This is a genomic window from Stenotrophomonas sp. 704A1 (assembly GCF_030549525.1).
GTDB classification, from domain to species: domain Bacteria; phylum Pseudomonadota; class Gammaproteobacteria; order Xanthomonadales; family Xanthomonadaceae; genus Stenotrophomonas; species Stenotrophomonas tuberculopleuritidis.
Genome location: NZ_CP130831.1, coordinates 115,344 through 173,014, shown reverse-complemented (window position 1 = coordinate 173,014; position 57,671 = coordinate 115,344). Strand labels below are relative to the sequence as shown.

Below are 57,671 nucleotides of genomic sequence, written 5' to 3'. Positions count from 1 at the left end.
CGTACACCGGCACTGTGGCCGTGTCGGTGCGGGTCAGGCTGCCGGGGTAGATCGGTTCGTAGTAGCCGGTGATCAGCCCGTCGGCCTGATGGCCGCCGGCACGCAGCGCGTAGACATCAAGGTCGCGCTGCAGGAACTGGCGGATCGCGGCCGGGTCCTTGTCGGGCACCGTCGCGGCGGTGGCACAGGGCGTGGCCCAGACCGCATCGTTCTTCAGGCGGGTGCAGCTGCTGCGCCAGGCAACGAAACCGGCCTGCAGGTCGGTATCGGAGACCGCCGGCAGCGCCTTCCAGTCAACCCTGGCGTAGGTGGCGGCGACGGGCTTGGCCGCGGCCGGTGCTTCGGGGCGGGTGCCGGGGGTGGAGCAGCCGGCGAGCACAGTGGCGGCGAGGAGGGTGAGAAGCGCGCGTGGAGGCGACAGAACGGTGATCATCATCGCAATGTAGTGGGGCCGATGGTGGCCCGACAACCATCCGGGTGGGTCGCGCCGGGCGGTGCCCGGCGAAAGCGGATCCCGCGCGACGCGCTCGCCGGGCATGGCCCGGCGCTACCGGCATTCGGGTCCTGCGTTACGGCGAATGGCTAGGGCGTCTGCAGCAGCAGCGAGTGCAGGATGCGGGCGTCTTCGGCGTCCAGTGTCTTCGGCAGGTCGTCGCGGCCACGGAAGCGGCGGTGGAAGGCGGCGACGGTGGCTTCGCGGTTGTCGAGCGGATAACCGAAGCGGGCCAGCGCATTCCACACGTCGAAGCCTTCGGGTGCGGGGCCATCCGCGGCGCGCGGCCATACCCCGAAACCGGCCTCGGCCAGCTGCTGCCACGGGAAGAACCGGCTCGGATCCTGCTTGCGCGTCGGCGCCAGGTCGGCATGGCCGATCACCTGCCGCGGCGGGATGTTGAGGCGCTCGGTCAGGTCACCCAGCAGCTGGATGAGCGAGGCGATCTGCGCGGGCGCGAACGGCGTGCTGCCGTTGTTGTCCAACTCAATGCCGATCGAGGCCGAGTTGAGATCGGTGATGGTGCCCCAGCGTCCGCTGCCGGCATGCCAGGCGCGGCGCTCGTCGCTGACCAGCTGGTAACGATGGCCATCGGCACCGATCAGGTAGTGCGCGCTGACACGGCCACCACTGTTGGCGGTGCGCAGCGTGTGCAGGCTCTGCTGCACCGAGTCCTGCTCGGTGTGGTGGATGACGATGATGACCGGATCGCGCGCGTTCTGGTTGGGTGACGGCACCCAGGTGGCGAGCGGGTTGCGGGTTTCCTGCGGCGCGGACGCACAGGCAGCCAGCAGCAGGCAGGCCGAGAGCAGCAGGGACGTACGGATCGGGTGCATGCGCCCGATTGTGCGCGATCGGGCGCGATGATGCATGCCGCGGTGCCAACCAACGCTCGGCACCCACCATGGCGGCGGCAGGCGGCCCCGCAGGGCCGCCCGCCGTTACCTCAAACCTCGTACGCCGATTCGCCGTGCGAAGTGACATCCAGGCCGGTACGCTCGGCCTCTTCGGTCACGCGCAGGCCGACCACCACCTTCACCAGCAGCAGGATGGCCGCAGTCACCACCGCCGACCACACCACGGTCAGGCCGACACTGACCACCTGCACCCACACCTGGTGGCCGATATCCAGATCGGCCTTGGTGCCGCCCAGCGACTGCGCACTGAACACGCCGGTGAGGATGGCACCGACGATGCCGCCGACGCCGTGCACGCCGAACACATCGGCGGTGTCGTCCACCTTCAGCAGGCGCTTCAGGCCGGTCACGCCCCATACGCAGACCACGCCGGCAACGAAGCCGATGACGATCGCGCCGAGCGGGCCGACGGTGCCGCAGGCCGGGGTGATGCCGACCAGGCCGGCCACCGCGCCCGAGGCGGCACCCAGTGCCGACGGCTTGCCCTTGCCGATCGCTTCCACCAGCGTCCAGCCGAGTACGGCGGCGGCCGTGGCCAGCACGGTATTGAGGAAGGCCAGCGAGGCCACCGTATCGGCGGCGGCGGCGGAGCCGGCATTGAAGCCGAACCAGCCGACCCACAGCAGCATCGCGCCGATGTAGGTGAACGGCACGTTGTGCGGCTTCAGCGCGGTCTGGCCGTAGCCCAGGCGCTTGCCGACGAACCACGCGCCGACCAGGCCGGCCACACCCGCATTGATGTGCACCACGGTACCGCCGGCGAAGTCGATCGCGCCCAGTTCACCCAGGTAGCCGCCACCCCAGACGATGTGCGCCATCGGGATGTAGCTGAGGGTGAACCACAATGCCGAGAACAGCAGCACCGCACGGAACTTGATGCGTTCGGCGAAGGCACCGACGATCAGCGCGGTGGTGATGCCGGCGAAGGTCGACTGGAAGGCGACGAACAGGTAGTCCGGCAGGCCCTTGATCGGCGTATTGCCGACCGACTCCGGCGTGAAGCCCTTGAGGAAGGCGAATTCGGTGAATGAACCGAAGAACGGGTTGCCGGCGCTGAACACCGCGCTGTAGCCATAGGCCACCCACAGCAGCAGCACCAGCGAGAACACCACCAGGATCTGGCTGAGCACCGACAGCACGTTTTTCGAACGCACCAGGCCGCCGTAGAACAACGCCAGGCCGGGCACCACCATCAGCAGCACCAGCAGGGTCGAGGTGAGCATCCAGGCGACGTCGCCACGATCATAGGCGGCGGCCACTTCGGCCACGGCCGGTGCAGCAGCGGCCGCTGCAGGATCCTGCAGCGGTTCAACCGCCACGCTTTCGCTCGGCAGCGGCGTCACCTGGGCCTGGGCATGGGCGCTGCCCGGCCAGGCACCGGCGGCCAGCGCGCTGAGCAGCATCAACAGGCACACCAGATGGAACCGGGCTTGCCACCCGGTGAGAAGGCGCATCTTCATGGGGGAGTCTCCGGAAGGGGGTTACAGCGCGTCAGCACCGATTTCGCCGGTGCGGATGCGGATGACCTGTTCGACGGCGGTGACGAAGATCTTGCCGTCACCGATCTTGCCGGTGCCTGCCGACGACTGGATCGCTTCGATCACCGCGTCGGCACGCTCATCGGTGACCACGGTTTCGATCTTGATCTTGGGCAGGAAATCGACGACGTACTCGGCGCCGCGATACAGCTCGGTGTGGCCCTTCTGGCGGCCGAAGCCTTTCACTTCGGTCACGGTGATGCCCGACACGCCGGCATCGGACAGGGCCTCGCGGACCTCGTCGAGCTTGAACGGTCGGATGATGGCGGAGATCAGTTTCATGCGCATGTCCCGAGGGTGGATGGGGCCAGCGCGCCAGCGCGCGTTGGCATCAGGCAACCACGGGTCATCAGGAAGATGACCGTGGCTGTTGCACCGGACACGTACAGGGCCGGGACGGCCGTGCCTCTCTCCTTGCACGACCGACGCGGGAGGGAGGGCGGCCCTGGTCGCGTATCCGGTCTCTCACTTGCCCCTGGATCAGCGGGCCGATGGCCCGCGTTCCCGTTGCAGCGGACCCGCGGTCCGCACTACCACGACGGGCCGAGGCCCGTCCCGCGGCTCCCCAGCCGCGAAGAACGGAGGCGATGGCGGCGGGTGGGAGGGGGAGCCCACCGCCATCGCCGCCCGGTCAGCTGGCGTAGTACAGCTGGTATTCCAGCGGGTGGGTGGCCGCGCGGAACTTGGTCACTTCCTGCATCTTCAGCGCGATGTAGCCGTCGATGAAGTCATCGCTCATCACGCCGCCGGCCTTGAGGAACTCGCGGTCCTTGTCCAGCGCTTCCAGGGCCTGGTCCAGCGAGGAGCAGACCTGCGGGATCAGCTTCTCTTCTTCCGGCGGCAGGTCGTACAGGTCCTTGTCGCTCGGTGCGCCCGGGTCGATCTGGTTCTTGATGCCGTCCAGGCCGGCCATCATCAGCGCGGTGAAGGTCAGGTAGCCGGACTGGATCGGATCCGGGAAGCGCATTTCAATGCGGCGCGCCTTCGGGTTGGACACCCACGGAATACGGCACGAGGCCGAACGGTTGCGGGCCGAGTAGGCCAGCATCACCGGCGCTTCGAAGCCCGGCACCAGGCGCTTGTAGCTGTTGGTGCCCGAGTTGGCGAAAGCGTTGATGGCCTTGGCGTGCTTGAAGATGCCGCCGATGTACCACAGCGCCAGCTGGCTCAGGCCGCCGTAGCCGTCACCGGAGAACAGGTTGGCGCCGCCCTTGGACAGCGACTGGTGCACGTGCATGCCGCTGCCGTTGTCGCCGACGATCGGCTTGGGCATGAAGGTGACGGTCTTGCCGTTGCGGTGCGCGACGTTCTTGATCACGTACTTCATGCGCAGCAGTTCGTCAGCCTTCTGCACCAGGGTGCTGAACTTGGTGCCGATCTCGCACTGGCCGGCGGTGGCCACTTCGTGGTGCTGCACTTCCACTTCGATGCCGACCTGTTCCAGGGTCTTGCACATCTCCGCACGCAGGTCGTGCAGGGTGTCGGTCGGCGGCACCGGGAAGTAGCCGCCCTTCACGCCCGGGCGGTAGCCGCTGTTGGCGCCGTCGTACTTGGCGCCGCTGTTCCAGGCGGCTTCTTCGGAATCGACCTTGAAGAAGGTGTTGCCCATTTCATTGGCGAAACGGACCGAGTCGAAGATGAAGAATTCCGGCTCCGGGCCGAAGAACGCGGTTTCGGCGATGCCGGAGGACTTCAGGTAGGCCTCGGCGCGCTTGGCGATGCCACGCGGGCAACGGCCATAGGCCTGCATGGTCGCCGGATCGAGGATGTCACAGCTGATGACCAGGGTCGGATCGGCGTAGAACGGATCGACGTACGCGCTGGACGGGTCCGGCAGCAGCACCATGTCCGACTCGTTGATGCCCTTCCAGCCGGCGATGGAGCTGCCATCGAACATCTTGCCTTCTTCGAACAGCGACGGCTCGACGATGCTGACCGGGAAGGTCACGTGCTGCTCGACGCCACGCATGTCGACGAAACGCAGATCGACGAACTCGATCTGGTTGTCCTTGATCAGCTTCTCAACGTTTTCCACGGACATCGGTACGACCTCGGGATGGGGATGAATGCCTGCTGAGGTACAGCAACGACCGTGCCAACTTTTCCAACCGCGCAAGCCCTTGATTTCAAAAGCGCTGCCCGATCGCGGTGCAGCTCCGTGCGCACCAAACCGGTGCACGATCAACCATACGCACCCCTTTGGTGCGGTGTGGATCGTCTATCCTCTCGGGCTTCTTCCGCCGCCCGCGCCCGCACCGTCCATGTCCGACCTGCTCTCCGCCCTGCTGCTGGGCATTCTCGAAGGCTTGACCGAATTCCTGCCGATCTCCAGCACCGGCCATCTGCTGATCGCCCAGCATTGGCTGGGCGCGCGCTCGGACTTCTTCAACATCGTCATCCAGGCCGGCGCGATCGTGGCGGTGGTACTGGTGTTCCGCCAGCGGCTGCTGCAGCTGGCCACCGGCTTCGGCCAGCGCGAGAACCGCGACTACGTATTCAAGCTCGGCGCCGCCTTCCTGGTGACCGCCGTGGTCGGCCTGGTGGTGCGCAAGGCCGGCTGGTCGCTGCCGGAAACGGTCAGCCCGGTGGCCTGGGCGCTGATCATCGGTGGCCTGTGGATGCTGCTGGTGGAGGCCTACACCACCCGCCTGCCCGACCGCGACCAGGTGACCTGGACGGTGGCCATCGGTGTCGGCCTGGCGCAGGTGGTGGCCGGTGTGTTCCCCGGTACCTCGCGCTCGGCCTCGGCCATCTTCCTGGCCATGCTGCTGGGCCTGAGCCGCCGCGCGGCGGCCGCCGAGTTCGTGTTCCTGGTCGGCATACCCACCATGTTCGCTGCCAGTGCCTACACCTTCCTGGAACTGGCCAGGGACGGGCAGCTGGGCAGCGAGAACTGGAGCGAGGTGGGCGTGGCCTTCCTTGCCGCGGCCATCACCGGCTTCGTCGTAGTGAAGTGGCTGATGGGCTACATCAAGTCGCACCGGTTCACCGCCTTCGCCGTGTACCGCATCGCGCTGGGCGCGGCGCTGCTGCTGTGGCTGCCGTCCGGCAGCTGAACAGCAGCGGCGGACGCCGACCCCGTTGCCGGCCCCACCCCGTTTCCCCCACGGTTCCCCAAGGAGAATCACCATGAACCGCAAGCTCACCCTGCTCCTCCCGCTGGCCCTGCTGGCCGCCTGCAGCCAGACCCCGGCCCCGGCCGGTACCGGCGGCGACGACATGGCCCCGGCGGCGGCCAAGGCGGCAGACCAGAAGACGCTGGCGCACCTGGACGCGCAGCGCCTGCAGAGCCAGCACTGGTTGCTGCAGCAGGCCACCGCCGCCGACGGCAAGCGCATCGATGCGCTGTTCGCCCGTGAAGACAAGCCGGTCACCCTGGACTTCGCCGAGGGCCGCGTGTCGGTCAGCAACACCTGCAACCGCATGGGCGGCAGCTACACCCTGGCCGACGGCACGCTGAGCGTTAGCGCGATGGCCTCGACCATGATGGCCTGCACCGACAAGGCGCTGATGGCGCTGGACCAGGCCGTCTCCAGCCGCCTGGAGGGTGAACTGAAGGCCGGGCAGGACGCCAACGGCGTGCTGACCCTGACCACCGCCAAGGGCGATGTGCTGGTGTTCAACCCGGAACCGACCGCTGAAACCCGCTACGGCGGCGCCGGCGAAACCGTGTTCCTGGAAGTGGCTGCCAAGACCCAGAAGTGCTCGCACCCGCTGATCCCGGACTACCAGTGCCTGCAGGTGCGCGAAGTGAAGTTCGACGACAAGGGCCTGAAGCAGGGTGAGCCGGGCGCGTTCGAGAACTTCTACGGCAACATCGAGGGTTACACCCACGAAGACGGCGTTCGCAACGTGGTGCGCGTCAAGCGCTACGAAGTGAAGAACCCGCCGGCCGATGCGCCGTCGCAGGCGTACGTGCTGGACATGGTGGTCGAATCGGCCATCGAGAAGAAATAAAGCGATGGAAGGGCGGCCGCGAGGCCGCCCTTCTTCGTTCCGTAGAGTCGAGCCATGCTCGACTGCTGCTACGGTCAGTCGAGCATGGCTCGACTACGAAACGCATCAGGGAGATCGGCATGAAGCACGTCCCCATCCTCATCACCGCTGCACTGCTGGCCGTGTGCGCGGAGGCCTCCGCCGCCAGCACGCCCTCCACCGCCCAGCTCGAAGCCCACACCTGGAAGCTCACCCGCGCCACAGACGCAGAGGGCAGGCGCATCGGTGCGTTGTTCGTCCGCGGTCGCAAGCCCTATACGCTGCACTTCCAGCACGGTTACATGAGCGAGTGGAACCTGTGCAACAACGTCAGCAGCCAGTACCGGCTGCAGGGCAACCAGCTGATCCTGGAGAACGGCATCCAGACAACGGTCGGATGCATGCGTGCTGACATCGTCGTGCAGCAGGAGCGCGCAGGAAAGCTGATGAGCAGCCGAAGTGCGGCGCCGACGCTTGAGCTGGATGACCACGGCGCACTGGTACTGCGCAACGCGCAGGGCGATACCGCGGTATTCAAACCGGCGCCGCTGCCGGCGAACTGACCATGGACGCCGTCGAGCATGGCTCGACGCTACCGCTGGAGCCGGCCGCTGGCCGGCGTCTTCCCTGCCCCGCTCTGCAGAGGCACTCAGCCCAGCGCCGGGTTCAGCGTGTAGGTGCCGTGCAGTGCGGCTTCGGCCAGCACGTGGCCGTGCATGGCCCGATACGCGTCGGCGGCGGTGAAGCGTGCCGGCAGCTGCAGCGAGGCCACGTCCAGCGCGAACACGCGGAAGAAATAGCGATGCACGCGCTCATCGTTGAACGGCGGATACGGGCCGTCATAGCCGAGGTAATCCCCGGCCATGTCCGGATTGCCGGCGAACCAGCCGGTGAAATCGTTCAGGCCCTGGCGGCTGCCGGCCGGGCCGGCCGGCGCGGTCTTGCCCTTCACTACGAAGCCATCGCTGCAGCTGCCAGCGGCAATCTCCTGCACCGAGGCCGGAATGTCGGCCATCACCCAGTGCACGAAATCGCAACGCGGCTGATCGCGCGGCACGCTCATGTCGTCGCGGCCGACCGTCTCCGGCACCGTCGGTACGTCAGGGTCCACGCACACCAGCAGGAACGAACGGGTGCCTTCGGGTGCACCGCTCCAGGCCAGGTGCGGGTTGCGGTCGGGGGCAAAGCCGGCGGCATCGCCCGCAGCGAACTCGCGGTCGATCGGTGCGCCGTTGGTCAGGCTGTGGCTGCTCAGTTGCATCGGGCTCTCCTCACTCTTCCGGGTAGCCCAGGCGCACCGCGATCGGGGTGAGCTGGGCGAAGGCGGCGCTCATCGCGTCGCGGTAGTTGCGCCAGTGGCCGGCCGGCAGCCGCGGCGTGCCCAGCTGCGCGGCCGGCGGCATCTGCCGCTGGAACACGCGGCCCAGCAGATCGGCCATGGCGTGCGGGTCGTTGCCGATGTCATCGATGCGCAGCAGCACGTGCGGATACAGGTCCTCCTCGTGCAGCGCCGCGATCTGGGTCAGCGCACGCGTCAGCCACTCGCTGGCTTCGGCCAGCGAGGTGACCGCCAACGGCGCTGCGGCACCGTAGGCGACCCAGTCCAGCAGCATGTCGCGCGGATCGCGCAGCACCAGCAGCAGGCGCCCGTGCGGCAGCTGCGGGCGCAGCGCCCACAACAGCGCGTTGTCCCACCACAGCAGCCAGTCGATCACCGTGTCGCCGTCCAGGCCACGGGCCGGCAGATGCTCGCGCCAGCGTTCCACCAGGCGTTCCGGACTCAGCACGCCGGACGCCAGGTCCTGCAGGGTGTGGTAGTTCTGGAAGGCATCGTCCGGTGGCGTGGCGGTGTAGCGATCGCTGCGCAGCACCGGGCTGGCCGCCGCCAGGCCGGTGGCCACGCGTTCCACCCCCGAGCCGGGCGGGCCCCACAGGAAGATCGGGGCCGAACCGCTGTTGCGGGTGGCTTCGTCGATGCTGGCCATCTCCGGCCAGCTCGGCGGAGCCTTGGCCTGCGGCGGCAGCGGCAGGCGCTGCGGCGCCAGTTCGGTGTGCACCGCCATCCAGGTCCGCAGTGCCTCCTCCGGCTGCCCGGCGCGGTCCTGGATCTCGCCCAGCCAGGTGCGCAGGTCGGCGCGGTGGCCTTCCCCGGCCTGCGCGATCAGGCCCTGCACCCGCGCCACGGCAGCGGCGGGATCGCGCTGCAGCAGGCCATCGACCAGGCGGGTTTCGGCGCTGACGCGCCCCGGCTCGAGGCTGGCGATGCGCGCGGCGACCGCTTCGGCCTGTTCGCGTTCGCCGGCCATGTCATGCAGGCGCATGCGCGCTTCCAGTGCCGGCAGGTGGGCCGGCATGGCCGCCATCCAGCGCTCGACGGTGGCGACGGCACCCTCGCCGCCCACCTGCTCCACGGCCAGGCGTGCCAGCCACAGGTCATGCAGCTGATCGTTGCTTTCCAGCGCGGCATCCAGGCGCGCGCGCGCTTCGTCGTCGCGGCCCAGGCGCTGCCAGGACATCAGCAGCAGCTGCAGCACCTGGCGATCGCCCTGCAGCGTCTCCAGCAGCGGCAACAGCTGCTCCAGCGCCTGCAGCGGCTGGCCGCTGCGCAGCGCCAGTTCACCGGCCAGGCGGCGCATCGGCGGCACGTCCAGCTCCGGATCCTGCAGCGCCTGCTGCATCGCTTCAGCGGCGGCATCCAGGTTGCCCTGGCGCAGCGCCAGCTGCACCACCATGCCGCGCAGCGAGGACATCTTCGGATTCAACGCCAGCACGCGCCGGAACGCCTGCTCGGCGAAGGCCAGCATGTCCTTGCCCAGGTAGGCGAAGCCCAGCGCGTACAGCACGCGGGTGTCGTCCGGCAGGGCCTGGCTGGCAGCGGACAGCAACGCCAGCGCGCGGTCGGCGTCACCGCGGCGAAGCGCGACCATGCCGTCGATGGTCAGCAGTTCGGGGTGGTCCGGTTCCAGCCGTGCAGCGAGCGTCGACAGCCGTTGGGCTTCATCGAAATCATTGCGACCCACCGCCAGGTGCGCCTGCATCAGGTAGGCGGGGAAGGCATTGGGGTTGAGATCGGTGGTACGCAGCAGCGCTTGGTCGGCGCCTTCGAACTGGCGCAGCGCGAGCAGCAACCCGGCGTGCTGGAGGTGCAGCTGGGCATCGTCGGGCGCCAGCTGCAGGGCCTGCTGCAGAGCGTCCATGGCCGCCTCGGCCTGGCCCTGCTGCTGCAGCGCCAGCGCCAGCCAGCGGTGGGCCTCGGCCTGGCCGGGTTCGTCGCGGGTCCATGCCTGGGCCAGCTGCACGGCCTGGCCGGCCTCGTTCTGGCGCAACGCTTGGAGGATCTGGTCTTGCATGGCGGTCCGGTTCAAGGGCAAACCCGCATTGTAGCGGGCCCGGCGCCGTTGCCGGTTCAGCCCGGCAGGACGCGCCGCAGGCGCTGGGCCACCCAGCGCTCGGAGAAACCATCGCCGCGCCAGTTTTCCAGGAAGCCGCAGTGACCGCCCCAGCACGCTGTCTCCAGCCGCGCCTGCTGCGGCAGCTGCCAGTCGCGGAAGGTCGCATAGGGGATCACCGGATCATCCTGTGCCATCAGGATGTCGGCCGGCACCTGCAGCGTGGACAGGCGATCCCCGGCAATCGAATAGCCGTCGAAGTAGGCCTGCAGCGAGCCGAAACTGGTATGCCGTTCGACCAGCCACGCGGTCAGCGCACGGATGTCCAGGTTCAGCACACGATCGTCGCAGTCGCTCAGTTCCGGGAACAGGTCGCGCTTGCGCCGCAGCGAACCGGCCCACTTGCGGCGGAAGTACCAGTCGTACATTGCCGGACCGTTCTCGATGCTTTCCATGGTCAGTGCCGGGTCCAGCACCGGGCATACCGAGGCCACCCGCAGCAGCGGGACGCCGGCCTGTGGCGCGCGCAGGGCCAGGCGCAGCACGAAATTGCCGCCCAGCGAATAGCCGGCGGCCACCAGCGGCAGTTGCGGCCAGCGCTGCGCGATATCGCCGGCGGCATGCACGACTTCGTCGATCAGGTTGGAGTGGAAGATGCCGGGATTGAGGTGGTGGGTATTGCCGTGGTCGCGGAAGTTCAGCCGTACCACGTCGAAGCCCTGTTCGAGCATGCGCGCGGCAGCCATGCGCATGTAGCTCGATTCGGCACTGCCTTCCCAGCCATGCAGCAGCAGTGCCATGCCGCGCGGCTCGCGCCCTTCCACATGGCTGTGCCAGCCCTGCAGGCGCACGCCATCGCCACCATCGAGGATCAGTTCCTCGCTGACCGCACCGGTGGCGGCCAGCAGCAGCAGGCCGCGCTGCAGGCGCATGCGGCTGGAGCTGAGCATCGACTGCAGGTGGGGATTGCGCAGCCAGCGCGGCGGCTGGTAATCGGACGCGGTGAGCATCGCCGCGTCGGCTCCAACGGACGGTGGCGGGAACACGGCCACCTTCGCCTCAATCCCCGCTCATGGCCGCCACGATGCGCGCGCGCGAAGTTTCCGCGATGCGCCGACGGCCTTCCAGGTCCTGGGTGCCGATCGGCGCCAGGAAATGCACTTCGGTGGGACGCGCCGGCTCGCCGAGCAGGCGCAGGAAATTGGCGAAGAAGCTCTCGCCCGGGCCGAAGGCCACGATGGTCTGCGCATCGCCGTGCCGGCCGTAGACCAGCGCCACCGGCTGCACCGGTACCCCGGTCTCGACCGCTGCCTGGAAGATGCGCGCGTGGAACGGGCCGACTTCGTGGCCACCGCGGGTGCGCCCTTCCGGGAACACGCCAACCGCCTTGCCAGCGCGCAGGCGCTCGGCCATGACCTGCATCACGCCACCGAGCGATTCGGTGTTGCCACGCTGGTGGAAGATGGTCTGGCCGCGTCCGGCCAGCCAGCCCACCACCGGCCAGCTGGCGATCTCGCGCTTGGCCACGAAGCCCATCATGCGCTGGCTGTGCAGGATGGAGATGTCGACCCAGCTGACATGGTTGGCGACGAACAGCACCGCGCCCGGCAGCGGCTGGCCGACGCGCGACAGGCGGAAACCGAAGATCCACATCAACCCGCCCTGCCACAGGTTCACCACCCGCGCGGCGAAGTCGTCCTCGCCCACGCGCACGGCGCCCCACGGCGGCAGCATGCCGATGAGGATCAACGGCAGGAACACGAGGATGTGGACCAACAGCAGCGGTACGCGGTACAGGTAACGGCACACACGCGCCACGCCGCCGCGGGGGGCCGGAGTGGGGGAAGTCATCCGCGCACGATACCGGAGGGCTGCCATCGCTGCCAGCTGAATCCGGCCATAAGTCGCGTTGACAGGGGCCATCGGCCAGGAACGCTGGGTTCCGCCGCCGGCGCCAGTGCGGCCGCGCTCAGCCGTGGCCGGCGGCCACCACGGCCAGGGTCAGCCGCGAGATGCAGACCAGCCGGCCCTGCTCGTCCTCCACGCGGATCTCCCACAGCTGGGTGCTGCGGCCCACGTGCAGCGCGCGGGCGGTGCCGGTGACCGTGCCCGAGCGCACCGCGCGCACATGGTTGGCATTGATCTCCAGGCCGACGCAGACCTGCTTGGCGGTGTCCACGCACAGGTTGCCGGCGCTGCTGCCCAGGGTCTCGGCCAGCACCACCGAGGCCCCGCCGTGCAGGATGCCGTACGGCTGCCGGGTGCGCTCGTCCACCGGCATGGTGGCCTGCAGCCAGTCTTCGCCGGCAGCGCTGAAGACGATGCCGAGGGTGTCGATGGCGGTATTGCGGCTGAGGGCGTTGAGCTGGTCGATGGAAACGGCTTCGCGGAATACCTGGGTCATGCGGCTACCTTCAGAGGATGGGGACAAGGCCGGCGCCGAAGGCCGTCAGCATGCGTACCAGCAGCCATTTCGGCCCGACGTTGACCTCGGGGAAATCACCCACCGCAACGTAACAGCGGTGGAAATCCGGGCTCTGCCGCGGCAGCGGCTGCGGGCAGTCCGGGCCGGGCTGGAATTCGTAATCGGTGGCATAGCGCCACGGCCAGAAATCGAGGATGGGCAGCGCCTCGGAGGCCTTGCCCACGCTGTAGTTCAGCCCGGACAGCAGCGGCGGTTTGGCGCGCGGCGCCACGGTCCAGGAATTCTGCGGGTGGATATCGCGCAGGATGCTCTGCGCCAGCTGTTCGGCAAAGACCGGATCGTCGATGATCACCGCGCCTTCGGTGTTGTAGTTCTCGCTGCGCGGATCGAAGTTGTGGGTGCCGACCACGCCGATGCGGCGATCGACCACCAGCGACTTGGCATGCAGCCCCATGCGCGCGCCCTTGCGGGTGACCGGCAGCGGCTTGTTGACCGCTTTGCTGCCCAGGAACGAGGGCCGCGTTTCGGTACGCAGCAACCGGGTCTCGACTTCGCTGCCGGCCGCGCGGCGGCGTGCGCGGGCATTTTCGTAGGCGCTGCCGGTGCGCGGGTGGATCACCCGCGCCGGCGGGCTGTCCGCCACCGGCGCGTCCTGCACCTCGTCACGGTCACGGCCGCCGCCGGCATTGCTGCCGGCAGCGCTGCCGCCGATCAGCGGGTTGCGGCCTGTCGGCCGGTCGGCGTCCGGCGCGGCGATCGGATCCGGCAGCAGGTTGCGGTAATCCACCGGCGCATCCAGCGGGAACGGCTTGAATTCGAAGATGTTGAAGCCCAGTTCGCGCATGTTGCGCCGCTTGTACTTGTACGACAGCGCATACACGATCGGGTTGTCGGTAGCGGCCAGGCTGTTGCTGGACACCACCACGCGCGGCGGCTGCGGGCGCTTGCGCAGCTCCCGGAACAACGTCTGCGCCGGCTTGGACAGCACCAGGTACGGTGTCTGCAGCAGCACTTCGTGCTGTGCGCCGGCAATCAGCGCATCCAGCTGCGGTTCGGTGACGTGCTGGCCGGCCAGCGGCGCATCCGCACGCTCGCGGCGGTGCTTGCGCGGCAGGTCGGCCACGTAGCGCACCGAGGCGACCGGCAGCGCGGTGTCCACGAACGAGCGGGTGACGAAGTCCACGTCGTTGGCTTCAGCGCTGACCCGCTGCACCCGCTCGGGGCGACGGAACTGCGCCGGCGGCAGCGCCGGCACGCCCTGCTTGAGCAGGGTACGACCGACATCGTTCAGGCGCTCGGCCGGGACGCTGCGCTGCGCGCGCCAGAACGCATCGAAGTTGGCCGCCATCGCCCGCGCTTCCGGACCGGCGATCAGCACATCGCGGTCGCGGAAGTTGTACTCGCGGTCCCAGTCGTAATAGTCGTCCTGGTAGTTGCGGCCGCCGACCACGCCGATCGCGTCGTCGACCACCAGCAGCTTGTTGTGCATGCGCTGGTTGAAGCGGCGGAAGCAGCACAGCACGCTGCCGGCATAGTCGAAGTAGTTCAGCCGTGCCTTGCCGAAGGTCGGGTTGTAGACCCGGAGCTGGAAGTTCTCGTGGGCGCCGGACAGGGCGCCCAGGATCTGCAGGTCCGAGATCGCCGACAGCTGGTCGATCAGCAGCCGCACCTTCACCCCGCGCCGCGAGGCCGCCAGCAGCTCGTCGATGACCAGGCGTGCGCTGTCATCCTTGTCGAAGATGTAGGTCTGCACATCGATGCTGCGGGTGGCGCTGCGCAGCAGGTTCAGGCGTGCGACCAGGGCGCCTTCCCCCTCGTCCAGCAGGGTGGCATAGTGGCGCGGCTGCTCCGGGGTCGATTCAGTGAACGCGCGGCCGGCAAGCGCCCGCAGCGGCGAGTCCATCGCGCAGCGGTCGGCGCGCTGGCAGTCGACCTGGGTAGAGCGTGCCTGCAGCGCAATGGCCTCGGCGCGGTCGCGCTGTGCGTTGGACAGCGACGCGCAGCCACTGCCCAGCAACACGGTTGCCAGCGCCAGTACACGCAGCAGCAGGTTCACGGTTTCGGCGCCTCGCTCAGGCGCGCTCGCAATACGAAGGTCACTCGGTCACTCAAGGCAAGCTGCCAGCTGTCCATGCCATACCGGCCTCTTTGCACGGTACCGCGGCTGACGACGTCGCAATCATAGCCGGGTCTGGCGCATTCCGCCTTTTCAACCCGCAGCGTCTCCGGGTGGCTGACCCCGCGCAGCGTCAGCCGGCCGTCGATGGCGCCACCCCCGGACACGGTCTCCGGCCAGTACGGCAGCGAGTCGAACTCCACGAACGGGTACCGGCCGGCGTCGAAGAACTCCGGCCCGCGCATCCAGCCGGTGTAGCGGTCCTTGCCGGGAATCTCCACGGTGCGCGTGAACATCTTCAGGTGGACCTGGTGGCGGCCGTCGGACAGCACCTCGATGCGGCCTTCGAAGCGTGGGAACACGCCCTCGATGCGCTGGCCGAAGCGGGTGCGGACCTCGAACCCGATCCGCGAGCGCTCGGTGTCCAGCTGCAGCGTGCGCGGCGACTCGGCCATCACCGGCGGCAGCGCGGTCGGTGGCGGCGGCGTGGCGGCCCAGGCCGGACCGATCGCCAGCATGGCTGGCAGCAGCACGCGGCCCGGCAACGCCCACCTCATCGGCTCACGGCCACCAGAACGCGTTCAGGCGGGCCACGCCCGGTTCGATGGTCGCTTCGCGCGGGAACCCCAGCACGGCCACGCCGCCCGGCGGCATGCCACGGTAGTCGCTGCTGGTGCCATCGGTCATCAGCGCCACCAGTTGTTCCAGGCCGGGGTTGTGGCCGACGATCAACACCCGGTCCAGCTCGCGGCGCTCATCCACCAGCGCGGCCAGGGTACCGGGCGTGGCTTCGTAGATGCGGTCTTCCAGGCGCTTCTCGACATAGCCGATCGCCGCCATCACGGCTTCAAGGGTTTCACGGGTGCGCCGCGACGGCGAACACAGCACGCAGTCCGGCTGCAGGTTGTTTTCCTTCAACCACTTGCCGGCGGCTTCGGCTTCGGCAAGACCGACCGGCGACAACGGCCGGTCAAGGTCGGCCTGGCCGGTGGTGGCCGGTTCGGCATGGGCGTGGCGGAGCAGGATCAGTTCGCGCATTGCGGGCTTCCAAGGGAAAGGGGGTGAAGAGCGGGGCGCTTACAGCTTCAGCCAGGACAACAGGGGCTCCCAGTCGGCCTGGTGCTCGCGCACCTGGGCGGAGCGGTAGTCGAACAGGCTGCGGCCAAGGCCGGTCATGACCACATAGCTCTGGCTGTCACGCAGCTGCGCCACCACCGGGTAGGGCCAGTCGGCCAGCATCTGCAGGGCCTGCTGCGAGGTCTGGGTCCAGGGCTTGGTGCGGTTCAGCACCAGCCCGACCGGCAGCTTGCGGCTGTGCACGCGCGGCACCTGGGCCAGGCTGTTGAGGAAGCCGACGATGGCTTCGATGTCCAGTGCCGAGGGCAGCACCGGGACCACCACGGCATCGGCGGCGTCGAGGAAATGTGGGATATCGTCGGCCAGTGCGCCGGCCGGTGCATCGATGATGACGGTATCGGTACCGTCGGGCAGCTTCTGTGCCCACTGCTTCTTGCGGTACACGTCCATCGGCAGCACCGCGCTGTCCAGCCCGGCCCGCCGCTGCGCCCAGCGGGTGCTGGAGCCCTGCGGGTCGGCGTCGGCGATCACCGTGGCCTTGCCCTGCAATGCCGCGTACGCGGCCAGGTGGGTGGCGACGGTGGTCTTGCCCACCCCGCCCTTGGAACCGGCCACCAGGATCGTCTTCATGCCAGCCTCGCTTCCGGGTACGTGCCCCGAGCGTACACCGACGGTGGTGACGGAAGGTAGCACCGTGCTGAACCGTGACACCCGGGCTTTGCTATGGTGACGCCCCCGAAGGATCGAACCGGCATGAGCGAGCTGCAGGACCTGAGCGCACTGATCCGCGCCAATACGCCGTTGATCGTGATCGAGACCCAGGACGAGGGTCGCATCGTCGAACTGTTCCGGCAGACGCTGATGCACGTCTGGCGGGCCCTGCACCGCTGGTCGATCACCGAGGGGCTGCGGCGCATCGACCTCGAGCGCGAGGATGCGGCCGTCGGCCCGCCCGATGCCAGCGCCGCCCTGCAGATGATCCGCCAGGCCGACCAGCGCGGCGTCTACCTGCTGCTCGATTTCCATCCCTACCTGGGCTATGCCAGCCACCAGCGTGCCCTGCGCGACCTGATCCAGCGCCGCCACAGCGAGCCGCATGTGCTGGTGCTGATCGGCGCCAAGGTCGAACTGCCGGCCGAGCTGGAAGCGCTGGCGGTGCGTTTCAACCCGCGCCTGCCCGATGCCAACGCCCTGCTGAAGATGCTGCGCGAGGAGGCCGACGCCTACGCCCGCGAGCACGGCGGGCGCCGGGTGGAAGTGGACAGCGAGGCGGTGAAGAAGATCCTGAAGAACCTGCAGGGCCTGAGCCTGGTCGATGCCCGGCGCATCGCCCGCCAGCTGATCTATGCCGACGGCGCCCTGCGCGACGACGACCTGCCGCAGCTGGCGCGGCTGAAGTTCGAGCTGCTCAACCGCAGTGGCCATCTGTTCTTCGAACACGACAGCGCGCGTTTTGGCGAGGTGGCCGGCGCCAACCGGCTCAAGCGCTGGATCAACCAGCGCCGGGTCGCGTTCATCGCCGGCTCGGCACCGGCCGGGCTGGACCCGCCGCGCGGCATGCTGCTGCTGGGCGTGCAGGGCTGTGGCAAGTCGATGCTGGCCAAGGCCACCGCCGCCGGTTTCGGCGTGCCGCTGCTGCGCCTGGATGTGGGTGCGCTGTACAACAAGTACCACGGCGAGACCGAAGCCAACCTGCGCCAGGCCCTGGCCTCGGCCGAGCAGCTGGCGCCATGCGTGCTGTGGATGGACGAGATCGAGAAGGGCCTGGCCACCAGCAGCGAGGACGGTGGCGTGTCACGGCGCGTGCTGGGCTACCTGCTGACCTGGATGGCCGAGCGCAAGGCACCGGTGTTCATCGTGGCCACCGCCAACCAGGTCCATGAACTGCCCGCCGAACTGCTGCGCAAGGGGCGTTTCGATGAAATCTTCTTCGTCGACCTGCCCTCGCCCGACGTGCGGGTGGAGCTGCTGCGGCTGCACCTGGGCCGGCGCCAGCTCAATGCCGAAGACTTCGCGTTGCCGGCGCTGGCGGCCGCAGCCGATGGCTTCTCCGGCGCGGAGATCGAGCAGGCGATCGTGGCCGGGCTGTATTCGGCACACGCCGAGGGCCGGCCGCTGGATACCGATCTGCTGATGGCCGAGATACGCGCGACGCGACCGTTGTCGGTGTTGATGGCCGAGCAGGTGGCGGCATTGCGGGCCTGGGCAGCCGGGCGCACGGTGTCCGCGGACGACTGAAGGCTGCTGCGAACGGCGCAGCCGCTCGTGGCTGGTCGCTGAAAGCAGATTCCGTGTTTGGCCGGGGCTTTTGTAGCGCCGAGCCCATGCTCGGCTGCATTTCGATCAGATATCGGATATTCGATTCCGATGCAGATTCATCCACGCATGGCGTGGATCTACGTGTCGACCAAGGTCGACACGTACCAACAGCAGCGGCAACCTGTCAGAGGTGGGGCGGTGTGGGCAGGCAGGACCGTTGGCGCCATGGATGGCGCCATCGAGCCCCCAAGGATGGGTTTACGGCGTGTCCTGCCTGTCCACACCGCCCCGCCATCCCGCAGGAAGCCCGCTGTTGCTTCGGCTGTTGCTGTTGCTGTTGCTCCGGCCTCTGCGGGTGCCGGGTGCAACCCGGCCGAACCCCCACCCTCAGGGCCAGGCCGGTGGCGCCGCCGCCCAGGCCTGCTGCACTTCCCCGAGCGTGGCCCGTTCATCATCGCGCCACTGCGGCAGCAGCTGCGCATAGCGGCTGCTGTCGCTCCACTGCGTCGGCTCGGTGCGCACCGCGGCGGCATACCACTTCACCGCTTCCTGCTGCTGGCCTGCGCGCCACAGCGCCAACGCGAAGCTCGGCGGCACCCAGCCGGGATTGCTGCGCAGCGTACCGGCGGCAGCCTGCCACTGCTCCAGTGCGGCCAGTGCCTGCCCCTGCCGCAGCAGATCCCAGCCATAGTTCCAGCGCACGCTGCGGCCCAGGGCACTCTGCACCGGCGCCTCGGCCAGCGCTTCGCGGTACAGCTTCTCGCCCAGTTCCGCACGCCCCTGCGCGATGGCCACCGAGGCCAGCTGCGCCGTGGCTTCCAGGCCCTTGCGGCCCCGCTCGCGGTGCTTCAGCAACTGGGCAACCAGGTCTTCGCCCTCGGCCTGCACCACCACGATCGGTGCCGCTGCGGTATCGCTGTCGAAATAGAACTCCTGCGGTGCCGGCAATGCCGGCGCGGCCCATGCCGCGGCCGCCCCCGCGGCCAGCATCACGCCGGCCAGGAACTGTCCTGCAACTGACATCCAAATTCCCCCAGGTTGAAACACCAACCTCCCTCTCTCTTCCCGATCCTAACCCCAGCACGGCCGTCGGCGCGAGTGCCGGGGCTTGCGGGCCCCACTGTTACAATCCGCGCCTTTCCCGCCGCGTGCTCTGCGCGGCCGGTGCCAGCCGATCCTGACCAGGCCAGCCATGACCAGTACCGCGCAACTCACCTCGCCCGCCTCCGCCGACCTGCTCGATCGTGATTACACGCTCGACCACAAGTACACCCGCAACGCGGGGCGGATCTACCTGAGTGGTGTGCAGGCGCTGGTGCGGTTGCCGCTGATGCAGCGCCTGCGCGATGCGCATGCGGGCATCGACAGCGCCGGCTTCGTCAGTGGCTACCGTGGCAGCCCGCTGGGCGGCTTCGACCTGGAGCTGTGGCGCGCGCGCAAGCACCTGGACGCGGCCAGGGTGAAGTTCACCCCGGGCCTCAACGAGGACCTGGGCGCCACCATGGTGTGGGGTACCCAGCAGACCAACCTGTTCCCCGGCGCCAACGTGCAGGGCGTGTTCGGCATGTGGTACGGCAAGGGCCCGGGCGTGGACCGCTGCGGCGACGTGTTCAAGCACGCCAATGCCGCCGGCACCTCGCGCCATGGCGGCGTGCTGGCACTGGCGGCCGATGACCATGCCTGCCGCAGTTCGACCCTGCCGCACGGCAGCGAGGACGAGTTCGTCAGCGCGATGATGCCAGTGCTGAACCCGGCCGGCGTGCAGGACATCCTGGATATGGGCCTGCTCGGCTGGGCGATGAGCCGGTATACCGGCCGTTGGGTCGGCTTCAAGACGATCGCCGAGACGGTGGAATCGTCGGCCTCGGTCGAGGTCGATCCGATGGCCCGGCGCATCGTGCTGCCGGACGACTTCGAGATGCCGTCCGGTGGCCTCAACATCCGCTGGCCGGACCCGCCGCTGGACCAGGAAATGCGCCTGCACCGCTATGCGGTGAAAGCCGCGCAGGCCTTTGCCCGCGCCAACGGCATCGACAAGGTGGTGATGGATGCACCGCGTGCGCGGCTGGGCATCGTGACCACCGGCAAGAGCTACCTGGACGTGCTGCAGGCGCTGGAATACCTGGGCCTGGACGAAGCCGCGTGCGCCGACATCGGCATCCGCGTGTACAAGGTCGGCATGACCTGGCCGCTGGAACCGCAGGGCATCGCGCGCTTCGCGCAGGGCCTGGACGACATCATCGTGGTGGAGGAGAAGCGCGCCTTCATCGAGCGCCAGATGAAGGAACAGTTCTTCAACTGGCCGGCCAGCTGGGGCCAGCGCCCGTCCATCGTCGGCAAGTACGACGAGAGCGGCGAATGGATCCTGCCGTCCACCGGTGAGCTGACCCCGGCCACCATCGCCGGCGTGATCGGTCGCCGCATCCAGAAGTTCTTCAACAACGAGTCGATCGAGCAGCGCCTGCAGTGGATGCAGGAAAAGGAAGCCGAGCTTGCGTTGCCGCGCGCCAGCTTCCCGCGCGTGCCGCACTACTGCTCCGGCTGCCCGCACAACACCTCCACCCAGGTGCCAGAAGGCTCGCGTGCGCTGGCCGGCATCGGTTGCCATTACATGGTGACCTGGATGGACCGCAGCACCGATACCTTCACCCACATGGGCGGCGAAGGCGTGACCTGGGCCGGGCAGGCGCCGTTCACCGATACCCCGCACGTGTTCCAGAACCTGGGCGACGGCACCTATTTCCACAGTGGCTCGCTGGCGATCCGCCAGGCGGTCGCCGCCGGCGTCAACATCACCTACAAGATCCTCTACAACGATGCGGTGGCGATGACCGGCGGCCAGCCGGTGGACGGCCCGCTGAGCGTGCCGGACATCGCAAAGCAGATGCGCGCCGAGGGCATCCACACCATCGTGGTGCTGTCGGACACCATCGGCAAGTGGACCGGCCAGCGCGAGCACTTCCCCAGCGATGTCGAGTTCCACGACCGCAGCGAACTGGATGCGGTGCAGAAGCGCCTGCGCGAAGTGAAGGGTGTTTCGATCCTGATCTACGAACAGACCTGCGCCACCGAGAAGCGCCGCCGCCGCAAGCGCGGCAAGCTGGAAGACCCGCAGAAGCGCGTGCTGATCAATTCGCTGGTGTGCGAAGGCTGCGGCGACTGCGGCAAGAAGAGCTTCTGCGTATCCGTGCTGCCGAAGGAAACCGAGTTCGGGCGCAAGCGCGAGATCGACCAGTCCAACTGCAACAAGGACTACTCGTGCGTGAACGGCTTCTGCCCGAGCTTCGTCACCGTGCACGGCGGGCAGCCGCGCAAGGGCAGCAAGCGCGATGCCGCCACGCTGCTGGACAACCTGCCCGCACCGGTGGTGCGCAGCTCGCTGGAGCAGCCCTGGAACATCCTGATCACCGGCGTGGGCGGCACCGGCGTGGTGACCATCGGCGCGCTGCTGGGCATGGCCGGGCACCTGGAAGGCAAGGGGGCCTCGGTGCTGGACCAGACCGGGCTGGCACAGAAGGGCGGCGCGGTGACCACCCACATCCGCATCGCCCGCCGCCCCGAAGACATCCACGCGGTGCGCATCGCCGCCGGCGAAGCCGACCTGGTGGTGGGCTGTGACATGGTGGTGGTGAACGATTACTGGGCGCTGTCGAAGGTACGCGCCGGCCGCTCGCAGGTGGTGCTCAACACCTACGAAGCGATGCCGGGCACCTTCACCACGCGACCGGACATGCAGTTCCCCGCCGCCGACATCATTGCCGGCGTGCGCGTGGCACTGGGTGGCGAGGAACCGCTGCTGCTCGATGCCACCCAGCTGGCCACCGCACTGCTCGGCGATGCGATCGCGGCCAACCTGTTCATCCTCGGCTACGCGTGGCAGCAGGGCCTGGTGCCGCTGTCGTTCGACTCGCTGATGCGCGCCATCGAACTGAATGGCGCGGCGGTGGCGATGAACCAGCAGGCCTTCGCCTGGGGCCGCCTGGCCGCGGTCGATCCGCAGGCCGTGCAGCAGGCCGCAGGCCTGGTCCGCAATCTGCATACCGACAGCGAATCCACCCCCGGCCCGCTGCACCCGCTGCCGCCGGGCGAGTGGGAGGGCAACGAATGGGGCGCCACCGCTGCGCCGCGCGACACCGGTGACGAACGCGAGCTGCGTGGCCTGCCGACCCACGGTGGCGACGTGGCGTTCCTGCCGCTGGACGATGCGCGCCTGTCGCGTTCGCTGGAGGAAATGATCGCGCGCCGCGCCGCGTTCCTGGTCGAGTACCAGGACGCCGCCTACGCCAACCGCTACCGCAGCCTGGTCGAACGCGTGCGCGCGGCCGAAGCCGAGCGCATCGGCGGTTCCACTGCGCTGACCGAGACCGTGGCCCGTTACCTGTTCAAGCTGATGGCCTACAAGGACGAGTACGAAGTGGCCCGCCTGTATACCAGCGGCGACTTCCAGCGCCGCCTGCAGCAGCAGTTCGAGGGCGACTACCAGCTGCGCTTCCACCTGGCACCGCCGCTGTTCGCCAGGAAGGACGAGCAGGGCCGGCTGCTGAAGAAGGAATATGGCCCGTGGATGTTCAAGGCCTTCGGTCTGCTGGCGAAGCTGAAGTTCCTGCGTGGCGGCCGCTTCGATGTGTTTGGCCGTACCGACGAGCGCCGCATGGAGCGCCAGCTGATCGCCGACTATGAAGCCACCGTGCAGCTGCTGCTGGACGGCCTGGAGGACGACCGGCTGGCACTGGCGGTGGAGATCGCCAGCATTCCCGAACACATCCGTGGCTTCGGCCACGTCAAGGAAGCGCATTTCGAACAGGCCAAGGCGCGCGAAGCCGCCCTGCTGGCGCAGTGGCGCAACCCGAAGGCGCTGCATATCGTGCAGGTGGCTTGAGGCCCCAGTCGGCAGACGCCGTATGCAACCTATTGATTGCGTATTTGGATAGCAATCGATAGGTTGCTTCCTGGCTGGGAAAGCGATAGGTTGCTTGTCGTAAAGCAACCTATCCTTTGCGTACGCATTCGAGTACGGTCATTTTTCCTGGGGACTGCCGGTATGGACAGGCCGCTGCACACGGTGAGGACAGCTCAACAACTGGCGCCGCTGATGCGTGCTTTCAGGCGCCAGGCGGGCCTGAGCCAAGCTCAGCTGGCGGAGCAACTCGGCATCAGCCGCCAGGCAGTAGGGGCGTTGGAGCGCGACCCGGCATCGGCAAGCTTCGAACGGCTGATGAGGGTCTGGGCTGTGTTGGGTCTGGAAGTCAGCCTGCAACAACGACGTCCCCCGGAGAACACATCGGCGCTGGAGTGGTGAGCCATGGGTACGCTGCGGGTCTGGATGAATGGTGTGGAGGTCGCGCTCTGGGAGGATGTTCGGAGCGGATCTCCCCGACTTTCGTACATGGACCCGTGGGTCCGCTCGGCCCAGTCCCGACCACTATCACTGTCTCTGCCCCTGCTCCCGGAAGGTGGGAGCCATCGAGGTAGCGTCGTCAACGACTACTTCGACAACCTTCTTCCCGACAACGTCGCCATCCGCAATCGGATCCGCGACCGGTTCGCCACGCGCAGCGCCGACACGTTCGATCTCCTTGAAGCCATTGGACGGGATTGTGTGGGTGCGGTGCAGCTGTTGCCGCCTTCGCATCCACCGGGAGACATCCGGCAGATTACCTATGAGGCGTTGAGCGAATCCGGCGTCGCCACGATCCTGCGCCGGGTGACCTCAGGTGCTCTGCCGGGCGCCCCCACCAGCGATGACGCGTTCCGCATTTCCATCGCCGGTGCGCAGGAAAAGACCGGTCTCCTGCTGCATGCCGGCCAGTGGTGCATTCCCACCGGCAGTACGCCATCCACCCACATCTTCAAGCTGCCACTGGGCATTGTTGGCAACATGCGGGCGGACATGCACCAGTCCGTCGAGAACGAATGGCTGTGCATGCATCTGCTTTCCGCCTTTGGAATTCCCGTTGCAGAGACGCAGATGGGGCGCTTCCAGAACGAGCGCGCGCTCATTGTCGAGCGATTCGACCGCCGCCTGTCTGCGGATAGACGGTGGTGGCTGCGGCTGCCGCAGGAAGACATGTGCCAGGTATTTGGTCTTCCCGCCGCCAAGAAGTATGAATCCGATGGTGGCCCTGGCATCGTGGCGATCATGGATCTGCTTCGACAATCCGAGCATTCCGGGGATCGCGCGACCTTCTTCAAGACGCAGATTCTTTTCTGGATGCTGGCTGCAACCGATGGCCACGCCAAGAATTTCAGCGTCTACATTGAAGCCGGCGGACGCTTCCGCCTGACGCCCGTCTACGATGTGCTGTCGATGTATCCCATCCTGGGCAGGGGGCCCAACCAGCTCGACCCACGCAATGCACAGCTGGCCATGTCCGTACAGGGCAAGAACCGCCACCGGAAACTGCACCTCGTGCGACGGCGGCACTGGAACGACACCGCTCGTGCCTGCGGTGTCGCCGATGGCGCAGAGCCGTGGATCGAAGCGTTGATCGCGGCCGTCGAGCCGGCCATCGGAAAGGTCACCCGTCAGCTCCCACGTGACTTCCCTGCAAGTGTGTCCGAACCCATTTTCAAGGGGCTACGCGCTGCCGCAGCACGCCTTTCCGGCATGGCCCCGGACGCCTGATCACCCCAGCCGCCACAGCAGCAGCCGGTTGTTGGCCGGCATCGCCGCGTCGCGCAGGCGCGTGAAGCCGTTGTCCGCGGCCAGCGCCTGCACCGCTTCGCTATCGCGAATGCCGCTGCGCGGGTCGCGTGCCTTCAGCCAGGCATCGAACTGCGCGTTGCTGTCGCTGGTGTAGCGGCCGCCGTAATTGAATGGGCCATACACCGCCAGCAGCGCGCCGTGGCGCAGCAGCGGTGGCAGAGCGGCGAACAAGGCCTGCACGTAGTCCCAGCCCATGATGTGCAACGTGTTGGCGCTGAATGCCGCGTCGAAGGTGCTGCCTTCGGGCAGTGCGAGACCCGGCGCAGGCGGCAGCTCCACCTGCAGCGCCAGCGGCGGCAGCAGGTTCAGCAGCGCCGCCTCGGCACGCCAGGCCTCGATGCCCGGCAGATGGTCCGGGTGATCGCTGGGCTGCCAGCGCAGCCACGGCCAGCGCTCGGCGAAGAACGCCGCATGCTGGCCGGTGCCGCTGCCGATCTCCAGCACCCGATGGCGATCGCCCATCCACGGGTCGAGCGCGGCGGCGATCGGTTCGCGGTTGCGTTCGCAGGCTTCTGAATACGGCTTGCTCGACATCAGGGCGGGATCCAGGCGGGGGCGACCCATTGTGCACGAGGGGTCTGTTGCTGAGCAGGGCTGCGCCCTGCACCCGCCGAAGCAACAGCAACAGCGGGCTTCGTGTGGGATGGCGAGGTGGGTCCGGTTGCGGGGGACGCCGTGAATACGTCCCTGTAGGCTCGGTCGCACCATCCATGGGGCTCACGCCCCCGCAACCGGACCCACCCCGCCTTCGACAGTTGGCCGGTGGCCAGTAGATCCACGCCATGCGTGGTGTTTTCCGAGTTCAATTCGAAATGTTCGATTCCGATGGAGATCCATCCACGCACAGCGTGAATCCATCAGAACGCAGGAATCTGTCAGAGGCGGGGCGGTGTGGGTTGGCAGGACCGTTGGCGCCATGGATGGCGCCATCGAGCCCCAGGGATGGGTTTACGGCGTGTCCTGCCCACCCACACCGCCCCGCCATCCCACGGAATACCCGCTGTTGCTGTTGCTGTTGCTCTGGCCTCTGCGGGTGCAGGGCGCAGCCCTGCCGAAACCCTCCCCAACCATGACTGCAGTCACTTGCCCGAATGCCCGCCGCTGGCGAAAGTCGGGGCGTTGACGTGATCGGAGCGGTCCTTTGCCGCCCGCAGGTTGTGAGAGAGACGCAGTGCAACGACGTGAGTTCCTGGCATTTTCCGGTCTGGGCCTGGCGGGCCTGGTGCTGCCGCATTCGCGGCTGATCGCCGCCGAGCAGCTGCTGGCTCCGGTCGACCCGGCCCAGCGTCGGCGCCTGGCCGAGGTCGCCCTCGCCGCCGCGCGCACGGCCAAGGCCAGCTACTGCGATGTGCGCATCGGCCGCTACCTCAACCAGTCGGTCATCACCCGCGAGCACCAGGTCGGCAACGTGACCAACCGCGAATCGTCCGGGGTGGGCGTGCGGGCGATCGTCAACGGCGCCTGGGGCTTCGCTGCGACCCACCAGCAGACCGAGGCCGCCGTGCGCACCGCGGTCGAGCAGGCGGCGGCGATCGCCCGCGCCAACGCCGGCATCCAGACCCGGCCGGTGCAGCTGGCGCCGACACCGCCGGTCGGTGAGGTGCGCTGGCAGACCCCCATCCGTCGCAACGCCATGGAAGTGCCGATCCAGGACAAGATCGAGCTGCTGCTGGCGCTCAACGCCGCCGCGCTGAATGCGGGCGCCGACTACATCAATTCCACGCTGTTCCTGGTCAACGAGCAGAAGTACTTCGCCTCCAGCGATGGCTCATTCATCGACCAGGACGTCCACCGCATCTGGCTGCCGTTCACCGCCACCGCGATCGACAAGGCCAGCGGCAGGTTCCGTACCCGCGCCGGGCTGTCCTCGCCGATGGGCATGGGTTACGAGTTCCTCGATGGCGACGCGCGCGGCAAGGTGCCGCTGCCCGGCGGCATCACCGCCTACCGCGATTCCTACGACCCGGTCGAGGACGCCATTGCGGCCGCCCGCCACGCACGCGAGAAGCTGAAGGCGCCGTCGGTGAAACCGGGCAAGTACGATCTGGTGCTGGACCCGTCCAACCTGTTCCTGACCATCCACGAGAACGTCGGCCACCCGCTGGAGCTGGACCGCGTGCTCGGCTACGAAGCCAACTATGCCGGCACCAGCTTCGCCACGCTGGACAAGCGCGATGCCGGCTTCCGCTGGGGCAGCGACATCGTCACCTTCTTCGCCGACAAGACCCAGCCCGGCAGCCTGGGTGCGGTCGGCTACGACGACGAAGGGGTGAAGACCCAGCGCTGGGACCTGGTGCGCGACGGCATCCTGGTCGATTACCAGGCCACCCGCGATGAGGCCCACATCCTCGGCCGCGATGCCTCGCACGGCTGCAGCTACGCCGATTCCTGGTCCAGCGTGCAGTTCCAGCGCATGGCCAACGTGTCGCTGGCCCCGGGCAGAACACCGCTCAGCGTGGAGGACATGATCAAGGACGTGGAGAACGGCATCTACATCCACGGCCGCGGCTCGTACTCCATCGACCAGCAACGCTACAACGCGCAGTTCGGTGGCCAGCTGTACTACCAGATCAAGAACGGAAAGATCACCGGCATGGTCGAGGACGCGGCCTACCAGATCCGCACGCCCGAATTCTGGAATGCCTGCAGCGCCATCTGCGATGAACGCGACTTCCGCCTGGGCGGCTCGTTCTTCGATGGCAAGGGCCAGCCCGGACAGGTCTCGGCGGTCTCGCACGGTTCGTCCACCACCCGCTTCAACGGCATCAACATCATCAACACCGCGCGCAGTCTCGGCGCTTGAGCCACCCCGTCCTTCTTGGAGAGCAGCCTTGCACAGACGTGACTTCCTGGCCCTGACCGGGCTTACCGCTGGCGGCCTGATCGTGCCGTCGTTCTTCGGCAAGGCGATCGCCGCCGAGCAGCTGCAGTCCAGCCTCGACCCGGCGTTGAAGAAGCGCCTGGCCGACGCCGCGCTGCAGGCTGCGCGCAGTGCCGGCGCCACCTACTGCGACGTGCGCATCGGCCGCTACCTGCGGCAGTTCGTGATCACCCGCGAGGACAAGGTGCAGAACGTGGTGAACACCGAGTCCACCGGCGTGGGCATCCGCGTGATCGTCAATGGTGCCTGGGGCTTCGCCGCCACCAATGCGCTGGGCACGGCCGATGTGGCCCGCGCCGCGCAGCAGGCCGCGGCGATCGCCAAGGCCAACGCCGGCGTGCAGACTGCCCCCGTGCAGCTGGCCAAGGCGCCGGGCGTGGGCGAGGTGAGCTGGAAGACACCGATCCGCAAGAACGCGATGGAGGTACCGATCAAGGAGAAGGTCGACCTGCTGCTGGACGTCAACGCCGCAGCGCTGAGCGCCGGTGCCAGCTTCGTCAACTCGATGCTGTTCCTGGTCAACGAGCAGAAGTACTTCGCCTCCACCGATGGCTCCTACATCGACCAGGACGTGCACCGCATCTGGGCGCCGATGACGATCACCGCCATCGACAAGGCCAGTGGCAAGTTCCGCACCCGCGAGGGCCTGTCGGCGCCGATGGGGCTGGGGTACGAGTACCTGGACGGCGCCGCCGCCGGCAAGGTTCTGACCCCCAATGGCGTGGTCAACTACGGGTCGTCCTACGACATGAAGGAGGACGCCATCGCTGCGGCGAAGCAGGCGCAGGAGAAGCTGAAGGCCCCGTCGGTGAAGCCGGGCAAGTACGACCTGGTGCTCGATCCGTCGCACACCTGGCTGACCATCCACGAGTCGATCGGCCATCCGCTGGAACTGGACCGTGTGCTTGGCTACGAGGCCAACTATGCCGGCACCAGCTTCGCCACCCTGGACAAGCGCGAGCAGCGCTTCCAGTACGGCAGTGAGCACGTCAACATCTTCGCCGACAAGACCCAGCCGGGCAGTCTCGGCGCCGTGGCGTACGACGACGAGGGCGTGAAGTGCAAGCGCTGGGACCTGATCAGCAACGGCAAGCTGGTGGACTACCAGACCATCCGCGACCAGGCCCACATCCTCGGCAAGACCGAATCCGATGGCTGCTGCTACGCCGACTCCTGGTCCAGCGTGCAGTTCCAGCGCATGGCCAATGTGTCGATGGCACCGGGCAGGACCCCACTCAGCGTCTCGGACATGATCAAGGACGTGGAGAACGGCATTTACATCATCGGTGACGGTTCGTTCTCGATCGACCAGCAGCGCTACAACGCGCAGTTCGGCGGGCAGCTGTTCTACGAGATCAAGAACGGCCAGATCACCCGCATGCTGGAGGACGTGGCCTACCAGATCCGCACGCCGGAATTCTGGAATGCCTGCAGCGCCGTGGCCGACGAACGCGACTACCGCCTGGGCGGGTCGTTCTTCGACGGCAAGGGCCAGCCCGGCCAGGTTTCGGCGGTTTCGCATGGTTCGTCCACCGCGCGCTTCAACGGCATCAACGTCATCAACACCGCACGCAGCCTCGGCTGACCGGTCAGGAGCCCTTACACCATGAGTATCTTCACCGAAGCCCAGGCCAAGGCCATCCTCGACAAGGTCATTGCCCTGTCCAAGGCCGATGAATGCAGCGCCGTGCTCGCCGGCTCGATCGCCGGCAACATCCGGTTCGCACTGAACAACGTGTCCACCAGCGGCATCGTCGACAACACCGAACTGGCCGTCACCGTCGCCTTCGGCAAGCGCGTGGGCACCGCCTCGATCAACGAGTTCGACGACGCCGCGCTGGAGCGCGTGGTACGCCGCGCCGAGGACCTGGCACGCCTGGCACCGGAGAACCCGGAGTTCATGCCGGCCATCGGCAAGCAGACCTACCGCCCGAGCCCGACGTTCAGCGAATCCACCGCTGCGATCGATCCGGCGTTCCGCGCCAAGGTCGCCGCCGATTCGATCGCACCGTGCCGTGGCAACGGCCTGATCGCTGCCGGCTTCCTCGAGGACGGCCAGGGCTTCCAGGCCACCGCCAACAGCAACGGCAACTTCGGCTACCAGCGCACCAGCAGTTTCGACTACACCTGCACGGTGCGCACCGAAGATGGCCGCGGCTCGGGCTGGGTCGGCCGCAACCTGAAGGACGCAGCGGACTTCAAGGCCGACCAGGACATCCGCATCGCCATGCGCAAGGCCACCGAGTCGGCCGAAGCCAAGGCGCTGGAGCCGGGCAAGTACACGGTGATCCTGGAGCCGGCCGCCGCCGCCGGCCTGATCAGCTTCATGATGAACTTCTTCAGCGCGCGCTCGGCCGATGAAGGCCGCAGCTTCCTGTCCAGGAAGGGCGGTGGCAACAAGCTGGGCGAGCAGGTCTACGACCCGCGCGTCACCATGCATGCCGACCCGTGGCACCCCGAAGCACCGGTGCTGCCGTGGGATGCCGAAGGCCTGCCGCGCGAGCGCATGGCCATCATCGAGAACGGCAGGATCGCCAACCTGGAGTATTCGCGCTTCTGGGCGCAGAAGCAGGGCAAGACCGCCAGGGCCACCCCGGGCAACCTGCTGATGAGCGGCGGCGACAAGAGCACCGCCGAGCTGGTACGCGGCACCCAGAAGGGCATCCTGGTCACCCGCACCTGGTACATCCGCATGGTCGATCCGCAGACCGTGCTGCTGACCGGCCTGACCCGCGATGGCACCTTCTACATCGAGAACGGCCAGATCAAGCACCCGGTGAAGAACTTCCGCTTCAACGAGTCGCCGGTGATCATGCTCAACAACATCGAAGAGCTGGGCAAGCCGGTACGCGTGGCCGGTGATGAATCTTCGTTCGTGATGATGATCCCGCCGATGAAGCTGCGCGATTTCACCTTCACCTCGCTGTCCGACGCGGTCTGATGGACCGGCGGGCCTGCCTGCGCTGGTTGGCCGCTGCCGCTTCGGCGGCGGCGTTGCCGGCCTTCGCGCAGGCAGGTCCGCGCAGTTCGCGCTACGACTTCTGGTTCACCCGCCTGCAGTACGACTCCGGCGACTGGGACGTGGACGCGCGCATGCCGTCCAACCTGATCACGTCGCTGATCGACTACACCTCGCTGCGGGTCGACCCGCAGGAACACGTGATCGCGCTGGCCGACCCGCGCATGCTGGAAGCGCCGTTCTGCTACCTGGCCGGGCACACGCTGGTGGAGTTCAACGCCGCCGAGCGGCAGAACTTCGTGCGCTACGTGCGCAACGGTGGCTTCGTGTTCGTCGACGACTGCAACCACGACATCGATGGCCTGTTCGCCACCTCGTTCGAAGCACAGATGGCCCGCCTGTTCGGTCCGAAGGCGCTGCAGAAGCTGCCCAACAGCCACGCGCTGTACCGCAGTTTCTTCCGCTTCCCGGACGGTCCGCCGGCCACCAGCTTCGAGCTCAACGGCTGGGGCGACGACCTGGTGCACGACTACCTGAAGGGCATCGAGGTCGATGGCCGCCTGGGCCTGCTCTACAGCAACAAGGACTACGGCTGCGAGTGGGATTACGACTGGCGCAACAAGCGTTTCCTGGCCGAGGACAACACCCGCTTCGGCGTCAACATCGTGATGTACGCGTTGAACAACTGATAGGACCTGCACGCCCATGACCCGTCCCGACCTCGATTCCCTGCTGCCGCGTCTGCACGATCTGCGCGCTGCGCTCGCGCGCGCCGTGGTCGGTCAGCACCGCGTGGTCGAGCAGCTGCTGATCGGCCTGCTGGCCGGTGGCCACTGCCTGCTGGAAGGGGCGCCCGGGTTGGGCAAGACCCTGCTGGTGCGCTCGCTCGGCCAGGCCCTGGAACTGCAGTTCCGGCGCGTGCAGTTCACCCCGGACCTGATGCCCAGCGACATCCTCGGTACCGAACTGCTGGAGGAAGACCACGGCACCGGCCACCGCCATTTCCGCTTCCAGCAGGGCCCGATCTTCACCAATCTGCTGCTGGCCGACGAACTCAACCGCACCCCGCCCAAGACCCAGGCCGCGCTGCTGGAAGCGATGCAGGAGCGCACGGTCAGCTATGCCGGCACCACCTACGCATTGCCCGCGCCGTTCTTCGTGCTGGCCACGCAGAACCCGATCGAGCAGGCCGGCACCTACCCGCTGCCGGAAGCACAGTTGGACCGCTTCCTGCTGCACGTGCTGGTGGACTACCCCAGCGAGGACGAAGAGCGGCAGATCCTGGAACAGACCACCGGCGGTGCCACCGACGCGGTGCCGAAGGTGATGGATGCCGAGGCGGTGATCGCGCTGCAGGCCGCAGTGCGCCAGGTGCACGTCAGTCCCGACGTACTGGCCTGGATCACCCGCCTGGTACGCGCCAGCCGCCCCGGCGACGGTGCGCCGGCCGCCATCAACCAGTGGGTGAAGTGGGGCGCCGGCCCGCGCGCCGGGCAGTCGCTGGTGCTGGCGGCGAAGGCGCGTGCGCTGCTGCAGGGCCGCTTCGCCGCCACCCGCGAAGATGTGCAGGCACTGGCCGCGCCGGTGATGCGCCATCGCCTGCTGCTGTCGTTCGCCGCCGAGGCCGAGCAGAAGCGTGCCGACGACGTGGTCGCCGCGCTGCTGCAGGCTGTGCCATTCCCGGGCTGATCCACGCGTGAACGCAGGCACCCCGCTGACCCTGCCACCGGAACTGCGCGCGCGCCTGCGCCTGCTGCGGTTGCGGCCCCGCCTGGCCAGTGGCGCCAGCGGCATCGGCCAGCATGCCAGCCGCAACCGCGGTGCCGGGCTGGAATTCGCCCAGTACCGCGCCTATGAACCGGGCGACGAACTGCGCCAGATCGACTGGAAGCTGTACGCACGCTCGGACCGCTTCTTCGTGCGCGAATCCGAACGCGAAAGCCCGATCACGGTCTGGCTGCTGCTCGATGCCACCGCCTCGGCGGGCCAGGCCGACCGCGCCGTGCCGCTGCGCACGCGGCTGGACCACATGCGCGGCGTTGCCGCCTGCCTGGTCGAGCTGGCCCTGCAGCAAGGCGACCGTTTCGGCCTGCTGGCGATCCATGGCGATGGACTGCAGCTGGTGCCCGCAGCGAGCGGCGCACGCCAGCGTGATCGCGTGCACCTGCAGCTGCATGCCCTGCAGGCACGCGGTGGCTGGCCTGCGGCCGATCGCCTGCGGCCGCTGTGGGAGCGCGTGCGTCCGGGTGACCTGCTGCTGGCGATCGGTGATGGTTTCGACGAGGCCGGCATCGCGCTGCTGGAACAACTGGCCAGCGCGCGCCGCGAAGTGGCGCTGCTGCAGATCCTGACCGCCGACGAGCGCGACTTCCCGTTCGACGCCGGCCATCGCTTCCGCGATCCGGAGACCGGCGAGGAACTGCTGGGCGATGGTGCAGCGATCCGCAGCGACTACCTGCAGCGCTTCACCGATGCACGCACTGCGCTGCAGGCGCGGTTGCAGGCCAGCGGTATCGCCACGGCCACCGGTTGGCTCGACCAGCCGCTGGACCAGTCACTGCAGGCACTGTTCGGACGCGGGGGAGGTGCATGACCCTGCTGCTGCCACTGGGCCTGGCCGCGCTTGCTGCATGGCTGCTGCCACTGCTGATCCACCTCGCACGCCGCCATCCGTACACACCGCTGGATTTTGCCGCGCTGCGCTGGCTGCGTGCACAGATCCGTCCACGTCAGCGCATCCGCTTCGATGACTGGCCGCTGCTGCTGGTGCGCCTGCTGTTGCTGGCCGCGCTGGCCTTGCTGCTGGCACGACCTGCATTGACCGGACCTGCGCCAGCCCCCACCGCGTGGACGGTTGTTGCTCCAGGGCTGGACGCGACCGCACTACGTGGCGCCGCCGAAGCGGGCAACTGGCATTGGCTGGCGCCCGGCTTCCCGGCCGTTGATCAAGTGCCACCTGCATCCACTGCATCCCTGCCCAGCCTGCTGCGCGAACTGGACGCGCAGCTGCCCGCTGGCACCGCGTTGACCGTGCACGTTCCCGATCCCCTGCCCGGCCTGGATGGCGCCCGCCTGCAGCTGTCGCGCGACGTGCAATGGCACACGCAGCCGATGCCGGTCACACCGCCGCAGACCGCAGCCGCACCGCCGCGGCTGCGCGTTCACGGCGAGGCGTCGGCCACGGCCCAGCACTGGTTGAACGCACTGCAGCGCGCGTGGGGCGTGCAATCACTGCCCACGCCGCTGGCCGTGGATGCCCTGCCCGAACGCGGTGAGATCGGGGTATGGAGCCGCAACGACACAATGCCGGCGAACTGGCTGGCCTGGTTGCGCGACGGTGGCAGCGTGCTGAGCGCGGCCAGGCCCAGCACCGAGGCCCAGGTCCTGCTACGCAGCGACGAAGGCGTGCCGCTGTTGTGGCAGCAGCGTGTCGGCCTTGGCCGCCTGCTGTCACTGCCGGGCGAGTGGAGTGCTGCCAGCAACGCCGCGCTGCGTGATCCGCAGTTGCCGCGCAACCTGCTGCTGGCCCTGCAACCGCTGCCGTCGCCTCGCCTGGGCGATGCACAGGACCAGACACCCCGTCAGGCGGCCTTGCCCGCAGCAGCAGCTCCGCTGCGTGAGCTGACCGGTTGGCTGCTGCTGGCCATCGTGCTGCTGTTCGCGCTGGAGCGTTGGATGGCCAGCAGTGCGCGTCGCCGGGGCGTCGCATGAGCCCGCTGCACCGCGCCTGGCAACGTGCACGCCGTCGGCGCGCCCTCATCGTCCTGCTGTTGGGCCTTCCATGGGCGCTGGCCGCGACGGTGCTGGCGCTGCGCCTGGCGGGCTTCGACATCGCCTGCGTGGTCGGAACGGTCAGCCTGCTGGCCTGCGCCGCCCTCGCCACCGCGCTCGCCCGTCGGCTGGACCGGCAGTGGCTGCAGCGTCGGCTCGATGCCAGCGGCACCAGCGAAGACAGCGCCGACCTGCTGTTCGCAGACGCCGCCACCCTCAATCCGCTGCAACGGCGCCAGCGCGAGCATGTGCTGGCCACGCTGGAACACGCGATGCCGGAGCTGCGTCCACGCTGGCCGCGCGCCGCACTGGCACTGTGCTGGACGGCAGGCATCGCCATGGCGCTGCTGGTACTCGGCTGGCCACGTTCCGGCCCCGGCACGGCGCCGCCCCATGCCACGGCAGCCGGTGGCAGCCCTGCCGCGGGTCCGCTGCATCTGCAGTCCACCCGCCTGCGTATCGACGCGCCGGCCTATACCGGGCAGGCCACGCTCACCCAGAGCACACTGGATGCCAAGGTCGCCGCCGGCAGCAAGCTGTCGTGGTCATTGCGCTTCGACCGCGCGCCGGACCGGGCATGGCTGCAGTTCCACGACGGTCGCCGGCTGCCGCTGCGCGCGCACGATGGCCAATGGCAGGCACAGGACGTGGCACGCACGCCGGTGCTGTACCGCGTGGTGAGCGAACCGGCCCTGGCCGAAACCCGCCTGCACCGGCTGGACGTGGTGGCCGACCGCGCGCCCAGCGTGCGCGTGCTGGAACCGGCTGCCAGCCTGGTGCTGGGCTCGCCCGGGCAACGGCAGTGGGCACTGCGCTTCGAGGCCAGCGATGACTATGGCGTGGCCGCGCAGGCAACGCTGTCGGTCACCCTCACCCAGGGCAGCGGCGAGAACATCACCTTCGTTCGCCGCAGTGTGGGCCTCACCGGGAGCGGCGAGGCGACCGCGCGGCGTTTCGCGCATACGCTCGACCTTGCTGCACTGGGCGCGCAGCCGGGCAACGATGTGATCGCCCAGCTGGAAGTACGCGACAACCACACACCCGCGCCGCAGACCGGGCGCAGCAGCAGCGTGATCCTGCGCCTGCCCAGCGCCGAGGTCGCACTCGGTGCCGAACTGGAGGGTCGCATCAAGAAGACCCTGCCGGCCTACTTCCGCAGCCAGCGGCAGATCATCATCGATGCCGAAGCGCTGATCCGGCAGCGGCGCAGCCTGGCCGCCGAGGACGTGGTGAAGCGCAGCGATGCGATCGGTGTCGACCAGCGCATCCTGCGCCTGCGCTATGGCCAGTTCCTGGGCGAGGAGAGCGAAGGCGCACCGAAGCCGCCGCCCACCAGCGACCTGCCCACCAGCGACATGCCGGCAGACGACCCTGATGACGATCATGATCACGACCATGGCGCCGGCGCGCATGACGACCATGGCCATGATCACGGTGGCAAGGCTGCCGACGCCGATACGCCGCCGGTGTTCGGCAGCGCCACCGATGTGCTCTCCGAGTACGGCCACACCCATGACCACGCCGAGGCGGCCACCCTGCTCGATCCGCAGACCCGCGCCACCTTGAAGGCCGCGCTGGACCAGATGTGGTCGGCCGAGGGCGAACTGCGCCAGGGCCGGCCAGAGCAGGCGTTGCCGTTTGCCTACAAGGCACTGGGCTTCATCAAGCAGGTGCAACAGGCCGAGCGCATCTACCTGGCCCGGGTCGGACCGGAGCTGCCGCCGATCGATGAAGGCCGTCGCCTCGGCGGTGACCGCGCCGGACTGGCCAGCCGCGAACTGCCGTTGACCGCGCGCACGCCGCCGGACCCGGCTATCGTCGAGGCCTGGCAGCGCCTCGGCGATGGCACCGGCACGCCGGATCTGGATGCGCTTGCGGCCTGGCAGCAGCGCAACGCCGCCTACCTGCCGGATGCGCTCGATCTGGCTGCCGCGATCGAGCAGCTGCGCATCGAACCCGGTTGCGACGACTGCCGCCAGCGCCTGCGCGCGCAGCTGTGGCGCGCCCTGCAGCGTCCCCTGCCGCAGGCGATGCGGCGCAGTGCGGCCGATGCGATGGGCCAGCGCTACCTTGATGCGCTGGAGAAGCAGCCATGAACGCCTCCGCTGCAAACCTGTGGATTGCGCTGGCACTCGCGGTGGTCGTGGCCATCGCCAGCGTGCGCCAGCTGCGTGGCAGCACCGCGCAGCCTGGCCGCCGCTGGATCGTGATCGGGCTGCAGGTCGTTGCCGCCGCGCTGCTGTATTTCTGCCTGGTACCGCCCACCCGCCAGCAGCCGGCGGCCGGCCTGGTCGTGCTGGGCGGGGAAGCCGACAAGGCTGGCGCACTCCCGGCCAGCGAAGGCCCGCTGTTGCTGTTGCCGGAAGCTGCCGGGGTGCCGGGCGCACTGCGCGTTCCCGACCTGGCCACCGCGCTGCGCCAGCATCCGGCGTCCACGCTGACGCTGGTCGGTGCGGGCCTGGCCGCGCGTGACCGCGACGCGGTGCTGCCGCCGGATGTACGGTGGCAGGCCCCACCTGTCCCGCGCGGCTGGATCGCATTGCAGCCCCCGGCCGATGTCGCGCCCGGCGCGCGCTTCGAGGTGCAGGCACAGGCGCGCGGCGTGACAACGGCGAAGGCCGAGCTGCTCGACCCCGCCGGCAGCGTGGTCGATCGCGCGGACGTGGCCGAAGAAGGCCACGTGCAGCTCAGTGGCATTGCCCGCGCCGAAGGGCGCAGCGTGTTCCGGCTGCGCCTGCTCGATGCCGATGGGCAGGTGGTCGACAGCGTACCGGTGCCGCAGCAGACCCTGCCGGCCGCACCGCTGCGCCTGCTGGTGCGCGCCAGCGCGCCGGGGCCAGAGCTGAAGTACCTGCGCCGCTGGGCGGCCGATGCCGGCATCCGTGTGCAGGTGCAGGCCGATACCGGGGCCGGACTCAGCGTCGGCGATGGCGCGGTGGCGATCGATGCAGCATCGCTGACGCGCAGCGATCTGCTGCTGCTGGACGAGCGCAGCCTGGCGGCATTGAGTGCGGGCCAGCTGGCCGCCGTGCGCCAGGCGCTGCGCGAGGGACTGGGCGTGCTGGTACGCAGTGCGGGCGCACCTTCGGCCAGCGCGCGCCAGCGCCTGCGCGATCTGGGCCTGCCGGTGCAGGGCGATGGCAGCAGCCGCCCCCTTGAGCTTCCCGGCGATGGTGACAGCGCGATCCTCGCCGCACGACGTGGCCCGCTCGCCGCCGGCACGTTGCCGACCGGCTACGGCGAAGAGGCCGACCGCAGCTCGCACGGAGCCGCCCTGCCCGCGCTGGAAGCCCTTGCGCTGCAGGTGCCGGGCAGCAGCGCGCTGCTGCAGGATGGTGCTGGCAATGCCATCGGCGGCTGGCGCGCGGCCGGCAAGGGCCGCATCGGCCTGCTGCCGTTGACCGACAGCTGGCGCTGGGTGCTGGCCGGGCGCGACGACCGCCACGGCGAACTGTGGAGCGGCGTGGTCGCCACGCTGGCACGCGCGCAGGGCAGCGATGATGCGCTGTGGTCACCACAGGCGATTGCCTGGGCCGGCGAACGGCAGGCGCTGTGTGGCGCGCAGGCGCCGCTGCAGGCCTTCAACCCGCGTGGCGGCGGCGTGCCGCTGATCGTCGACGGCGCAACCTCGTCCCTGCGCTGCGCCGGCTGGTGGCCCCGCGAGGCAGGCTGGCAACGCCTGCAGCATGGCGACAGCGTTGTCTGGCGCTATGTGTTCGACCCGAAGGACGCACCCGCACTGCATCGACAGGCGATGATCGATGCGACCACACAGGCGTTGGCCTCCAGTACGTCGGCGAACGCGTCGGCGATGCAACCCGTGGCGGGCTCACGCTGGCCGTGGTGGCTGGCGTTCGTGTTGTGCGCATCACTGCTGTGGTGGCTGGAACGGCGGCGCTGACCGCATCGATTGGATCGCAGGCAGCATCCAAGCATGGCGGGGAGCTACCGGGCGCGCCGGTACACACCATTGAAGCGCACGTTCATGCCACCGCATTCGCTGTTGTCGGCCACGATCAGCACCTCGCCCAGCGAATGCACGCGCACCTTGCAGGTGTCCTCAACGAACTCGACATCGGCACCCTGCGGCGTCGCGCGCGCTTCCACCTGGCCCAGGTTGGGCCCATACGGGCGCTGTTCCGGCGTCGGGTTGGCGGAGGGCCAGTAGGCGTCACCCTCCACATGCAGCTGCCCGCCCTGCACGGTGATGCGCAGGCCGTTGTCGCCATCTTTCCAGTCGCCTGCCCAGTCCTTCAGCGTTGGCACCGCCACCGGCAACGGCTGCAGCTTGCTGCGGTCGACCCACCCGGCACTGCCGCCCACCTTGTTCGGGAAGAACGCGCAACGGTAGCGGCCGAGGTCGCGCCCGGTCACCACCGTATCGCCGTTGACCACATAGCTGCGCTGGCGGCAGGCCGGCTCGCCCTTGGCCGGGCAGCCGTCCATGTCACCGAGCAGGTACAGGCGCGGTGCCTCGACCACACGTGCCAGCGCGAACCGGCTCTGTTCAGACGGGAACGCGCCGTTGCGGCAGGCACCCTCACCGGCGATGTCGGCGGCGAAGGCGGAGACCGGCAGCCACGTGGCCAGCAGGCAGAACGAACGCAGGAACATGGCAGCAACCTCCATGGCGGAGGCCGAAGGATATACCGGTCTACTTCACCGGCGACGCATCACCGGATTCCTGCTGCTGGGAGAAGCGCAGCGCACGCTGCTGCTGTTCGGCACTGAATTCCGGCGGTGGCCGTGCGATCGCTGCCTGGATCTGCTCCGGACCGCCGGTAAGCTTGTTGATGCCATTGACGGCCGCCATCACGCCCTTCACCACCCCCATTACGATGTAGCCGCCGCTCATGCTGACCTGCTCCGGCGACGGCGGTTCGCTCCAGTCGCGGCTGAAGCGGTTGTCGCCGAACTTCACCGGGTTCTTGAAGCGGTACAGGTCCAGCGGCTCATCCTCGGGCCTGAGCGCACGCACTTCGCCGAGGGTGGTGACGTTGTCCTGCGGCAGGGCGGTGGAGATCGGCGCGGTGGTTGCCGCCGGTGCCTCTGCAGGAGGGGCGGGCGCTGGGTCGGTCACGGCTACCGGCGCGGCCTGCTGCGCCTGCGCGATGCCGGCCAGCAGCATGCCGGCCAGGAGTGCTCCCTGCATTCCACGTCGTGCCACAGCCATCCACCCTGTTGGTTGCGTCCAGGACTCAAGGATACGGACGCCGGCTTCAGATTTCGTTGCTGCGGCGTTGGCCGTTCAGCCAGGGGCGATGCTCTGATGCGCCGTTCCGCGCGCACTGAACGGTTCACTCCGTCCCATCCCGGTGTCTCACATCCTGAGACGTGGATGTGGTGCCATGTGACCCCTCGATTTACGTCCCGGCTCCACCTTCCATGGCCTACGAACTCGCCAAGCGCACCGCCGATGCGGAGCAGAAGCTCGCCACCCGCGATGGCCTGCCCGCCCGCGACGGAGCGCTGCTCAGTGCACGTCTGCAGCGCCGCTACCAGGACCGCATCACCGGCAGCTTCGCCATCCCCGGCCGCGAGGGCCGCTACGCACCGATTCCCGCTACGGTGCCACCGGCCCTGGCCGGCGCATTGAAGGCACGTGGCATCGAGCAGCTGTACAGCCACCAGGCCGAGGCCTGGGACGCCAGCCAGCGCGGCGAACATGTGGCCATCGTCACCCCCACCGCCAGCGGCAAATCGCTGTGCTACACCCTGCCGGTGGTCAGCGCGGCGATGCAGGACAAGGCCAAGGCGCTGTACCTGTTCCCGACCAAGGCGCTGGCCCAGGACCAGGTGGCCGAACTGCTGGAGCTCAACCGCGCCGGCGATCTGGGGGTGAAGGCCTTCACCTTCGACGGTGATACCCCCGGCGACGCGCGCCAGGCCATCCGCCTGCACGGCGACATCGTGGTATCCAACCCGGACATGCTGCACCAGGCAATCCTGCCGCATCACACCAAGTGGGCACAGTTCTTCGAGAACCTGCGTTACGTCGTCATCGACGAAGTGCATACCTACCGTGGCGTGTTCGGCAGCCACGTCACCAACGTGCTGCGCCGGCTCAAGCGCATCTGCGCGTTCTATGGGGTGCAACCGCAGTTCATCCTGTGCTCGGCCACCATCGGCAACCCGCAGGCGCATGCCGAGGCACTGATCGAGGCGCCGGTCACCGCCATCACCGAGTCCGGCGCGCCCAGCGGGCCCAAGCAGGTGCTGCTGTGGAACCCGCCGGTGGTCAACCCCGACCTGGGCCTGCGCGCCTCGGCGCGCTCGCAGAGCAACCGCATCGCCCGCATCGCGATCAAGTCGGGACTGAAGACCCTGGTGTTCGCGCAGACCCGGTTGATGGTGGAGGTGCTGACCAAGTACCTGAAGGACATCTTCGACCATGACCCGCGCAAGCCGCCACGCATCCGCGCCTACCGCGGTGGCTACCTGCCCACCGAACGCCGCGAGACCGAGCGCGCGATGCGCGCCGGCACCATCGACGGCATCGTCAGCACCTCGGCGCTGGAACTGGGCGTGGACATCGGCAGCCTGGACGTGGTCATCCTCAATGGCTACCCGGGCAGCGTGGCCGCCACCTGGCAGCGCTTCGGCCGTGCCGGCCGCCGCCAGCAGCCCGCACTCGGCGTGATGGTGGCCAGCTCGCAACCGCTGGACCAGTACGTGGTGCGGCATCCGGACTTCTTCGCCGAAGCGTCGCCTGAGCACGCGCGCATCGCCCCGGACCAGCCACTGATCCTGTTCGACCACATCCGCTGCGCCGCCTTCGAGCTGCCGTTCCGGGTCGGCGATGGCTTCGGCCCGATCGACCCGGAAGTGTTCCTGGAAGCACTGGCCGAAACCGAGGTGATCCACCGCGAAGGCGAGCGCTGGGAATGGATCGCCGACAGCTATCCGGCCAACGCGGTCAGCCTGCGCGCGGTGGCCGACGGCAACTTCGTGGTGGTCGACCGCAGCGATGGCCGCCAGCAGATCATCGCCGAGGTCGACTATTCCGCCGCCGCGCTCACCCTGTACGAAGGCGCCATCCACATGGTGCAGTCCACCCCGTACCAGGTGGAAACGCTGGACTGGGAAGGCCGCAAGGCCTACGTCACCCGCACCCACGTGGACTACTACACCGACAGCATCGACTTCACCAAGCTCAAGGTGCTGGACCGTTTCGATGGCGGCGTGGCCGGCCGTGGCGATTCGCACCATGGCGAAGTGCACGTGGTGCGCCGCGTGGCCGGCTACAAGAAGATCCGCTATTACACCCACGAGAACATCGGCTATGGGCCGGTGAACCTGCCCGATCAGGAACTGCACACCACCGCGGTGTGGTGGCAGCTGCCGCAGGCGCTGCTGCTGCGCGCGTTCGCCAGCAAGCAGGATGCGCTGGATGGTTTCCTGGGTGCGGCCTACGCGCTGCACATCGTCGCCACCGTGGCGGTGATGGCCGATGCGCGCGACCTGCAGAAGTCGGTCGGCAACGGCGATGGTTCCTGGTTCGCGATCGCCGACCAGAGCGGCCGCGGCCAGCTGCGCGGCAGCGAGGGCGACCCCGGCGTGGTGGAACTGCTGCAGGAGTTCGTGCCCACCGTGTACCTGTACGACAACTTCCCCGGCGGCGTCGGCCTCAGCGAGCCGCTGTGGCAGCGCCAGGCCGAACTGGTGCAGCGCGCGCGCGAACTGGTGCAGCGCTGCGACTGCAAGGCCGGCTGCCCGGCCTGCGTGGGCCCGGTACTGGCTGCGCAGGAAGAAGATGAGACCTCGCCGCGTGCGCTGGCGCTGCGCGTGCTGGACCTGTTCGATGCGCAGGCCTGCCAGCACGTGCCCGACGTGGTGGTGACTACGCGCGACCCGATGGAGCTGCTGGCCCCGTGAGCCTGAGTCTGGACAAGCTGCGCCTGCTGCGGAAGCAGGCCGGTGACCCGAAGGCCAGCGCGCCGGCCATGGTGGAAGCGCCGCGCCCCGCGGAGGCCCCGGTGGCGGCCAACGATGCAGGGCAGCCGCCCGCCGAGCGCTCGGTGTTCGCCTGGGTGGAACAGGAAATCCGCCACAAGCCGACCGGTGCGGCGGCACCGGCACCGGCAACGCTGCGCCGGCCCGAGGTGGGCGGCCTGCATCGCCTGCTCGGCCTGCGCTCGCGCGGCGGCCCGGCACCGGTGCGCGCCAGTGCACAGGATCGCAGGCTGCCGGGCGAGGAGATCGCGCCGGGCCTGTTCCTGATCGAATCACTGCTGCCGCAGGCGATTCCGGCGCAGCCGCTGTCGCTGGACTTCGCCCGCCGCGACGGCGAGTGCGTGGCTGCGCGCGACCTGCTGTTCTTCGATACCGAAACCACCGGGCTGGCCGGGGGCACCGGCACGCGCGCCTTCATGATCGGCGCCGCCGATTGGCATGCCTGCCCGCAACGCGGCGAAGGCCTGCGCATCCGCCAGCTGCTGATGTCCACCATGGCGGCCGAGGACGCGATGCTGTCCACGTTTGCCGGCTGGTTGCGGCCACAGACCGTGTTCTGCAGCTACAACGGCCGCAGCTACGATGCGCCGCTGCTGAAGACCCGCTACCGCCTGGCCCGCCAGCGGTGCCCGATCACCGCGCTGGACCATGTCGATCTGCTCTACCCCACCCGCCGCCGCTATCGCGGCACATGGGAGAACTGCAAGCTGTCCACCATTGAACGGCAGCTGCTGCGGGTGGTGCGCGAGGACGACCTGCCCGGTTCGGAAGCGCCCGGTGCGTGGCTGCGTTACCTGCGCGGCGGCGATGCGGTGAACCTGCGCCGGGTGGCCGACCACAACCACCAGGACGTGGTGACCCTGGCCCTGCTGCTGCAGCGACTGGTGCGCGAGGAACAGCGCGAGCGGGAAACGCTGGCGCTGGTGCAGCCCTGAACGGAGCCGTGGCCGCAGCGGCACGCGGTCGGGGTTCAGCCGGCGTTGACACCGCTGACACGCGCGGCGGCGACACTGCCGGTTCACCCTTCAGCCGGAGCCGTGCCGATGCGTCCTTCATCCCTGTTGCTGCTGGCCACCCTCCTGCCGCTGGCCGCCTGCAGCCATGCCGGCGGCGGCAGCGCCACCCGTAGTACCGCCGGTGACGGCAGCCTGCCTGCCAAGGTCTCCGATGGCCCGCAGGAGTGCCGTCCGGAAGCTTTGGATGCGTTTACCGGCAAGACCGCCGACGAGGCCACGATCAAGAAGCTGGTGGCCGACAGCGGCGCCCGCAATGCGCGGGTGGTGAAGCCAGGCATGGCGGTCACCATGGATTTCCGCCAGGACCGGGTGACCGTGCAGGTGGACGCGCAGAACCGGATCGAGCGCGCCAGCTGCGGTTGATGGGGCAGCCGCCGGGCCATACCCGGCGGATTCCATTCACATGCGCGCCGCTGCGCTCGCCGGGCATGGCCCGGCGCCATCGCGCTGTCAGAGCTGCTGGGCCTTGCCGCTGGCCATCGCGCGGGCGATCACCTGCTTCACCTGCGCCGTGGCCTGTGCCTGCAGCTGCGCCTGGCGTTCGCCCAGCGCGGCCTGCTGGCTGCCCAGCGCCGCTTGCCGATGGGCCAGCTCGGCCTGCTGGTTCGCCAGACGGCTGATGTCACGGCTGCGCGCCGATTGCACGTCCTCGGCGGCGGCCTGCGCCGCTTCGGCCGCCGCCTCGCGGTTGATGTCAAGGTCCCGCATCGCGCGCTGCGCCCCCCGCGTGGCATCGCGGGCAATGCTGCGTGCGAACTCGCTCTGCTGGCGCCCCAGCACACTCTGCCGCTGACCCAGCGCACTCTGCTGGCGGCCCAGGTCACTCTGCTGGCGGCCCAGGTCCACGGCGCCACGGTAGGCACGTTGCAGGGTCTGGATCAGCATCGGGTCGCGCACCACGTACCGCGTATCACCCTGGCGGAACCACAGCGCCGGCCCATTGCCGAGCTGGCGACGCGCCAGTTCCACATCCTCGATACCGCCATTGGCGAAGGTCGAATCGCCATCGACCAGCACAAAGGCCTGGGCCGGAGCCTTGCCCAGATCGAGCTGGCCGTACGTGGTGATGGAGGTCGTGCGCGACGTCGAGTGGGTGCGGCCAAGGTCCTCATCCACCCCGGCGCCGTCGTGGCTGTCACCCACCTCACTGTCATCCGGGCCGGTCATGTCGGCCGGCTCTGCCGGTTCCTCGGGCTCTGCCGGTTCTGCCGGTTCCGCCGGCTCGACCGGCACTGCGGGAATGCGGGCGGCAAGCGGCGCAGGCGGCGCAGGCGGGGCCGGCGGCGGAGCGGGAATCGCGCGGGGCGGCGCCGGCGGGGCGGGCGGAACCGGTGCGGCCACCAGCCGCATCGGCGCCACGCCCACCGCCAGCACCGCCACGGTCAGACCGATGGCGAGCAGGCGCGGGCAAGCGCGACGCGGTTGCAGGCACAGCAGGCGGCGCTTCAGGCTGGTGGTGCTCGGCGCCGCGCTGGCCACGCCCAGGTGCGGCTGCGGGGCCACACCCAGCTGCAGCAGCAGCCGGCCATAGGCGTGGCGGCTGGCACCGTGCTGGCCGACCACGGCGGCATCCACGGCTTCTTCGCGGGCCTGTGCGTATTCGCGCACGGCCAGGCGCAGCAGCGGGTGGAAGAAGAACAGGTGCTGCGCCAGCGCCGGCAGCAGGCCCCACTGCAGATCGCGGCGCTGCAGGTGCTGCAGCTCGTGGGTCAGCGCCAGATCCAGCGCATCGCCCTGCAGCGCGTTGTCGCCGGCCGGCAGCAGCAGCACCGGACGGAACGGTCCGACCAGCTGTGGCGCGTCCACCTGTCCGCTCATCCACAGGCGTGGCGCGCGGCGCAGGCCATGGGCGTCGGCAGCCAGCTGCAGCGCCTGCACCAGGGCGGCATCGTCGCAGGGATGCGCGGCAGCCAGCAGCGCGCGGCACTGCCGCCATTCGCCGAAGGTACGCCATGCCATCACCAGCACGCCCGACAGCCACAGCGCCGCCAAGGCCAGCGCCCACCACGCCACCGGTGCAGTGCCTGCGGCCATCGATGCGGCAAGGTCCAGGGTCTTTGCCATCGGTGCGGTGGCCAGGACCTGCGCCGACAGCTCCGGCGCCATCGGGTAGATCGCATCGGCAGCCAGATCGGTAGCGCTCATCGCCACCGCCTGCGGCGCGGGCAGCCAGGCCAGCTGCAGCGGTTGGCTCCAGAACAGGCCCAGCACCGCCTGCAGCGATACCAGCCACCACAGACGGCAGCGGGTGGCCGCCGACAGCGACGGCAGCGCGCGGCACAGGCCGTATACCAGGGCGACCAGCAGCACGGTCTGCAGGCTGGTCCAGCCCAGCCGTTCCAACATCGGGATCAGCATCGTGGTGTCCATGGCTCAGCCCTCGTGGCGGCGCGATTGGAGTTGGGCGACCAGCGCTTCCAGCTCGGCCAGCTCGTTGTCGCTGACCTGCTGGCGCTGCGACAGGTAGGCCACGAACGGCGACACCGAGCCCTGCAGGGTGTTGTCGACGAACTGGGCCACGGCGCCCTGCAGCACGCTCTCCGGGCCGCGGGTGGCCTGGTAGCGGTAGACGCCGTCCTGCTGCCGGCGCTGAAGGTATCCCTTCGCGCGCAGCCGCTCCATCATCGTCAGCACGGTGGAGCGGGCCAGGCCACGGGCCTCGCCATAGCCACTGGCGACCTCGCCGACCGTGGCCGGCGCATGTTCATCAATGTACTGCAGCAGGGCCAGTTCCTGGTCCCCGATGGTCTTGCCACGCATGACACCACTCCCTTGACTACACGTGTCGCCACTGTCGCCGTGACGACAGCTGTAGTCAACCCCCCGGACGTCATGGGCCGACGAACGGTAGGGGCCCCGGCGCAGTGGCACCTTCGCCGCGCCGGCTGCACCCGGGATCGACCCCGAGCGCGGCGTGGTGGGCCCATCCGCAGCGTCTGATTCCGCGCATCGCCGATGTCCGGGCCGGTGCGGCCTCAGCGGCCGACAACGAACGGGTCGTCGGTGCACGGCAGCAACGGTCCATCGTTGCACGGCCATAGTGCTGCGGGGACGGTCGGTGTCACCTCGAAATGATCCTGGTTCCAGCGCAGGAAACCGGCATGGACGGCGTTGCCATGGTCGAACGTGCGTGCATCCTCGGCCAGCGGCTGTTCCGGATCAGCCTCGAGCACCCAGCGCAGCACCGGCACCTTGTCCAACTGCCCGGTGAAAGCGAACAGGTCACCCGCGCCCCTGTCCTGGTAGGCCGACAATGCTGCGGCATCCGGCAGGCCGGACTGCGCCAGCAGTGCTGCGGTGACGTCCTGCAGCGGTCCGGTGCCCTCGGCGATATACGCACGCATGCCGGTGGTGCTGGCCGGGCACCCCTTCAGCTGCACCAGATAGCCGGTTTTTCCGCCACCGCCGGAGAACGCGCGCAGCCAGTAACGGAAGCGCGGTCCACTCCTGTCGGTCACCATGAGATTCGACCCGCCCTGCTGCCCCGGAATCGGAAACAACAGCACGTCGTGCGCGTCGGCCACGTCGCACTTCAACTGCTGCAGTACCCGCCGGGCGGGCTCGGGTAGCGGACCGTGATGGCCACCGGCATGCGCGCTGCCGGACGCTTCCGGCAGCGCAGGCAGGCCGCGATCGGATGACGGGGATGATGGGGCTGGCGCGGTGGGCGCTGCGGCAGGCGAGGCAGCAGGAGCCGCAGCGCTGGGCTCGCCGGCAGGTGCACACGCACTGCACGCCAGCAGCAGCACCAACGGCAGACCGGGCATGAGAGGAAGGCGGACCATCGCTCAACGTCCTCCCATTGCCGGTGCTTCCTGCTGCTGTGCCGGAACCGGCACGGCGGCCGGCTGTTCGCGCGATTGCTGCTGCAACTGGCGCAGGCTGGTTTCCACCGCGGTGTCGCGGACCTCGGCCGCATTGACGCCTGCTCGCAACGCCGCCGGATCACCCGGGCTGCCCTGCACCAGGAACAGCGTCTCGCCCGCCGCACGGCCCGCGCTGGGGTTGCTGGCCACGATCTGGTCGACCTGGGTGATGCCGGCCGCCTTCGCTTCGCGCAGCATCACCAGGCTGTAGGCCTCGGCGTGTTCGGCGTAGCGTCCGCCCAGGGCCTGCAGGCGCGTACTGATCTGCTGCTGCAGGGCGTGGTCGCGATGCTGCGGCTGACGGGGGTCGTCATTGGACGCGAGCGGCACGTCCTGCCCCAGCTCGCGCGCCTGGCCGGGTGCAACCGAGGTCAGCACGTACTGCCAACGGTGCTGCCCGGGCGTGCCGCGCACGGTCGACACGAAGTCGTCGTACTCGCCACCGCCAATGGTCTGGCAGCCCGCCGAATCCGTGTTGGATCGGCTGCCACGATGGATCTTGAAGGTGTCGTTGAGGTCCTGCACGCCCTGGGTGTCGCGCGCATCGAACCAGCCATCGCCATTGCTGTCGCGTTCCACGCGACCGGTGCCGGCGGTGATCGCGTCCTGCGAGGGGCGCAGCGCGAACTCATCGGGATGGCCATGGCGCGGATGGGTGGTCGCGCGCATCTCGGTGGTGCCTTCGCCCAGGCGCCCGAGGTCCCTGACCCGGTCGCCGTTGACGTCCTCGCCTTCGGTCTTGGTGCGCGGTGCCACGTTGGCAAAGCCCGGACTGCGCGGCGTGGTCTTGGCATGACCGTCGTACTGGGCGGTCGGCTCGGTGGTGGCCTGGTTGAACTCCCGCACATGGCCGTGGCCCTGCGCGTCCTTCCACAGCACCACGATGCGGTCGTCATAGACACCGCGCCCGCGTGCGTCGGTCGTGCGGTTCTCGTCGCGCAGCCCCAGCACCACGCGGTCCTGGGTTGCCATTGCATCGTTCGCCGCGGTGTTGCCGCGCTGGGCCACGATGCTGCCGTAGACGTCGTACTGCTGGGCCTGGCTCAGGCCGGCAGTCTCCGCAGCATCGGGCATCCGCGGCGGGCGCGTCGCCTCGCCCAGCCGATCCAGCATCGGGCCTACCGTGGCGGCGTCCGCGCCGCCACCGCTGCGTCGCAACGCCTCGAGTTCGGTGGCGGCACGCGCCGCGATGTAGCGGTCCAGCGATTCCTGCACCACCACGCTCTGGCCGTCGTGCAGGGCGTCCAGGCGGGCGGCGGCACCGCGCGCGTCGTTCTGCCGCAACAGGGCAACGACTTCATTGGCCGCCGCGTTGATATCCATCTCGGGCATGGTCGGTCCTTGGAGGTGATCGGTAGAGGGTCAGGCTACCTCAGCCACGCGGCGGGTCTTTTGACACACCGCACACCTTCACTGCTCCGCCGCATTCAGGCAGCCCCCGCCCTGGCTCAGCCCCGTGGCCCGCCCATCACCGGCAGGATCACCCCGCTGATGTAGCTGGCGCAGGCCGGCGAGGCGAGGAACACATAGGCCGGTGACAGCTCCTCCGGCTGCGCGGGCCGGCCCATGTCGCTGTCCTTGCCGAACTCGGCGACGTCCCCGGCCTGCTTGTCGGCGGGGTTCAGCGGCGTCCACACCGGACCCGGCGCCACGCAGTTGACCCGGATGCCGCGTGGCAGCAGCTGGCTGGCCAGTGCCTTGGTGAACGCATGGATGGCGCCCTTGGTCGCCGAATAGTCGATCAGCGCCTTGCTGCCGAACAGGCCCGTTTCCGAGCCGGTGTTGATGATGCTGGCACCCTCGCCCAGATGCGGCAGCACCGCGCGTGCCATCTGGATGTAGCCACCGATGTTGGTCTGCAGGGTTTCCTGCAGATGGGCATCCTCCAGGTCCTCCAGGCGCTCGCAATGCAGCTGGAAGGCGGCGTTGTTGACCAGGATGTCGATGCCGCCGAAGGCCTTGGCCACCTGCTTCACCGCCTTGTTGCAGAAGCGCGGGTCACGCACGTCGCCGGCGATCACCACGCAGCGCCCGCCCTCGCGTTCCACGTGCTGGCGGGTGATGTCCGCATCCTCGGCCTCATCCAGGTGCAGCACGGCGACATCCGCGCCTTCGCGGGCGAACAGCACCGCCACCGCGCGGCCGATGCCGGAATCGCCACCGGTGACGATCGCGCGCATGCCCTGCAGCTTGCCGCTGCCGACATAGTCCGGGGCCAGGAAGCGCGGCGCCAGTTCCAGCGCGTGTTCGTGGCCGGGCTTGGCCAGGTGCTGGGCCGGCATCGTTTCGGGCTGCCTGCGCGGGCCGGCCTGGGTGGCGGTCTTCTTTGCCGCCTTCTTGGTGGCGCGTGCATCCTTGGCCTTCTCCTGGTCCTGCAGTCGCCGCTGCCGCGACGCCACGCGGGCCGCGCGGGGGTCGCTGGCGGCCGCCTTGCGGGTGGCCGTCTTCACCACGCGCGGGCGTTCGCTGTCGGCAACCGGCTTCGTCGCGGTGCTGCCTTTGCGCACCTTGGGCGATGCCTTGCGGCGGGCGGGCAATTTCTTGGTGGTGGCCATGCAGGTCTCCTCGGGAGGGAAAGGGGCCGCCAGCTGAAAGCCGGCGCTACCGGGGGCGGCGGGTGCCGCTCGTGCAGTGTCCCGACCTTGGCTGTTGGCGGCGGTGAGCACGTTGTGTCCGTCGCGTGCACGGCTTCATTCCGCCACCACGCGTGACATCGCACCCTGCAGGCCACGACACGAGGAACGACCCATGAAACATGCCATTGCCACCGCCGCCGTCTGCTTCGCGCTCGCCGCCTGCAGCAGCAGTCCGGTTGCCCAGATCCAGCCCATCGACGGGGTGATTTCCGGCCAGTGCCACACCGACAGGGTGCGCGGCGCTGTGGGCCTGGCGGCGTCGGAGGCCACCGTGCAGCGCGCCCGCGTGGACAGCGACAGCCTGCACGTGCAGGTGCTGCGTCACGATGGCCCGCGCGTGCCGCCGGCCAGCGAAGGCGGCGACCGCCTGACCATCGAGAAGGGCCGCACCAACAACATCACCGCGATCTACTGCGGCTGAAGGCGGTCAGCCACCCCGCTTTGCCAACCGCCGTGCCCGGCGCAGCACTTTCAGGGTGGCCTGTTCCCACTGCCGCGGGCCGCGCACGCCGGCCAGGGCAGCCAGCTCGCCGCGCTCCCAGCCGGCGAAGACGCAGGGATCGATATAGGCCTTGCGGCACACCGCAGGCGTGTTGCCCAGCCGGGCGGCCACCTGGCACACCACCTCGCGCTGCACCTTGGCCAGCGCGCGCTGGCTGGCCGGCTCGGGCAGTGCGGTAGCAGCGAAGGTCTGCACCGCAGCCAGCGTTCCACCCCAGGTGCGGAAATCCTTGGCGGTGAAATCTTCGCCCATCACCTCGCGCAGGTAATCGTTCACCGCACCGGAATCGACCGGCTGGATGACCCCGTCATCGTCGCGGTACTGGAACAGCGCCTGCCCGGGCAGCTGCTGCACGCCACGCACCAGCGTGCCCAGCCTGCGGTCGCCCACGGTAACTTCGTGCAGCTGCCCGGATTTGCCACGGAAGCGCATGCGCACGCGGCCACCGCGCAGCAGGTCCAGGTGGCGGTTGCGCAGCGTGGTCAGGCCGTACGACTTGTTTTCCTTGGCGTAGGATTCATTGCCCACCCGCACCAGAGTGTCGGCCAGCAGCGCCACCACCACCGCCAGGACCTTCTCGCGCGGGAAGCCGCGCAACCTGAGATCGCGGCCGAGCCTGCGCCGCAGGCCCGGCAGCCCTTCCCCGAAGGCGATGATGCGGTCGAATTTGCCGGCATCGCGTACCGCGGCCCAGTCAGCGTGGTAGCGGTACTGCTTGCGCCCGCGCGCGTCGCGGCCGGTGGCCTGCAGGTGGCCGTTGGCATGGGCGCAGATCCACACGGCGGTGTAGGCCGGCGGAATGGCCAGCGCGCGGATGCGCTGCAGGGTGGCCGCATCGCGCACCGCCTGGCCATCGGCATCGCGGTAGGCGAATCCCTTGCCGGCGCGGCGGCGGCTGAGGCCGGGCTGGGTGTCATCGACATAGCGCAGGCCGGCGGCGCGCGCGGCCTGTCGTTCGGGGGTGGGGGCAGTGGGCATGCGGCCAGTCTGGCGACGGCGGTGAGGCGGCCACGTCAATAACGCAAGACAAACACGTGAGGGCGGGTTCGCGGCTATGCTCAGGCCTTCACAACCCCTTCCCTTCCGGAGTCATGATGTCGTCGTTCCCGATCAGCGCCCGTTCGCTCTCCGCCCTGCTGCTGCCGGCCGTGCTGGCCCTGTCCGCCTGCCAGGCGCCATCGCTGGACGAGCAGGACGCCGCCACCGCGCACGCACAGCAGGCCGCTGAAGCGGCCAAGGCCCCGGCCGACGAGGCCGGCAAGGCCACCGAAGCACCGCCGGTCGGCACCTGCGATGCCAGCCAGGCGCAGAGCCTGGTCGGCCAGGCCTATACCGAAGCGCTTGGCAAGCAGGCGCAGGAAGATTCCGCCGCCACCCAGCTGCGGGTGCTGCACCCCGATGACATGACCACGATGGAATTCGTGGGTAACCGCCTGAACATCGAAGTGGATGCGAAGGACGTGGTCAGCGGCGTTCGCTGCGGCTGAAAAACCCAGCGCCGGCAGGACCTTGCCGGCGCTTTGGTTGCGCCTGCAACCGTGTATTGCGGCGTTGCAGCAACCTGTGATGTAGTCGGGGCATCCGGTGGCCTCATGATGCGCTCCAGGAAGAGCACGGCGTGTGCGTCAGGGTGAATGTGAAGACACTTGGCGTGCGGCCAGACAAGGCGCGCGCCGCCGCGCAGGCGGGTGCCTGCGCCAGGTGAGCAACGCCGAACGGGCGTGCGCCAAGCGGCTTCCCGAAGCGCCGCGTCATGCGCGGCACACTCCACCTTGACGGACAGGGCGTGCTCTACAGAGCGGGCACGAGTGTCCCTGCTCATTTCATTCCGCATCGAGGTAGAGATGGCCCCCCGCAACCGCCAAGGGCTTTACGAGCCGCGCTCCGAGCGCGATGCCTGTGGATTCGGCATGGTCGCCCAGCTCGACGACCAGCCGTCACGCCTGCTGGTCGACACCGCCATCGCCGCGCTTTCGCGCATGACCCACCGCGGCGGTGTTGCTGCCGACGGCCTGACCGGCGATGGCTGCGGCCTGCTGCTGCGTCGCCCGGATGCGTTCCTGAAACTGCTGGCCAGCGAAGCCGGCATTGCCGTCGGTGCACGCTTCACCGCGGGCCTGGTATTCCTGCCACACGACGCCGACGCCGCGCAGGCCTGCCGCGCGCAGCTTCTGCAGCAGATCGAGGCAGTGGGCTGCCGGGTCGCCGGCTGGCGCGAGGTGCCGACCGATGACAGCGTGTGTGGCCAGCTGGCGCGCGACACGCTGCCGCGCATCGAGCAGGTGTTCGTCGATGCCGGGGTCGGCCAGGACGATGCCGGATTCGCGCTGGCGCTGTTCCTGGCCCGTCGCCGCAGCGAACAACAGCTGCGCGGGCACGCCGACTACTACGTCACCACGCTCAGCCCGAACGCGATCAGCTACAAGGGCATGGTGCTGCCGGACAAGCTCAGCCGTTTCTTCCCGGACCTGCAGCGCCGTGAACTGGCGTCCAGCGCGATCGTGTTCCACCAGCGCTTCTCCACCAATACGCTGCCGCGCTGGCCGCTCGCGCATCCGTTCCGCATGCTCGCCCACAACGGCGAGATCAACACCATCGAAGGCAACCGGCGCTGGGCGCAGGCACGCAGCAAGGTGTGGAAGACACCGCGTTTCGACATCGCCGAGTTCGACCCGGTGATCGCCATGCACGGTTCGGACTCGCAGAGCCTGGACAACATGCTGGAGCTGATGGTGTCGGCCGGCATGGAGCTGATCCAGGCACTGCGCATCCTGGTGCCGCCGGCGACCCAGTCGCTGGAGTTCAAGGATCCGGACCTGGCCGCGTTCTACGAATTCCACGGTCTCAACAGCGAGCCGTGGGATGGTCCGGCCGGCATCGTCGCCTGCGACAGCCGCTATGCGGTGTGCACCCTGGACCGCAACGGCCTGCGCCCGGCGCGCTGGATGCTGACCGCCGACCGCCACTTCCTGGTCGCCTCCGAGGCCGGCGTATGGGAAGTGCCGACCGAGCGCGTGGTGCGCAAGGGCAAGCTCGGCCCGGGCGAGATGATTGCCATCGACCTCAAGCGCGGCGACCTGCTCGACTCCGAAGCCATCGACCGCATCAACCGTGGGCGCGCGCCGTACAAGCAATGGCTGCAGCAGGGCGTGACCTACCTGCAGACCGAACTGATCGACCCCTCGCTGGTGGAGGAACCCTTCGACGAAGGCACCCTGCGCAGCTACCACAAGCTGTACCAGCTCAGCAGCGAGGAAGTGGAGCAGGTGCTGCGGCCCTTGGCCGAGACCGAACAGGAAGCCACCGGCTCGATGGGCGATGACACCCCGATGGCGGTGTTGAGCCAGCGCAGCCGTCCGCTGTACGACTATTTCCGCCAGGCCTTCGCGCAGGTCACCAACCCGCCGATCGATCCGCTGCGCGAAGACTGCGCGATGTCCCTGTCCACCCAGCTCGGCAAGGAGACCAACATCTTCCACGCCGGACCGGAGACGGTGAACCACGTCATCCTCAACTCGCCGGTGCTCAGCCAGCGCAAGCTGCGGCAGCTGCTGAAGATGGACCAGTACGTGCAGGCCAACCGCCTGCTCGACCTGTCCTACAGCGAGGACGAAGGCCTGCGCGCCGGCATCGAGCGCATCTGCACCGAGGCCGAGCGGGCCGCGCGCGATGGCATGGTGATGCTGCTGCTGTCCGACCGCTACCCGGTGGCCGGGCGGCCGATGGTGCATGCCCTGCTCGCCACCAGCGCCATCCACCACCACCTTTCGCGGCTGGGCCTGCGCTGCGACGTCAACCTGATCGTGGAAACCGGCACGGCCCGCGACCCGCACCACATGGCGTGCCTGCTCGGCTTTGGCGCCACCGCGGTCTATCCGTACCTGGCGTACCAGACGCTGTTCGACCTGGGCCGTCGCGGCATCCTCAAGCTGAGCAAGGGCGGCGAGCAGTCACAGATCGGCCGTCGCTACCGCAAGGGCATCTACAAGGGCCTGTCCAAGATCATCTCGAAGATGGGCATCTGCACCGTGGCCAGCTACCGTGGCGCGCAGCTGTTCGAGATCATCGGCCTGGAGCCCGAGGTGGTGGACCTGTGCTTCCCCGATACCGCCTCGCGCATCGGCGGCGCCGGCTTCGCGCGCCTGGATGCCGACGCGCGCGAGCTGTGCGTGCAGGCCTGGGACACGCAGCAGGACGTGGATGTGGGCGGCCTGCTGAAGTACGTTCACGGTGGCGAGTACCACATGTACAACCCGGACGTGGTCACCACTCTGCAGCGCGCCGCGCGCAGTGGCGACCCGCGTGCGTGGCAACAGTACTGCGACGCGGTGCATGCGCGTCCGCCGTCGGCGCTGCGCGACCTGCTGGAACTGGTACCGGCCGCCACGCCGACGCCGCTGGACGACGTGGCTCCGGCCAGCGCGCTGTTCCCGCGCTTCGATACCGCGGCGATCAGCCTCGGCGCACTGTCGCCGGAAGCGCATGAAGCACTGGCCATCGCCATGAACCGCCTCGGCGGCCGCAGCAATTCCGGCGAAGGGGGCGAAGACCCGGCACGCTACGGCACCGCACGGCGCAGCAAGATCAAGCAGGTGGCCTCCGGCCGCTTCGGCGTCACCGCCGAATACCTGGTCAATGCCGAAGTGCTGCAGATCAAGGTCGCGCAGGGCGCCAAGCCCGGCGAAGGCGGCCAGCTGCCCGGGCACAAGGTCAACGAACTGATCGCCCGCCTGCGCTATGCACGCCCCGGCATTGGCCTGATCTCGCCGCCGCCGCACCACGACATCTACTCCATCGAAGACCTGGCGCAGCTGATCTACGACCTCAAGCAGGTCAACCCGACCGCGCTGGTGTCGGTGAAGCTGGTCAGCCATGCCGGCGTCGGCACGATTGCCGCCGGCGTGGTCAAGGCGGGCGCGGACCTGATCACCATCTCCGGCCATGACGGCGGCACCGGTGCCTCGCCGGTCAGCTCGATCCGCTATGCCGGCGTGCCCTGGGAACTGGGCGTGGCCGAGGCGCACCAGGCGCTGCTGGCCAATGACCTGCGCGGGCGCACCCTGCTGCAGACCGACGGTGGCCTGAAGACCGGGCTGGACGTGGTCAAGGCGGCGCTGCTGGGGGCGGACAGCTTCGGCTTCGGCACCGCGCCGATGATCGTGCTGGGCTGCAAGTACCTGCGCATCTGCCACCTCAACAACTGCGCCACCGGCGTGGCCACCCAGGACGAACGCCTGCGCGAGAACCACTTCACCGGCCAGCCCGAGCGCGTGGAGAACTTCTTCCGCCTGCTGGCCGAGGAAGTGCGTGGCTGGCTGTCCTACCTGGGCGCGCGCTCGCTGGAAGAGATCGTCGGCCGTACCGACCTGCTGCGGCAGATCGAGGCGGTACCGCGCGAGGGCGTGCGCGTGGACCTGTCACGTCTGCTCGCCGATGCCCGTTTCGAAGGCAGCCACTGCGCCGCGCAGCGCCTGTACGAGTCGCCGGACAGCCTGGCCACGCAGATGGACGGCCTGCTGGCGCCGGCCATCGAGCACAAGCAGGGCGGCGAACACCGCTTCCTGATCCACAACACCGACCGCAGCATCGGCACCCGCCTGGCCGGTGCGGTGGCACGCGCGCATGGCAACCAGGGCATGGCCGAATCACCGCTGGAACTGCGCTTCCGCGGCAGTGCCGGGCAGAGCTTCGGCGCGTTCAACGTCGGCGGCCTGCACCTGGAAGTGGAAGGCGAAGCCAACGACTACGTCGGCAAGGGCATGGCCGGTGGCCGCCTGGTGGTGCGCCCGCCGCGTGGCGCGCGCTTCGAGGCACGCAGCACCGCCATCATCGGCAACACCTGCCTGTACGGCGCCACCGGTGGCGAGCTGTTCGCCGCGGGCCGCGCCGGCGAGCGCTTCGCGGTGCGCAATTCCGGCGCGCTGGCGGTGGTGGAAGGTGCCGGTGACCACTGCTGCGAGTACATGACCGACGGCGTGGTGCTGGTGCTGGGCAAGGTCGGCCTGAACTTCGGCGCCGGCTTCACCGGTGGCCTGGCCTACGTGCTGGACGTCGACCGCGATTTCGTCGACCGCTACAACCACGAGCTGATCGACATCCATCGGGTGTCCGCCGAGGGCTTCGAGAACTACCGCCAGCACCTGCACCGGCTGATCGGCCGCCACCGCGAACTGACCGGCAGCATCTGGGCGCAGCAGATCCTCGACGAGTTCCGCGATTACATCGGCAAGTTCTGGCTGGTCAAACCCAAGGCCGCCAGCATCGAGTCGCTGACCGAAACCCTGCGCCGCGCCGCCTGAGCGCGCGCACTGCACTGCCGAGACGATCATGAGCCGCAAGCACGCTTTCCAGTTCCTCGATCTGCCCCGCACCATGCCGCAGCGCATCCCGGTCGAACTGCGCACCTCCGGCGACTGGGGCGAGCTGTACGGAAAATTCGGCAAGGAAGACGCGCAGTACCAGGCCGGCCGCTGCCTGGACTGTGGAAATCCCTACTGCAGCTGGAAGTGCCCGGTGCACAACGCCATTCCGCAGTGGTTGCAGCTGGTGCAGGAGAACCGCATCCACGAGGCCGCCACGCTGTGCCACAGCACCAACCCGCTGCCGGAAGTGTGCGGCCGGGTGTGCCCGCAGGATCGGCTGTGCGAGGGCAGCTGCACCCTGGAGGAGTTCGGTGCGGTCACCATCGGCGCGGTCGAGAAGTACATCGTCGACACCGCGCTGGCCAGCGGCTGGCGGCCGGACCTGGCCGCGGTGCAGCCGAGCGGCCACAGCGTGGCGGTGATCGGCGCCGGCCCGGCCGGGCTGGCCTGTGCCGACCGCCTGGCGCGCGCCGGCATCCGCGCCGTGGTCTACGACCGCTATGAACAGATCGGCGGCCTGCTGCAGTTCGGCATCCCCAGCTTCAAGCTGGACAAGGACGTGATCCATCGCCGCCGCGAGGTGCTGGAGGGCATGGGCGTGCAGTTCCGGCTCGGTGTGGAGATCGGCCGCGACCTGACCCTGCAGCAGCTGCTGGATGAGCATGACGCAGTGTTCCTGGGCACGGGCGCCTACCGCTACACCGACGGCGGCCTGGACGGCCAGGACCTGAAGGGCGTGCTGCCGGCGCTGCCGTTCCTGGTGCAGAACAGCCGCATCGTCGGCGGCGATGATCCGCACGGCCGGCCGATTGCCGGCTGGGAAGACACCA

Annotated in this window: 47 protein-coding genes (2 of these 47 cut by a window edge); 23 read left to right on the top strand and 24 right to left on the bottom strand. The window is 68.8% G+C overall.

Annotated features, from left to right (window positions below):
- The 5 genes from mltA to glnA form a co-directional block, all read right to left on the bottom strand.
- A protein-coding gene (gene mltA / locus Q5Z10_RS00715; protein WP_303637452.1) for a murein transglycosylase A crosses the window boundary here: on the bottom strand, positions 1-433 show its 5' end (the start). It extends 734 nt beyond the left edge of the window; the window shows 433 of its 1,167 coding nt (coding positions 1-433); the start codon lies at positions 431-433; its stop codon lies off the left edge, out of view.
- Between the two features lie 149 nt (positions 434-582).
- Complete coding sequence (locus Q5Z10_RS00710) at positions 583-1,329, bottom strand: N-acetylmuramoyl-L-alanine amidase (protein ID WP_303637451.1); 747 nt, start codon at positions 1,327-1,329, stop codon at positions 583-585.
- Positions 1,330-1,439: 110 nt separating this feature from the next.
- Complete coding sequence (locus tag Q5Z10_RS00705) at positions 1,440-2,870, bottom strand: ammonium transporter (protein WP_303637450.1); 1,431 nt, start codon at positions 2,868-2,870, stop codon at positions 1,440-1,442.
- Between the two features lie 21 nt (positions 2,871-2,891).
- Positions 2,892-3,230 (bottom strand): P-II family nitrogen regulator, encoded by a 339-nt coding sequence (locus Q5Z10_RS00700; protein WP_004134334.1) that lies wholly within the window; start codon positions 3,228-3,230, stop codon positions 2,892-2,894.
- A gap of 349 nt (positions 3,231-3,579) precedes the next feature.
- Positions 3,580-4,989 (bottom strand): type I glutamate--ammonia ligase, encoded by a 1,410-nt coding sequence (glnA, locus tag Q5Z10_RS00695; protein ID WP_303637449.1) that lies wholly within the window; start codon positions 4,987-4,989, stop codon positions 3,580-3,582.
- A 220-nt stretch (positions 4,990-5,209) separates the two neighbouring features.
- Between glnA and Q5Z10_RS00690 the strand changes: the two genes are divergently transcribed.
- The 3 genes from Q5Z10_RS00690 (at position 5,210) to Q5Z10_RS00680 (ending at position 7,486) form a co-directional block, all read left to right on the top strand.
- Positions 5,210-6,004 carry an undecaprenyl-diphosphate phosphatase gene (locus Q5Z10_RS00690; RefSeq protein ID WP_303637448.1) on the top strand — a complete coding sequence of 265 codons (795 nt, stop codon included), beginning with the start codon at positions 5,210-5,212 and terminating at the stop codon, positions 6,002-6,004.
- Between the two features lie 73 nt (positions 6,005-6,077).
- The gene (locus tag Q5Z10_RS00685) at positions 6,078-6,905 is read left to right on the top strand and encodes an META and DUF4377 domain-containing protein (RefSeq protein WP_303637447.1); all 828 of its coding nucleotides are present in this window, start codon (positions 6,078-6,080) and stop codon (positions 6,903-6,905) included.
- Between the two features lie 119 nt (positions 6,906-7,024).
- On the top strand, positions 7,025-7,486 hold the full coding sequence (locus Q5Z10_RS00680) for an META domain-containing protein (RefSeq protein ID WP_303637446.1): 462 nt from the start codon (positions 7,025-7,027) through the stop codon (positions 7,484-7,486).
- An 86-nt stretch (positions 7,487-7,572) separates the two neighbouring features.
- Here the strand turns inward: Q5Z10_RS00680 and Q5Z10_RS00675 are convergent, their stop codons facing one another.
- The 9 genes from Q5Z10_RS00675 to Q5Z10_RS00635 form a co-directional block, all read right to left on the bottom strand.
- Positions 7,573-8,184, bottom strand: a complete 612-nt coding sequence (locus tag Q5Z10_RS00675; RefSeq protein ID WP_303637445.1) for a YbhB/YbcL family Raf kinase inhibitor-like protein — start codon at positions 8,182-8,184, stop codon at positions 7,573-7,575.
- A 10-nt stretch (positions 8,185-8,194) separates the two neighbouring features.
- A complete protein-coding gene (locus tag Q5Z10_RS00670; RefSeq protein ID WP_303637444.1) occupies positions 8,195-10,273 on the bottom strand; it encodes a tetratricopeptide repeat protein in 2,079 nt (692 codons plus the stop codon).
- Positions 10,274-10,329: 56 nt separating this feature from the next.
- A complete protein-coding gene (locus tag Q5Z10_RS00665) occupies positions 10,330-11,364 on the bottom strand; it encodes a YheT family hydrolase (protein WP_440138116.1) in 1,035 nt (344 codons plus the stop codon).
- Positions 11,365-11,371: 7 nt separating this feature from the next.
- Positions 11,372-12,163, bottom strand: coding sequence for a lysophospholipid acyltransferase family protein (locus Q5Z10_RS00660; RefSeq protein WP_303637442.1), 792 nt, complete (start codon positions 12,161-12,163; stop codon positions 11,372-11,374).
- 118 nt (positions 12,164-12,281) lie between these two features.
- Complete coding sequence (locus tag Q5Z10_RS00655) at positions 12,282-12,716, bottom strand: hotdog fold thioesterase (protein WP_303637441.1); 435 nt, start codon at positions 12,714-12,716, stop codon at positions 12,282-12,284.
- A 10-nt stretch (positions 12,717-12,726) separates the two neighbouring features.
- Positions 12,727-14,793: a phospholipase D family protein gene (locus tag Q5Z10_RS00650; protein WP_303637440.1), complete on the bottom strand. Its 2,067-nt coding sequence runs from the start codon at positions 14,791-14,793 to the stop codon at positions 12,727-12,729.
- On the bottom strand, positions 14,790-15,371 hold the full coding sequence (locus tag Q5Z10_RS00645; RefSeq protein ID WP_442758965.1) for a YceI family protein: 582 nt from the start codon (positions 15,369-15,371) through the stop codon (positions 14,790-14,792). The genes Q5Z10_RS00650 and Q5Z10_RS00645 overlap by 4 nt, the downstream gene beginning before the upstream one ends.
- A 43-nt stretch (positions 15,372-15,414) precedes the next feature.
- On the bottom strand, positions 15,415-15,891 hold the full coding sequence (locus tag Q5Z10_RS00640) for a SixA phosphatase family protein (RefSeq protein ID WP_303637439.1): 477 nt from the start codon (positions 15,889-15,891) through the stop codon (positions 15,415-15,417).
- Between the two features lie 39 nt (positions 15,892-15,930).
- Positions 15,931-16,560, bottom strand: a complete 630-nt coding sequence (locus Q5Z10_RS00635) for a nucleotide-binding protein (protein WP_303637438.1) — start codon at positions 16,558-16,560, stop codon at positions 15,931-15,933.
- 123 nt (positions 16,561-16,683) lie between these two features.
- On the opposite strand from Q5Z10_RS00635, the gene Q5Z10_RS00630 reads away from it, so the two are divergent.
- Positions 16,684-18,168: an AAA family ATPase gene (locus tag Q5Z10_RS00630; RefSeq protein WP_303637437.1), complete on the top strand. Its 1,485-nt coding sequence runs from the start codon at positions 16,684-16,686 to the stop codon at positions 18,166-18,168.
- A gap of 408 nt (positions 18,169-18,576) precedes the next feature.
- Here Q5Z10_RS00630 and Q5Z10_RS00625 read toward each other — a convergent pair whose 3' ends face one another.
- Positions 18,577-19,212 carry a tetratricopeptide repeat protein gene (locus tag Q5Z10_RS00625; protein ID WP_303637436.1) on the bottom strand — a complete coding sequence of 212 codons (636 nt, stop codon included), beginning with the start codon at positions 19,210-19,212 and terminating at the stop codon, positions 18,577-18,579.
- A 169-nt stretch (positions 19,213-19,381) separates the two neighbouring features.
- Between Q5Z10_RS00625 and Q5Z10_RS00620 the strand changes: the two genes are divergently transcribed.
- From Q5Z10_RS00620 to Q5Z10_RS00610, 3 genes are all read left to right on the top strand, one after another.
- Positions 19,382-23,068: an indolepyruvate ferredoxin oxidoreductase family protein gene (locus tag Q5Z10_RS00620; protein WP_303637435.1), complete on the top strand. Its 3,687-nt coding sequence runs from the start codon at positions 19,382-19,384 to the stop codon at positions 23,066-23,068.
- Between the two features lie 162 nt (positions 23,069-23,230).
- A complete protein-coding gene (locus Q5Z10_RS00615; RefSeq protein WP_303637434.1) occupies positions 23,231-23,488 on the top strand; it encodes a helix-turn-helix domain-containing protein in 258 nt (85 codons plus the stop codon).
- 3 nt (positions 23,489-23,491) lie between these two features.
- Positions 23,492-24,814 (top strand): type II toxin-antitoxin system HipA family toxin, encoded by a 1,323-nt coding sequence (locus Q5Z10_RS00610; RefSeq protein ID WP_303637433.1) that lies wholly within the window; start codon positions 23,492-23,494, stop codon positions 24,812-24,814.
- Here the strand turns inward: Q5Z10_RS00610 and Q5Z10_RS00605 are convergent, their stop codons facing one another.
- Positions 24,815-25,429 carry a DUF938 domain-containing protein gene (locus Q5Z10_RS00605; RefSeq protein WP_303637432.1) on the bottom strand — a complete coding sequence of 205 codons (615 nt, stop codon included), beginning with the start codon at positions 25,427-25,429 and terminating at the stop codon, positions 24,815-24,817.
- 637 nt (positions 25,430-26,066) lie between these two features.
- On the opposite strand from Q5Z10_RS00605, the gene Q5Z10_RS00600 reads away from it, so the two are divergent.
- Genes Q5Z10_RS00600 through Q5Z10_RS00560 form a run of 9 tightly spaced genes read left to right on the top strand, consistent with a single transcriptional unit; the run spans position 26,067 to position 38,407 of the window.
- Positions 26,067-27,698: a TldD/PmbA family protein gene (locus Q5Z10_RS00600; protein ID WP_303637431.1), complete on the top strand. Its 1,632-nt coding sequence runs from the start codon at positions 26,067-26,069 to the stop codon at positions 27,696-27,698.
- A gap of 28 nt (positions 27,699-27,726) precedes the next feature.
- On the top strand, positions 27,727-29,361 hold the full coding sequence (locus tag Q5Z10_RS00595; protein WP_303637430.1) for a TldD/PmbA family protein: 1,635 nt from the start codon (positions 27,727-27,729) through the stop codon (positions 29,359-29,361).
- A 21-nt stretch (positions 29,362-29,382) separates the two neighbouring features.
- Positions 29,383-30,717 carry a TldD/PmbA family protein gene (locus Q5Z10_RS00590; protein WP_303637429.1) on the top strand — a complete coding sequence of 445 codons (1,335 nt, stop codon included), beginning with the start codon at positions 29,383-29,385 and terminating at the stop codon, positions 30,715-30,717.
- Positions 30,717-31,424 (top strand): DUF4159 domain-containing protein, encoded by a 708-nt coding sequence (locus tag Q5Z10_RS00585; protein ID WP_303637428.1) that lies wholly within the window; start codon positions 30,717-30,719, stop codon positions 31,422-31,424. Before Q5Z10_RS00590 ends, Q5Z10_RS00585 begins: the two co-directional genes overlap by 1 nt.
- Positions 31,425-31,440: 16 nt before the next feature.
- Positions 31,441-32,424, top strand: coding sequence for an AAA family ATPase (locus Q5Z10_RS00580; RefSeq protein ID WP_303637427.1), 984 nt, complete (start codon positions 31,441-31,443; stop codon positions 32,422-32,424).
- A gap of 7 nt (positions 32,425-32,431) precedes the next feature.
- A complete protein-coding gene (locus tag Q5Z10_RS00575; protein WP_303637426.1) occupies positions 32,432-33,328 on the top strand; it encodes a DUF58 domain-containing protein in 897 nt (298 codons plus the stop codon).
- Positions 33,325-34,446 carry a BatA domain-containing protein gene (locus Q5Z10_RS00570; RefSeq protein WP_303637425.1) on the top strand — a complete coding sequence of 374 codons (1,122 nt, stop codon included), beginning with the start codon at positions 33,325-33,327 and terminating at the stop codon, positions 34,444-34,446. The genes Q5Z10_RS00575 and Q5Z10_RS00570 overlap by 4 nt, the downstream gene beginning before the upstream one ends.
- Entirely contained in the window at positions 34,443-36,602 is a 2,160-nt protein-coding gene (locus Q5Z10_RS00565; protein WP_303637424.1) for a hypothetical protein, read from the top strand. The genes Q5Z10_RS00570 and Q5Z10_RS00565 overlap by 4 nt, the downstream gene beginning before the upstream one ends.
- The gene (locus Q5Z10_RS00560) at positions 36,599-38,407 is read left to right on the top strand and encodes a hypothetical protein (protein WP_303637423.1); all 1,809 of its coding nucleotides are present in this window, start codon (positions 36,599-36,601) and stop codon (positions 38,405-38,407) included. Before Q5Z10_RS00565 ends, Q5Z10_RS00560 begins: the two co-directional genes overlap by 4 nt.
- 44 nt (positions 38,408-38,451) lie before the next feature.
- On the opposite strand, the gene Q5Z10_RS00555 is transcribed toward Q5Z10_RS00560, so the two are convergent.
- On the bottom strand, positions 38,452-39,120 hold the full coding sequence (locus Q5Z10_RS00555; RefSeq protein WP_303637422.1) for a hypothetical protein: 669 nt from the start codon (positions 39,118-39,120) through the stop codon (positions 38,452-38,454).
- 40 nt (positions 39,121-39,160) lie between these two features.
- Positions 39,161-39,679 carry a hypothetical protein gene (locus tag Q5Z10_RS00550; protein ID WP_303637421.1) on the bottom strand — a complete coding sequence of 173 codons (519 nt, stop codon included), beginning with the start codon at positions 39,677-39,679 and terminating at the stop codon, positions 39,161-39,163.
- 212 nt (positions 39,680-39,891) lie between these two features.
- Between Q5Z10_RS00550 and Q5Z10_RS00545 the strand changes: the two genes are divergently transcribed.
- The 3 genes from Q5Z10_RS00545 (at position 39,892) to Q5Z10_RS00535 (ending at position 43,838) form a co-directional block, all read left to right on the top strand.
- The gene (locus Q5Z10_RS00545) at positions 39,892-42,381 is read left to right on the top strand and encodes a DEAD/DEAH box helicase (RefSeq protein WP_303637420.1); all 2,490 of its coding nucleotides are present in this window, start codon (positions 39,892-39,894) and stop codon (positions 42,379-42,381) included.
- Positions 42,378-43,394, top strand: a complete 1,017-nt coding sequence (locus tag Q5Z10_RS00540) for a ribonuclease H-like domain-containing protein (protein ID WP_303637419.1) — start codon at positions 42,378-42,380, stop codon at positions 43,392-43,394. The genes Q5Z10_RS00545 and Q5Z10_RS00540 overlap by 4 nt, the downstream gene beginning before the upstream one ends.
- 108 nt (positions 43,395-43,502) lie before the next feature.
- Positions 43,503-43,838: an I78 family peptidase inhibitor gene (locus Q5Z10_RS00535; protein ID WP_303637418.1), complete on the top strand. Its 336-nt coding sequence runs from the start codon at positions 43,503-43,505 to the stop codon at positions 43,836-43,838.
- 87 nt (positions 43,839-43,925) lie between these two features.
- Here the strand turns inward: Q5Z10_RS00535 and Q5Z10_RS00530 are convergent, their stop codons facing one another.
- The 5 genes from Q5Z10_RS00530 to Q5Z10_RS00510 all read right to left on the bottom strand — a co-directional run bounded on the left by Q5Z10_RS00530 (position 43,926) and on the right by Q5Z10_RS00510 (position 49,896).
- On the bottom strand, positions 43,926-45,845 hold the full coding sequence (locus Q5Z10_RS00530; RefSeq protein ID WP_303637417.1) for a M56 family metallopeptidase: 1,920 nt from the start codon (positions 45,843-45,845) through the stop codon (positions 43,926-43,928).
- Between the two features lie 3 nt (positions 45,846-45,848).
- On the bottom strand, positions 45,849-46,235 hold the full coding sequence (locus tag Q5Z10_RS00525) for a BlaI/MecI/CopY family transcriptional regulator (protein WP_049408930.1): 387 nt from the start codon (positions 46,233-46,235) through the stop codon (positions 45,849-45,851).
- A gap of 215 nt (positions 46,236-46,450) precedes the next feature.
- Positions 46,451-46,999, bottom strand: a complete 549-nt coding sequence (locus Q5Z10_RS00520; RefSeq protein ID WP_303637416.1) for a hypothetical protein — start codon at positions 46,997-46,999, stop codon at positions 46,451-46,453.
- A gap of 264 nt (positions 47,000-47,263) precedes the next feature.
- Positions 47,264-48,673 carry an XVIPCD domain-containing protein gene (locus Q5Z10_RS00515; RefSeq protein ID WP_303637415.1) on the bottom strand — a complete coding sequence of 470 codons (1,410 nt, stop codon included), beginning with the start codon at positions 48,671-48,673 and terminating at the stop codon, positions 47,264-47,266.
- 116 nt (positions 48,674-48,789) lie between these two features.
- Positions 48,790-49,896 (bottom strand): SDR family oxidoreductase, encoded by a 1,107-nt coding sequence (locus Q5Z10_RS00510; protein WP_303637414.1) that lies wholly within the window; start codon positions 49,894-49,896, stop codon positions 48,790-48,792.
- 193 nt (positions 49,897-50,089) lie between these two features.
- Here Q5Z10_RS00510 and Q5Z10_RS00505 point away from each other — a divergent pair, with 193 nt between their 5' ends.
- The gene (locus tag Q5Z10_RS00505; RefSeq protein WP_303637413.1) at positions 50,090-50,398 is read left to right on the top strand and encodes a putative periplasmic lipoprotein; all 309 of its coding nucleotides are present in this window, start codon (positions 50,090-50,092) and stop codon (positions 50,396-50,398) included.
- 6 nt (positions 50,399-50,404) lie between these two features.
- On the opposite strand, the gene Q5Z10_RS00500 is transcribed toward Q5Z10_RS00505, so the two are convergent.
- A complete protein-coding gene (locus tag Q5Z10_RS00500) occupies positions 50,405-51,457 on the bottom strand; it encodes a DNA topoisomerase IB (RefSeq protein WP_303637412.1) in 1,053 nt (350 codons plus the stop codon).
- 116 nt (positions 51,458-51,573) lie between these two features.
- On the opposite strand from Q5Z10_RS00500, the gene Q5Z10_RS00495 reads away from it, so the two are divergent.
- From Q5Z10_RS00495 to Q5Z10_RS00485, 3 genes are all read left to right on the top strand, one after another.
- Positions 51,574-51,966, top strand: a complete 393-nt coding sequence (locus Q5Z10_RS00495) for an I78 family peptidase inhibitor (RefSeq protein ID WP_442758930.1) — start codon at positions 51,574-51,576, stop codon at positions 51,964-51,966.
- A 357-nt stretch (positions 51,967-52,323) separates the two neighbouring features.
- Positions 52,324-56,778, top strand: a complete 4,455-nt coding sequence (gene gltB, locus Q5Z10_RS00490) for a glutamate synthase large subunit (protein ID WP_303637410.1) — start codon at positions 52,324-52,326, stop codon at positions 56,776-56,778.
- A 28-nt stretch (positions 56,779-56,806) separates the two neighbouring features.
- Positions 56,807-57,671: the 5' portion of a glutamate synthase small subunit GltD family protein gene (locus tag Q5Z10_RS00485; RefSeq protein WP_303637409.1), read on the top strand. It continues 581 nt past the right edge of the window; the window shows 865 of its 1,446 coding nt (coding positions 1-865); the start codon lies at positions 56,807-56,809; the stop codon falls past the right edge of the window.

Bases quoted from the DNA above. Each gene is read 5' to 3' on its own strand.
- Q5Z10_RS00710 (WP_303637451.1), bottom strand. From the start codon at position 1,329: ATGCACCCGATCCGTACGTCCCTGCTGCTCTCGGCCTGCCTGCTGCTG.
- Q5Z10_RS00705 (WP_303637450.1), bottom strand. From the start codon at position 2,870: ATGAAGATGCGCCTTCTCACCGGGTGGCAAGCCCGGTTCCATCTGGTG.
- Q5Z10_RS00700 (WP_004134334.1), bottom strand. From the start codon at position 3,230: ATGAAACTGATCTCCGCCATCATCCGACCGTTCAAGCTCGACGAGGTC.
- glnA (WP_303637449.1), bottom strand. From the start codon at position 4,989: ATGTCCGTGGAAAACGTTGAGAAGCTGATCAAGGACAACCAGATCGAG.
- Q5Z10_RS00690 (WP_303637448.1), top strand. From the start codon at position 5,210: ATGTCCGACCTGCTCTCCGCCCTGCTGCTGGGCATTCTCGAAGGCTTG.
- Q5Z10_RS00685 (WP_303637447.1), top strand. From the start codon at position 6,078: ATGAACCGCAAGCTCACCCTGCTCCTCCCGCTGGCCCTGCTGGCCGCC.
- Q5Z10_RS00680 (WP_303637446.1), top strand. From the start codon at position 7,025: ATGAAGCACGTCCCCATCCTCATCACCGCTGCACTGCTGGCCGTGTGC.
- Q5Z10_RS00675 (WP_303637445.1), bottom strand. From the start codon at position 8,184: ATGCAACTGAGCAGCCACAGCCTGACCAACGGCGCACCGATCGACCGC.
- Q5Z10_RS00670 (WP_303637444.1), bottom strand. From the start codon at position 10,273: ATGCAAGACCAGATCCTCCAAGCGTTGCGCCAGAACGAGGCCGGCCAG.
- Q5Z10_RS00660 (WP_303637442.1), bottom strand. From the start codon at position 12,163: ATGACTTCCCCCACTCCGGCCCCCCGCGGCGGCGTGGCGCGTGTGTGC.
- Q5Z10_RS00655 (WP_303637441.1), bottom strand. From the start codon at position 12,716: ATGACCCAGGTATTCCGCGAAGCCGTTTCCATCGACCAGCTCAACGCC.
- Q5Z10_RS00645 (WP_442758965.1), bottom strand. From the start codon at position 15,371: ATGCTGGCGATCGGTCCGGCCTGGGCCGCCACGCCGCCGCCACCGACC.
- Q5Z10_RS00640 (WP_303637439.1), bottom strand. From the start codon at position 15,891: ATGCGCGAACTGATCCTGCTCCGCCACGCCCATGCCGAACCGGCCACC.
- Q5Z10_RS00635 (WP_303637438.1), bottom strand. From the start codon at position 16,560: ATGAAGACGATCCTGGTGGCCGGTTCCAAGGGCGGGGTGGGCAAGACC.
- Q5Z10_RS00630 (WP_303637437.1), top strand. From the start codon at position 16,684: ATGAGCGAGCTGCAGGACCTGAGCGCACTGATCCGCGCCAATACGCCG.
- Q5Z10_RS00625 (WP_303637436.1), bottom strand. From the start codon at position 19,212: ATGTCAGTTGCAGGACAGTTCCTGGCCGGCGTGATGCTGGCCGCGGGG.
- Q5Z10_RS00620 (WP_303637435.1), top strand. From the start codon at position 19,382: ATGACCAGTACCGCGCAACTCACCTCGCCCGCCTCCGCCGACCTGCTC.
- Q5Z10_RS00615 (WP_303637434.1), top strand. From the start codon at position 23,231: ATGGACAGGCCGCTGCACACGGTGAGGACAGCTCAACAACTGGCGCCG.
- Q5Z10_RS00610 (WP_303637433.1), top strand. From the start codon at position 23,492: ATGGGTACGCTGCGGGTCTGGATGAATGGTGTGGAGGTCGCGCTCTGG.
- Q5Z10_RS00605 (WP_303637432.1), bottom strand. From the start codon at position 25,429: ATGTCGAGCAAGCCGTATTCAGAAGCCTGCGAACGCAACCGCGAACCG.
- Q5Z10_RS00590 (WP_303637429.1), top strand. From the start codon at position 29,383: ATGAGTATCTTCACCGAAGCCCAGGCCAAGGCCATCCTCGACAAGGTC.
- Q5Z10_RS00585 (WP_303637428.1), top strand. From the start codon at position 30,717: ATGGACCGGCGGGCCTGCCTGCGCTGGTTGGCCGCTGCCGCTTCGGCG.
- Q5Z10_RS00580 (WP_303637427.1), top strand. From the start codon at position 31,441: ATGACCCGTCCCGACCTCGATTCCCTGCTGCCGCGTCTGCACGATCTG.
- Q5Z10_RS00570 (WP_303637425.1), top strand. From the start codon at position 33,325: ATGACCCTGCTGCTGCCACTGGGCCTGGCCGCGCTTGCTGCATGGCTG.
- Q5Z10_RS00565 (WP_303637424.1), top strand. From the start codon at position 34,443: ATGAGCCCGCTGCACCGCGCCTGGCAACGTGCACGCCGTCGGCGCGCC.
- Q5Z10_RS00560 (WP_303637423.1), top strand. From the start codon at position 36,599: ATGAACGCCTCCGCTGCAAACCTGTGGATTGCGCTGGCACTCGCGGTG.
- Q5Z10_RS00555 (WP_303637422.1), bottom strand. From the start codon at position 39,120: ATGTTCCTGCGTTCGTTCTGCCTGCTGGCCACGTGGCTGCCGGTCTCC.
- Q5Z10_RS00550 (WP_303637421.1), bottom strand. From the start codon at position 39,679: ATGGCTGTGGCACGACGTGGAATGCAGGGAGCACTCCTGGCCGGCATG.
- Q5Z10_RS00545 (WP_303637420.1), top strand. From the start codon at position 39,892: ATGGCCTACGAACTCGCCAAGCGCACCGCCGATGCGGAGCAGAAGCTC.
- Q5Z10_RS00535 (WP_303637418.1), top strand. From the start codon at position 43,503: ATGCGTCCTTCATCCCTGTTGCTGCTGGCCACCCTCCTGCCGCTGGCC.
- Q5Z10_RS00530 (WP_303637417.1), bottom strand. From the start codon at position 45,845: ATGGACACCACGATGCTGATCCCGATGTTGGAACGGCTGGGCTGGACC.
- Q5Z10_RS00525 (WP_049408930.1), bottom strand. From the start codon at position 46,235: ATGCGTGGCAAGACCATCGGGGACCAGGAACTGGCCCTGCTGCAGTAC.
- Q5Z10_RS00515 (WP_303637415.1), bottom strand. From the start codon at position 48,673: ATGCCCGAGATGGATATCAACGCGGCGGCCAATGAAGTCGTTGCCCTG.
- Q5Z10_RS00510 (WP_303637414.1), bottom strand. From the start codon at position 49,896: ATGGCCACCACCAAGAAATTGCCCGCCCGCCGCAAGGCATCGCCCAAG.
- Q5Z10_RS00505 (WP_303637413.1), top strand. From the start codon at position 50,090: ATGAAACATGCCATTGCCACCGCCGCCGTCTGCTTCGCGCTCGCCGCC.
- Q5Z10_RS00500 (WP_303637412.1), bottom strand. From the start codon at position 51,457: ATGCCCACTGCCCCCACCCCCGAACGACAGGCCGCGCGCGCCGCCGGC.
- Q5Z10_RS00495 (WP_442758930.1), top strand. From the start codon at position 51,574: ATGTCGTCGTTCCCGATCAGCGCCCGTTCGCTCTCCGCCCTGCTGCTG.
- gltB (WP_303637410.1), top strand. From the start codon at position 52,324: ATGGCCCCCCGCAACCGCCAAGGGCTTTACGAGCCGCGCTCCGAGCGC.